Annotated in this window: 37 protein-coding genes; 17 read left to right on the forward strand and 20 right to left on the reverse strand. The window is 57.7% G+C overall.

Going from position 1 to position 53,345, the window contains the following annotated elements; all coding sequences use genetic code 11:
- Window positions 1-253 precede the first annotated feature (253 nt).
- Genes ygeW through arcC form a run of 5 tightly spaced genes read left to right on the forward strand, consistent with a single transcriptional unit; the run spans window position 254 to window position 6,247 of the window.
- Window positions 254-1,444 (forward strand): knotted carbamoyltransferase YgeW, encoded by a 1,191-nt coding sequence (gene ygeW, locus MKZ79_RS19890; protein WP_336144349.1) that lies wholly within the window; start codon window positions 254-256, stop codon window positions 1,442-1,444.
- 35 nt (window positions 1,445-1,479) lie between these two features.
- Window positions 1,480-2,685, forward strand: coding sequence for a diaminopropionate ammonia-lyase (dpaL, locus tag MKZ79_RS19895; RefSeq protein WP_336144350.1), 1,206 nt, complete (start codon window positions 1,480-1,482; stop codon window positions 2,683-2,685).
- A complete protein-coding gene (locus MKZ79_RS19900; protein ID WP_336144390.1) occupies window positions 2,685-3,899 on the forward strand; it encodes a YgeY family selenium metabolism-linked hydrolase in 1,215 nt (404 codons plus the stop codon). The genes dpaL and MKZ79_RS19900 overlap by 1 nt, the downstream gene beginning before the upstream one ends.
- Before the next feature lie 30 nt (window positions 3,900-3,929).
- Entirely contained in the window at window positions 3,930-5,318 is a 1,389-nt protein-coding gene (hydA, locus tag MKZ79_RS19905) for a dihydropyrimidinase (protein ID WP_336144351.1), read from the forward strand.
- Window positions 5,315-6,247 carry a carbamate kinase gene (arcC, locus tag MKZ79_RS19910; protein ID WP_336144352.1) on the forward strand — a complete coding sequence of 311 codons (933 nt, stop codon included), beginning with the start codon at window positions 5,315-5,317 and terminating at the stop codon, window positions 6,245-6,247. Before hydA ends, arcC begins: the two co-directional genes overlap by 4 nt.
- Here arcC and MKZ79_RS19915 read toward each other — a convergent pair.
- Window positions 6,234-7,076: an XdhC family protein gene (locus tag MKZ79_RS19915; RefSeq protein WP_336144353.1), complete on the reverse strand. Its 843-nt coding sequence runs from the start codon at window positions 7,074-7,076 to the stop codon at window positions 6,234-6,236. The two genes, arcC and MKZ79_RS19915, sit on opposite strands and share 14 nt — an antisense overlap.
- 353 nt (window positions 7,077-7,429) lie before the next feature.
- Between MKZ79_RS19915 and ygfK the strand changes: the two genes are divergently transcribed.
- The 3 genes from ygfK to MKZ79_RS19930 are packed head-to-tail and all read left to right on the forward strand — an operon-like array spanning window position 7,430 to window position 13,327.
- Window positions 7,430-10,534, forward strand: coding sequence for a putative selenate reductase subunit YgfK (gene ygfK, locus MKZ79_RS19920; protein WP_336144354.1), 3,105 nt, complete (start codon window positions 7,430-7,432; stop codon window positions 10,532-10,534).
- Window positions 10,535-10,536: 2 nt separating this feature from the next.
- Entirely contained in the window at window positions 10,537-11,862 is a 1,326-nt protein-coding gene (ssnA, locus tag MKZ79_RS19925; protein ID WP_336144355.1) for a putative aminohydrolase SsnA, read from the forward strand.
- 19 nt (window positions 11,863-11,881) lie between these two features.
- The gene (locus MKZ79_RS19930) at window positions 11,882-13,327 is read left to right on the forward strand and encodes a nucleobase:cation symporter-2 family protein (protein WP_336144356.1); all 1,446 of its coding nucleotides are present in this window, start codon (window positions 11,882-11,884) and stop codon (window positions 13,325-13,327) included.
- 46 nt (window positions 13,328-13,373) lie between these two features.
- Here the strand turns inward: MKZ79_RS19930 and iolB are convergent, their stop codons facing one another.
- A complete protein-coding gene (iolB, locus tag MKZ79_RS19935) occupies window positions 13,374-14,189 on the reverse strand; it encodes a 5-deoxy-glucuronate isomerase (protein ID WP_336144357.1) in 816 nt (271 codons plus the stop codon).
- Window positions 14,190-14,209: 20 nt separating this feature from the next.
- On the reverse strand, window positions 14,210-15,715 hold the full coding sequence (locus MKZ79_RS19940; RefSeq protein ID WP_336144358.1) for a CoA-acylating methylmalonate-semialdehyde dehydrogenase: 1,506 nt from the start codon (window positions 15,713-15,715) through the stop codon (window positions 14,210-14,212).
- Between the two features lie 524 nt (window positions 15,716-16,239).
- Here MKZ79_RS19940 and MKZ79_RS19945 point away from each other — a divergent pair.
- Window positions 16,240-17,055 carry a TIM barrel protein gene (locus tag MKZ79_RS19945; protein ID WP_336144359.1) on the forward strand — a complete coding sequence of 272 codons (816 nt, stop codon included), beginning with the start codon at window positions 16,240-16,242 and terminating at the stop codon, window positions 17,053-17,055.
- A 437-nt stretch (window positions 17,056-17,492) separates the two neighbouring features.
- On the opposite strand, the gene MKZ79_RS19950 is transcribed toward MKZ79_RS19945, so the two are convergent.
- A complete protein-coding gene (locus MKZ79_RS19950) occupies window positions 17,493-18,689 on the reverse strand; it encodes an MFS transporter (RefSeq protein ID WP_336144360.1) in 1,197 nt (398 codons plus the stop codon).
- Between the two features lie 236 nt (window positions 18,690-18,925).
- Between MKZ79_RS19950 and MKZ79_RS19955 the strand changes: the two genes are divergently transcribed.
- Window positions 18,926-19,987, forward strand: a complete 1,062-nt coding sequence (locus tag MKZ79_RS19955; RefSeq protein ID WP_336144361.1) for an AI-2E family transporter — start codon at window positions 18,926-18,928, stop codon at window positions 19,985-19,987.
- A 2-nt stretch (window positions 19,988-19,989) separates the two neighbouring features.
- On the opposite strand, the gene MKZ79_RS19960 is transcribed toward MKZ79_RS19955, so the two are convergent.
- Entirely contained in the window at window positions 19,990-20,934 is a 945-nt protein-coding gene (locus MKZ79_RS19960) for an ABC transporter substrate-binding protein (protein ID WP_336144362.1), read from the reverse strand.
- A 9-nt stretch (window positions 20,935-20,943) separates the two neighbouring features.
- On the reverse strand, window positions 20,944-21,699 hold the full coding sequence (locus MKZ79_RS19965) for a class II aldolase/adducin family protein (protein WP_336144363.1): 756 nt from the start codon (window positions 21,697-21,699) through the stop codon (window positions 20,944-20,946).
- Between the two features lie 217 nt (window positions 21,700-21,916).
- Here MKZ79_RS19965 and MKZ79_RS19970 point away from each other — a divergent pair, with 217 nt between their 5' ends.
- The gene (locus MKZ79_RS19970) at window positions 21,917-23,485 is read left to right on the forward strand and encodes an EAL domain-containing protein (RefSeq protein ID WP_336144364.1); all 1,569 of its coding nucleotides are present in this window, start codon (window positions 21,917-21,919) and stop codon (window positions 23,483-23,485) included.
- Between the two features lie 49 nt (window positions 23,486-23,534).
- Here the strand turns inward: MKZ79_RS19970 and MKZ79_RS19975 are convergent, their stop codons facing one another.
- Window positions 23,535-24,017, reverse strand: coding sequence for a hypothetical protein (locus MKZ79_RS19975; RefSeq protein ID WP_336144365.1), 483 nt, complete (start codon window positions 24,015-24,017; stop codon window positions 23,535-23,537).
- Window positions 24,018-24,433: 416 nt separating this feature from the next.
- Between MKZ79_RS19975 and proP the strand changes: the two genes are divergently transcribed.
- Window positions 24,434-25,939, forward strand: a complete 1,506-nt coding sequence (gene proP / locus MKZ79_RS19980; RefSeq protein WP_336144366.1) for a glycine betaine/L-proline transporter ProP — start codon at window positions 24,434-24,436, stop codon at window positions 25,937-25,939.
- Between the two features lie 75 nt (window positions 25,940-26,014).
- Here proP and MKZ79_RS19985 read toward each other — a convergent pair whose 3' ends face one another.
- The 4 genes from MKZ79_RS19985 to MKZ79_RS20000 form a co-directional block, all read right to left on the reverse strand.
- Window positions 26,015-27,106, reverse strand: coding sequence for an ABC transporter substrate-binding protein (locus tag MKZ79_RS19985; protein ID WP_336144367.1), 1,092 nt, complete (start codon window positions 27,104-27,106; stop codon window positions 26,015-26,017).
- A gap of 16 nt (window positions 27,107-27,122) precedes the next feature.
- Window positions 27,123-29,255 carry a TonB-dependent siderophore receptor gene (locus MKZ79_RS19990; RefSeq protein ID WP_336144368.1) on the reverse strand — a complete coding sequence of 711 codons (2,133 nt, stop codon included), beginning with the start codon at window positions 29,253-29,255 and terminating at the stop codon, window positions 27,123-27,125.
- Between the two features lie 127 nt (window positions 29,256-29,382).
- Window positions 29,383-32,919, reverse strand: coding sequence for an autotransporter outer membrane beta-barrel domain-containing protein (locus MKZ79_RS19995; protein ID WP_336144369.1), 3,537 nt, complete (start codon window positions 32,917-32,919; stop codon window positions 29,383-29,385).
- 782 nt (window positions 32,920-33,701) lie between these two features.
- Entirely contained in the window at window positions 33,702-34,883 is a 1,182-nt protein-coding gene (locus MKZ79_RS20000) for an NAD(P)/FAD-dependent oxidoreductase (RefSeq protein ID WP_336144370.1), read from the reverse strand.
- Window positions 34,884-35,128: 245 nt separating this feature from the next.
- Between MKZ79_RS20000 and pitA the strand changes: the two genes are divergently transcribed.
- On the forward strand, window positions 35,129-36,631 hold the full coding sequence (gene pitA, locus MKZ79_RS20005; RefSeq protein ID WP_336144371.1) for an inorganic phosphate transporter PitA: 1,503 nt from the start codon (window positions 35,129-35,131) through the stop codon (window positions 36,629-36,631).
- A 54-nt stretch (window positions 36,632-36,685) separates the two neighbouring features.
- Here the strand turns inward: pitA and uspB are convergent, their stop codons facing one another.
- Entirely contained in the window at window positions 36,686-37,021 is a 336-nt protein-coding gene (uspB, locus tag MKZ79_RS20010) for a universal stress protein UspB (protein ID WP_336144372.1), read from the reverse strand.
- A 351-nt stretch (window positions 37,022-37,372) separates the two neighbouring features.
- Between uspB and uspA the strand changes: the two genes are divergently transcribed.
- Window positions 37,373-37,810, forward strand: coding sequence for a universal stress protein UspA (uspA, locus tag MKZ79_RS20015; protein WP_336144373.1), 438 nt, complete (start codon window positions 37,373-37,375; stop codon window positions 37,808-37,810).
- A gap of 79 nt (window positions 37,811-37,889) precedes the next feature.
- Here the strand turns inward: uspA and rsmJ are convergent, their stop codons facing one another.
- Both rsmJ and prlC read right to left on the reverse strand, forming a co-directional pair.
- Entirely contained in the window at window positions 37,890-38,645 is a 756-nt protein-coding gene (gene rsmJ, locus MKZ79_RS20020; RefSeq protein WP_336144374.1) for a 16S rRNA (guanine(1516)-N(2))-methyltransferase RsmJ, read from the reverse strand.
- Window positions 38,642-40,690 carry an oligopeptidase A gene (gene prlC / locus MKZ79_RS20025; RefSeq protein WP_336144375.1) on the reverse strand — a complete coding sequence of 683 codons (2,049 nt, stop codon included), beginning with the start codon at window positions 40,688-40,690 and terminating at the stop codon, window positions 38,642-38,644. Before prlC ends, rsmJ begins: the two co-directional genes overlap by 4 nt.
- Before the next feature lie 183 nt (window positions 40,691-40,873).
- On the opposite strand from prlC, the gene MKZ79_RS20030 reads away from it, so the two are divergent.
- On the forward strand, window positions 40,874-41,686 hold the full coding sequence (locus MKZ79_RS20030; RefSeq protein ID WP_336144376.1) for a CPBP family intramembrane glutamic endopeptidase: 813 nt from the start codon (window positions 40,874-40,876) through the stop codon (window positions 41,684-41,686).
- 91 nt (window positions 41,687-41,777) lie between these two features.
- Window positions 41,778-42,620, forward strand: a complete 843-nt coding sequence (locus MKZ79_RS20035; protein WP_336144377.1) for a 23S rRNA (adenine(2030)-N(6))-methyltransferase RlmJ — start codon at window positions 41,778-41,780, stop codon at window positions 42,618-42,620.
- A gap of 44 nt (window positions 42,621-42,664) precedes the next feature.
- On the opposite strand, the gene rnz is transcribed toward MKZ79_RS20035, so the two are convergent.
- Window positions 42,665-43,579: a ribonuclease Z gene (gene rnz / locus MKZ79_RS20040; RefSeq protein WP_336144378.1), complete on the reverse strand. Its 915-nt coding sequence runs from the start codon at window positions 43,577-43,579 to the stop codon at window positions 42,665-42,667.
- Between the two features lie 178 nt (window positions 43,580-43,757).
- Here rnz and gorA point away from each other — a divergent pair, with 178 nt between their 5' ends.
- The gene (gorA, locus tag MKZ79_RS20045) at window positions 43,758-45,110 is read left to right on the forward strand and encodes a glutathione-disulfide reductase (protein ID WP_336144379.1); all 1,353 of its coding nucleotides are present in this window, start codon (window positions 43,758-43,760) and stop codon (window positions 45,108-45,110) included.
- Window positions 45,111-45,336: 226 nt separating this feature from the next.
- Here the strand turns inward: gorA and MKZ79_RS20050 are convergent, their stop codons facing one another.
- From MKZ79_RS20050 to murB, 5 genes are all read right to left on the reverse strand, one after another.
- Complete coding sequence (locus MKZ79_RS20050) at window positions 45,337-47,493, reverse strand: hypothetical protein (protein ID WP_336144380.1); 2,157 nt, start codon at window positions 47,491-47,493, stop codon at window positions 45,337-45,339.
- A gap of 224 nt (window positions 47,494-47,717) precedes the next feature.
- On the reverse strand, window positions 47,718-49,886 hold the full coding sequence (locus tag MKZ79_RS20055; protein WP_336144381.1) for a TonB-dependent siderophore receptor: 2,169 nt from the start codon (window positions 49,884-49,886) through the stop codon (window positions 47,718-47,720).
- Window positions 49,887-50,153: 267 nt separating this feature from the next.
- Window positions 50,154-50,723 (reverse strand): antibiotic biosynthesis monooxygenase, encoded by a 570-nt coding sequence (locus tag MKZ79_RS20060; protein WP_336144382.1) that lies wholly within the window; start codon window positions 50,721-50,723, stop codon window positions 50,154-50,156.
- Window positions 50,724-51,076: 353 nt separating this feature from the next.
- Window positions 51,077-52,042 (reverse strand): bifunctional biotin--[acetyl-CoA-carboxylase] ligase/biotin operon repressor BirA, encoded by a 966-nt coding sequence (gene birA / locus MKZ79_RS20065; protein WP_336144383.1) that lies wholly within the window; start codon window positions 52,040-52,042, stop codon window positions 51,077-51,079.
- Entirely contained in the window at window positions 52,039-53,076 is a 1,038-nt protein-coding gene (gene murB, locus MKZ79_RS20070) for a UDP-N-acetylmuramate dehydrogenase (protein ID WP_336144384.1), read from the reverse strand. The genes birA and murB overlap by 4 nt, the downstream gene beginning before the upstream one ends.
- Window positions 53,077-53,345: the final 269 nt, after the last annotated feature.

The following is a 53,345-nucleotide window of genomic DNA, read 5'->3' on the forward strand; positions in this document are numbered from 1 at the left end:
AATTCAACGATCGCGTAACACCATACTCCGTCACGCTATCGGCTGTCATGCCCGACGCCGCGCTCGGGACGAATTCCCTGGTCATTTCATTTTTATTCTGCTACCCGTTTCGCAAATCCGACGAAAGATCACACTTTTTTATCCTCACTCATCCTGCGCTTCGACGTTGGCACAGAAGTTGATTACAGCGGGCAGGCTTTCTGCCGCGCCCTGGGCGGCAGAGATAATTTACCGCTATTGAGGAACCGATTAAATGGAAGAGACAGGCGCACTGCTGCGGGCTATCGGCCAGAGAAAAACCGGCCTGAGCGACAAAGACTTTCTACTCACCTGGGAGCAGACCCGCGAGGAACTTGAGCAAATACTGGATATCGCTCAGCTAATGAAAAAAATGCGCGAGCAGAACATCGACACGCGAGTCTTCAACAATGGCCTGGGAATTTCTGTTTTCCGCGATAACTCTACCCGCACGCGTTTTTCCTACGCATCGGCGCTGAATCTGCTCGGGCTGACTCAGCAGGATTTGGATGAAGGGAAATCCCAGATCGCACACGGCGAAACGGTACGGGAAACCGCCAACATGATCTCCTTTTGCGCCGATGCGATCGGCATCCGCGACGATATGTATTTGGGCGCGGGCAACGCCTATATGCGCGAAGTCGGCGAAGCGCTGGACGAAGGCTTCAGCCAGGGCGTGCTGCCGCAGCGGCCGGCGCTGGTCAACCTGCAGTGCGATATCGATCACCCCACGCAGTCGATGGCCGACCTGGCCTGGCTGAAAGAGCATTTCGGCGGGCTGGACAAGCTGAAAGGCAAGAAGATCGCCATGACCTGGGCCTATTCGCCAAGCTACGGCAAGCCGCTGTCGGTGCCGCAGGGCATTATCGGCCTGATGACCCGTTTCGGTATGGAGGTCACGCTGGCGCATCCCGAAGGTTACGATCTGATCCCTGAAGTGCTGGAGACGGCCCGGCGCAACGCCACGGCCTCAGGCGGCAGCTTCCGCCAGGTCGGCAGCATGGAAGAGGCGTTCCGCGACGCCGATATCGTCTATCCCAAATCCTGGGCGCCCTGGCAGGTGATGCAGCAAAGAACCACGCTGCTGCGCAATCAGGACAGCGCCGGACTGAAAGAACTGGAGCAGCGCTGCCTGCAGCAAAATGCCCGGCATCAGCAGTGGCACTGTACGGAAGAGATGATGAAGCTGACCCGCAACGGCAGCGCGCTCTATATGCACTGTCTGCCCGCCGACATTACCGGCGTCTCCTGCGAAGCGGGCGAAGTCGCCGCCAGCGTTTTTGAACGCTATCGCATCGCGACTTACAAAGAAGCCAGCTGGAAGCCCTGGATTATCGCCAGCATGATTCTGGCCAGAAAATTCGCCGATCCCGCTGCCGTACTGAGCCGTCGCCTGCAGGAAGCGCAGCCGAGAATAAAATCCTGAGCGCCACCGCTTACTTTTTTAAGGAAAGGTCAGCTATGTCAAACTTCACGTTAAAAATGGCCATTGCGGATAACACGGCTTTTTCTCCTGGTCGCTCAGCGCTGTTCAACCGCGAATCCGCCAGAGCGGCGCGGGCTTTTCACCGCAAGCTGCCCGGCTATCGCCCTACGCCGCTGCTCTCCTTGCCCGCCTTCGCCGCCGCGCTTGGCGTCGAACAGGTTTTGGTTAAAGACGAGTCCCGGCGTTTTGGGCTGAACGCCTTCAAAATGCTTGGCGGCGCCTGGGCTATCGCCCGTCTGCTCTGTAAGGAAACAGACAGCGATATCAACGAGTTCTCATTCGCCACCTTCCGTCAGCAGCAGCGCGCACCCATGACGTTCGCGACCACCACCGACGGCAACCACGGTCGCGGCGTCGCCTGGGCGGCCCGCCAGCTGGGGCAGCGCGCCGTCATCTATATGCCCAAAGGCTCCTCGCCCGCGCGCGTCAGGCACATTACGGAGCTGGGCGCCGAATGCATCGTTACCGAAATGAACTACGACGACACGGTGCGCCTGACCATGCGCGATGCGGAAAAACAGGGTTGGAAGGTGGTGCAGGATACCGCCTGGGAAGGCTATAGCGAAGTGCCCACCTGGATTATGCAGGGCTACGCCACGCTGGCGGACGAGGCCGCAGAGCAGATGCAGGCGATGGGCACCTCGCCGACCCATGTCTTCCTGCAGGCTGGCGTAGGCGCGATGGCCGCTGGCGTGCTCGGCTACCTGAGCGACGTCTACGATGCCAAAAACCTTCATGCCGTGGTCGTGGAGCCGGACAAAGCCGACTGCCTGTACCGCTCCGCCGGAAAGGGAGAGATCGTCAACGTGGGCGGCGAGATGAACACCATCATGGCCGGCCTCGCCTGCGGCGAACCTAATCCGCTGGGCTGGCCGCTGCTGCGCGACTGCGTCAGACAGTTTATCTCCTGCGAGGATCGCGTGGCCGCTTTAGGAATGCGCGTGCTGGGCAATCCTCTGGGCGACGATCCACGCGTGATTTCCGGCGAATCCGGCGCGGTGACCGCAGGCGTGCTGGCTGCCGTTCTGCATCATCCCGAGAGCCAGGCGCTGAAAGAGAAGCTAAAACTCACCTCGGGTTCACGCGTGCTGCTGCTCAGCACCGAAGGCGACACCGATCCGCAGCACTATCGTGAAGTGGTGTGGGAAGGAAAAGATGGCATTACCACTGACAGGAGTTAATCATGAAATCTGTTCCGTTCGACGACATTGTTGCTCTGGCAAACAAATATCAGCCGGAGATGACGCGTTTTCTGCGCGATATGATCGCCATTCCCAGCGAGAGCTGCGATGAAAAACGCGTGGTGGAGCGCATCAGGCAGGAGATGGAAAAAGTCGGTTTCGACAAGATCGAGATCGATCCTATGGGCAATATCCTGGGCTATATCGGTCACGGCCCGCGCCTGCTGGCGATGGACGCCCATATTGACACGGTCGGTATCGGCAACCGTAAAAACTGGCATTTCGATCCTTATGAGGGCATGGAAGATAGCGAGCTGATCGGCGGTCGCGGCGCTTCCGATCAGGAAGGCGGCATGGCGGCGATGGTTTACGCCGCGAAGATCATCAAGGATCTGCGCCTGGAGGACGACTATACGCTGCTGATCACCGGCACGGTGCAGGAAGAGGACTGCGACGGCCTGTGCTGGCAATACCTTATTGAGCAGATGAACATCCGACCTGAATTCGTTATCAGCACCGAGCCGACCGACTGTAAAATTTATCGCGGCCATCGCGGCCGGATGGAGATTCGGGTCGAGGTTCAGGGCGTCAGCTGCCACGGTTCCGCGCCGGAACGCGGCGATAACGCCATCTTTAAAATGGCGCCGATCCTCACCGAGCTGCAGGCGCTGGCCGGCAGGCTGGGCAATGACGAGTTCCTGGGCAAAGGCACCCTGACCGTTTCGGAAATTTTCTTCACCTCCCCCAGCCGCTGCGCCGTGGCGGACAGCTGCGCCATCTCTATCGATCGCCGCCTGACCTGGGGCGAAACCTGGGAGAACGCGCTGGAGGAGATCCGCGCCCTGCCTGCCGTGAAGGCAGCCAAAGCGGAAGTCTCGCTCTATACCTACGAACGCCCATCCTGGACAGGACTGGTCTATCCCACCGACTGCTACTTTCCTACCTGGAAAGTGGAGCCGGACCATATCACGGTAAAAACCCTCAGCGCGGCCTATCGCGGCCTGTTTAAACGCGAACCCGTCGTGGATAAGTGGACTTTTTCCACCAACGGCGTCTCGATTATGGGCCGTCACGGTATTCCCGTTATCGGTTTTGGCCCGGGTAAAGAGCCGGAAGCCCACGCACCCAATGAAAAAACCTGGAAAGCGCATCTGGTCACCTGCGCCGCGCTTTATGCCGCCACGCCTTTGACCTGGCTACAGCAGCAGGCCTGATAGCGGCGCTGGCGTCGAAAGGAGAAAGGGATGAAAACGCTACTGAAAGGCGGCACGCTGGTGGATGACGCCGGGGAATACCGCCAGGATTTGCTGATTGCGCAGGGAAAAATCGTCCGGCGCGCGCCGCAGATCGAGGCGGATGAAAGCATGGGCATTATCGACGCCCGCGAGCTGCTGGTCATGCCGGGCGGCGTGGATGTGCATACCCATTTCAATATCGACGTCGGCATCGCTCAAAGCTGCGACGATTTCTTTGCCGGTACGCGCGCGGCGGCCTGCGGCGGCACCACGACCATTGTCGACCATATGGGTTTTGGGCCGCCAGGCTGCTCGCTCCATCACCAGCTGGAAAAATACCATCGCGACGCGGCCGAAGCGGTTATCGATTACAGCTTCCATGGCGTTATCCAGCACGTGAATCCCCAAATCCTGGAGGAGATTGCGCCGATGGTGCAGCAGGAAGGGATCAGCAGCTTCAAGTTTTATCTGACCTACGACTATATGCTGCAGGATGAGGATGTGCTGAACGTTCTGCAGCGGCTCAACGAAGCGGGCGCGCTGGCGACAGTGCACCCGGAAAACGACGCGGCCATACGCTGGCGGCGACGCCAGTTTCAGCAGCAGGGTAAAACGGCGCCGATCTGGCATGCCCACAGCCGCCCGCTGGCCTGCGAAGCGGAAGCGATTTCACGAACGATCAACCTGGCGCGGCTGGCGGACAACGCGCCTTTATATATCGTCCATCTCTCTAACGGCCTGGGGCTGGACTATGTACGGATGGCGCGGCAAAGCGGGCAGCCGGTCTGGGCGGAAACCTGTCCGCAATATCTGCTGCTGGACAGCAGCAGGTATCTCTTGCCCGACGGGCTGAAATATATTCTCAGCCCGCCTCTGCGCCCGCACAGCGAGCTGGATAAGCTCTGGGTCGGCATCGCCGAAGGCGCTATCGCTACGCTGGCGACCGACCACTGCAATTTTCCCTATCGTCAGCGCCAGCAGATGGCCGCCGGGAACTTCACCCGCTGCCCCAACGGTATGCCGGGCGTGGAAAACCGGCTTGCCCTGCTGTTTTCCGAAGGCGTGATGAAGGGGCGCATCAGTCGTTCACGCTTTGTTTCACTCACCAGCACTATGCCCGCGAAACTGTTTGGCCTGTGGCCGGAAAAAGGCAGCCTGCTGCCTGGCGCCGACGCCGATCTGGTGCTGTTCGATCCTCGTCGCCAGCAGATCGTTCATCATGCCGATCTGCATGACAACGGCGATTATACGCCCTATGAAGGCTTTTGCTGCCAGGGCTGGCCGGCGATCACGCTCTCACGCGGAGAAGTTGTCTGCCGGGAAGGCCGCTTCACCGGTCAGGCAGGCCACGGCCGCTTTATTTCTCGCAAACCATTCGTCACAGGAAGTCACTTATGAAAAAGAGAATTGTACTGGCGCTGGGCGGCAACGCGCTTGGCGCCGGGCTGACCGAGCAAATGCAGGCGGTGCAGCACACGGCGGAAACCATAGCTACGCTAATCGCCGAAGGGCATGAACTGGTGATCACCCACGGCAACGGCCCGCAGGTGGGCATGATCCATCAGGCGTTTGAAGCGGCGGCCCACACGGCGGCGCATTCACCGGTACTGCCGATGTCGGTGTGCGTGGCACTCAGCCAGGGCTACATCGGTTACGACCTGCAAAACGCGCTGCGCGAGGCGCTGCTTAACCACGGCATCGATAAAAACGTGGTATCGCTGATTACCCAGGTACGCGTGGACACGCGCGATCCCGCTTTTGTTCATCCCGACAAGCCGATCGGCTCTTTTTTATCGGAGGAGGAGGCCCGCAAACTGAAGTCGATGGGCATCCTGTTGATGGAGGATGCCGGTCGAGGCTGGCGACGGGTCGTCGCCTCGCCCAAACCTCTGGAAATTATCGAAGCGCGTGCGGTAAAAGCGCTGCTTGAAGCGGGTCAGATTGTGGTCACCGCCGGCGGCGGCGGCATTCCCGTTATCGCGCAGGGGAATCATCTGCAGGGCGCCAATGCCGTTATCGATAAAGATCTCGCCAGCGCCGTACTGGCGCAGGATATTGGCGCCGACATGCTGATTATCCTGACGGCAGTGGAAAAAGTCGCCGTCGATTTCCGTAAACCGACAGAGCGCTGGCTGGATACGCTAACCCCGCAGCAAGCGCTGCGCTATATCGCCGACAATCAGTTCGCGCCCGGTTCGATGCTGCCGAAGGTTGAAGCCGCCGTCGCCTTTGCCGAATCGAAACCCGGACGGCAGGCTTTAATTACGCTGCTCGCAAAAGCCAGAGAAGGCATTGCGGGGCAGACCGGAACGCTTATTCAGCAGTAGCGACGCGGGCCGTTGTCACCGCAGCGGCCTCTGTGCTTTCAATGCCCCGCTCGCCGCCGGATCGCTTCTGGCGGCGATGCTGGATCAGAGCGGCCAGAATGCTCACTGCAATCTCCTCCGGCGTCTCTGCAGCGATCTCCAGCCCCACCGGCGTATGCAAACTTTGCAATCGAGCCTCACCGATCTGCAGCGTTTTGCTCAGCCGCTCACGAAAATATCGCGCTTTGCGTCGGCTGGCCAGCAGGCCCAGATAGCCCAGCGGCAGTTTGATAATCTGCTCCAGCACCTCCCAATCCTGATGGTTGGTCGCCACGATGACGTAGCTGTCGTCCGTCAGCTTCAGCCGGGAAAGTATCTCGCTGTAGTTTTCGCCGCCAACCCGCTCGCAGGCTTGCGGCAGCGCCGGATGACACAGATTTTCCTGCCAGGGATCGGCTATGGTCACCTGAAATCCCAGCGGCACCGCTGCTTGCGCCACCGCCCGATTCACATGGCCCGCGCCCAGCAGAAACAGCGTCGGGCGTCGGGGATAAACGGCAATGTAGATGGTCATGGCGCCGCCGCAGTCCGAGCCGACGGCATCCTCGCCGTGACGCGCCAGCCTGCCGTGAAAAAGGCGCGAGCGCGCTTCCGCCAGCGCGGCTTTGGCCTCCTTCAGCGCCAGCCGCTCTATCATACCGCCGCCGATGGTGCCTGCCGTCTCGCCCTCTTCCGATACCAGCATGGTGGCGGCGTGACGCGGCGCGGAGCCGCGGCACTCGATAATATGCAGCAGCGCGAAAGCGCGATTCTCCTTCTCCAGCCGGCTGGCTATGGCAAACAGGCTCATGTTCCTCTCCTTGCAGTGAGACCCTGTAGGGTCAATGCAACCGCCGTGCCGATTTTTTATGCTTATTTTTCAGTTTATTAGACTAAAAACCCGGCCACAACTTCTCATAATGAGAGCTTTTGTTCTTATATTGCGAAGATTCCCCTGCGCAACGGCAGGTAATGCTTTTCTGGATGCCACTTAGGCTCATTCCCTGGCTGAGCAGGCGCGCTTACGTTGCTTTTTTGCGAAAGCTATCACGAAACCTGGACAAAAAAGCATCCGGTAACGACCCTGGCTCGCTTGTTGCTATGCGCTGACAAAATCGCCCGTGTTGAACAGCGGCACTACTCAGCAGCATTAAGGAGCTATTTATGGGTGACATCATGCGTCCCATTCCTTTCGATGAACTCCTGACGCGGATCTGTGCGGAATATCAGGAGAATCGTTCGATTTTCGGCATTCCCGAAACGGAATTTTATCAGCGGGAGCCGCGTCGCCGGATCGCCCTGTTCGGTGAAAGCTGCGACACGCCTGTTGGGCCGGCCGCCGGCCCGCATACGCAGCTGGCGCAGAATATCGTGGTTGCCTGGCTGACCGGCGGCAGCTTTATTGAACTGAAAACCGTACAGATCCTGGACAGGCTGGAGCTGGAAAAACCCTGTATCGACGCCAGCGACGAAGCGTTCAATACCGAATGGTCTACCGAATTTACCCTGAAAAAAGCCTGGAATGAGTATCTGAAAGCCTGGTTTGCGCTGCATCTGCTGCAGGCGATTTTCACGCCGCGAAGTAATGGAGAGCGCTCTTTTATCTTTAATATGAGCGTCGGCTACGATCTGCAGGGGATAAAACAGCCGCCCATGCAGGCCTTTATCAATGAGATGCTGGACGCCGCTCAAAATGAGAAATTCGCGCTCTACCAGCAAACGCTGCGGCGCTTTATTGCGCGCGGCGGCTGGCGGCTGCTGCAAAAAGCGCAGCCTGCCGACTTAGCGGCGCTGCCCGCCAGTATCTCCAGCCATCTGGTTAACAGCGTCACGCTCTCCACCATGCATGGCTGCCCGCCTGACGAAATCGAATCCATTTGCCGCTATATGCTGGCGGAAAAACAGCTGCATACCTTTGTTAAACTTAATCCTACGCTGCTCGGCTATCAGCGCGTGCGCCAGATTCTGGATAACAACGGCTTCGACTATATCGCTTTAAGCGAAGAGTCCTTCAGCCACGACCTGCCGCTGGATCAGGCGCTGGGGATGCTGGAAAGGCTGCTGGCGCTGGGCCGGGAAAAACAGCGCGCTTTCGGCGTGAAGCTGACCAATACGCTGGGCGCCCGCAACCACAAGCATCGCCTGCCCGGCGAAGAGATGTATATGTCGGGCCGCGCGCTCTATCCGCTGTCGATCAACGTCGCGGCACTGCTCTCCACGCATTTTTCCGGCAGGCTGCCCATCTCCTATTCCGGCGGCGCCAGCCAGTACAATATCGCGGCTATCTTCGCTACCGGCATCCAGCCGATCACCATGGCGACCGATTTGCTTAAACCCGGCGGCTATCTGCGCATGAAAGCCTGCGCGCAAATTCTGGAAAACAGCCAGGGCTGGGAGCGTCAGAGCATAGATGTGCCAGCGCTGCAAAAGCTGGCTGACGAAGCGCTAAGCGCCAGCTGGGCGCAAAAAGCCTGGAAATCCCGCGAGCAGATCGACGCTGGCGGCCCGCTGCCGCTAACCGACTGCTACGTCGCGCCTTGTGTCACCGCGTGCGCTATCCGTCAGGATATTCCGGAGTATCTGCGCCTGGCGGGAGAAGGCCGCTATGTCGAAGCGCTGGATCTGATCTATCAGCGCAACGCCTTACCGGCTATCACCGGGCATATCTGCGATCACCAGTGCCAAAATAACTGTACCCGTCTGGATTACGACAACGCGCTGAATATCCGACGTATCAAGAAAATCGTGCTGGAAAAAGGCTGGGATGAGTATCGTCGACGCTGGCATAAACCGGCAGGATCGGGCGACAAGCATCCCGCTGCCGTGCTGGGTGCCGGGCCGGCAGGGCTCGCTGCCGCCTTTTTCCTCGCTCGGGCGGGCCATCCGGTAACCGTATTTGAGCGCGAAGCCAGCCCTGGCGGCGTAGTGCGACATATCGTGCCGCAATTCCGCATTCCGGCACGGCTGATAGAGCAGGATATTGAGTTTATTGCCGATCACGGCGTGAAATTCGAGTTCGATTGCGATCCTAATCTGACCATTGAGCAGCTTCGCCAGCAGGGCTTTAACTGGATCTGCATCGGTATCGGCGCGGGAAAAAGCAGCGAGCTGTCGCTGACGGGCGGCAATCCCCATGTCTTTAACGCCTTTACATTTTTGCAGGCTTTTAACCAGCAGCGCGTCGATCCCGCGATTCAGGGCGATGTGGCAGTGGTCGGCGCCGGCAACACTGCAATGGACTGCGCCAGAGCGGCGCTGAGAGTGCCAACTGTGCGCTCGGTAACGCTGCTGTATCGTCGGGAAGAGCGGGATATGCCCGCCTGGCCGGAAGAGATAGCCGAAGCCAGACGCGACGGCGTGCAGTTTATGACGCTGGTAAACCCGGAAAGCTTCGCGCCAGACGGCAGCCTGCTGCTGCGGGTAATGGAACCGGGCGAACCGGATCGGCAGGGTCGCCGCCGTCCGGTAGCCACAGCAAGGACGCTGAGCAAACGCTTCAACGCGCTGATCACCGCTACCGGCGAGAAGCCGGACGAGCGGGCGCTCAGCCGTCTCGGCCTGCCGCTGAGCGCTGATGGCCTGGTCGAAGTCGATCCGCATACGCTGGAAACCCGCCAGCCGAACGTTTTCTTAATTGGCGATGCGCAGAGCGGGCCGGCCTCGGTGGTGGCCGCGATTGGCGCCGCACGCAAAGCGACACGCGCCATTCTCAGGCGGGAAAATATCCACTGCGACGACGAGCACAAGCGCTGGCTGAACCGCGATCCCCTTGCCCTCTATCGTCGACACGGCATCGTCGCCGTGCGGCAAATCGGCGACGACGACCAGGAAGCTTTTGCGCGTCAGGAGGCGGCACGCTGCCTGGAGTGCAACTACGTCTGCGCCCGCTGCGTGGATGTCTGTCCCAACCGCGCCAACGTCGCGCTCGCCGTACCGGGATTCGACAGCCGCCAGCAGATCCTGCATCTGGATGCGCTCTGCAACGAATGCGGCAACTGCGCGCAGTTCTGCCCGTGGCAGGGCAAACCCTACAAAGACAAAATCACCCTTTTCAGCCGCCGGGACGATTTCGACAACAGTACCAACCCCGGCTTTCTGCTTGATAAAGAGAGCCTCCGGCTACGTCTCGATCGGCGCGTCTGGCAGCTGAAAATCGACGATCGGGGCGAGGTTGCGGAAGCGGTGCCTGACGAGCTGCAGACGATGGCCCGCGTTATCAGCTATACGCGCCAGCATCATGCTTATCTGCTGGGCAGAGTGGAGGAATAGCTATGCTGCTGCTAAAAAACGCTACCCTTGTTAACTTTTACCCTGCCAGGATTGTTGAAAACAGCGATATCGCGATCGATGGTGACAAAATTATCGCCGTTGGCCGCGATTTGTCGGCAGATTATCCTGATGCGCAGTGTAAACCGCTGTACGGCAAGCTGGTTATGCCGGGTCTGGTTTGCGCGCACAATCATTTTTACTCCGGCCTTTCGCGCGGCATTCTGGCACCCATTCCGCCCTGCCCGGATTTTATCTCGACGTTAAAAAACCTGTGGTGGCGGCTGGATCGGGCGCTGGACGAAGAGTCGCTCTACTACAGCGGTCTGATCTGCTCGCTGGAAGCGATCCGGCATGGCTGTACCGCAGTTATCGATCATCACGCCTCACCCCATTTTATCAGAGGATCGCTGGCGATCCTGCGTCGTGGCTTTATCGAAGCCGGACTACGCGGCATGACCTGTTTTGAAACCACGGATCGTAATGGCGGCCTGCAGGAGCTGGAGGCGGGCGTGAGAGAGAATATCGATTTTGCCCGTCTGATCGACTCCCGACGGGACGACAGCCCGGAAGAAAGGCTGGTAGAGTGCCACCTCGGCGCCCATGCGCCGTTTACCGTGCCGGATGCTGGCCTGAAAATGCTGGCCGAGGCGAAGCGGGAAACCGGACGTGGCCTGCATATTCACGTGGCGGAAGATCGTTACGACGTTTCGCACAGCCACGATAAGTACGGCATGGATCCCATCGCCCGCCTCGAGAAATTCGATTTGCTGGATGAGAAAACGCTTATCGCTCATGCACTCTGGCTCTCTGCCGATGAGATCGCCCTGCTCAACCGGCACCGCGCCTGCCTGGCGCATAACGCCCGTTCCAATATGAACAACCATGTCGGCTATAACCACCAGCTGCCCGGCTATCAGCTGGCGGCGCTCGGTACCGATGGCATCGGCGCCGATATGTTTGAAGAGCTGAAATTCGCCTGTTTCAAACATCGTGACGCGGGCGGCCCGCTCTGGCCCGACAGCTTTCTGCGCATGCTGCACAACGGCAATATTCTGCTGGAGCGCAACTTCGCACAGCCGTTCGGCCAGCTGGCGGCAGGCTATACCGCCGATCTGACCATTTGCGATTACGTTTCCCCCACGCCGCTGCGGGCGGAAAACCTGGCCGGGCATTTCGCGTTCGGCCTCAACAGCGCGTCGGTGCACAGCGTCATTATCGCCGGCAGGCTGGTCTACGAAGATCGGCAGTTCCCCTTTGAGGTTGAACCGATCTACGCGCGCGCGCGCAAAGCCGCAGCCAGACTGTGGCAAAACATGACGGAGCTTTGATAAAAAAGGAAAGATTATTATGAGCGCTCTTGATCCGCACTCTGCTTCATCCGTGAACGATGTGCACCACGAAGACGAAGTCGATCGCCTTACCACGCCCGGCAAGCTCTTTATTCTGGGGCTACAGCACGTACTGGTGATGTACGCCGGCGCGGTTGCCGTGCCGTTAATGATTGGCGATCGTCTGGGCCTGAGCAAAGAGACCGTGGCTCTGCTTATCAGCTCCGATCTGTTCTGCTGCGGCATAGTTACGCTGATGCAGTGCATCGGTATTGGACGCTTTATGGGGATCCGCCTGCCGGTAATTATGTCCGTGACCTTCGCTGCCGTTACGCCAATGATCGCTATCGGCATGAATCCGGATATCGGCCTGCTGGGTATTTTTGGCGCCACGATAGGCGCCGGTTTAATTACCACGCTGTTAGCACCGGTAGTGGGCAGGCTGATGCCGCTCTTTCCTCCGCTGGTCACCGGCATAGTGATTACCTCTATCGGCCTGAGCATTATTCAGGTTGGCGTGGACTGGGCTGCGGGAGGCAAAGGCAATCCGGACTATGGCAGCCCGGTTTACCTGTCGATCTCGTTTGCGGTGCTGCTGTTTATTCTGCTGGTAACCCGCTTTGCCAAAGGCTTTCTGTCCAATATCGCGGTGCTGTTGGGCATCATTTTCGGCTTTATCCTTTCCCTGATGATAAACGAGGTCAACCTTGCCGGACTGCACGACGCCGCCTGGTTTGCCGTGGTTACGCCGCTGGCGTTGGGCGAGCCGGTTTTCGATCCCGTCTCGATTCTGACTATGTCCGCCGTGCTGATCATCGTGTTTATTGAGTCAATGGGGATGTTTCTGGCGCTGGGCGATATCGTTGGCCGCAAGCTGACCTCTGACGACATAGTGCGCGGTCTGCGCGTTGATGGCATAGGCACGCTGTTCGGCGGCCTCTTTAACAGCTTTCCCCATACTTCCTTTTCGCAAAATGTGGGGCTGGTCAGCGTGACGCGAGTGCACAGCAGATGGGTTTGTGTGGCTTCAGGCGTTATTCTGCTGGTGTTTGGCATGGTGCCCAAAATGGCAGTGCTGGTCGCTTCCATCCCCCAGTTTGTGCTGGGCGGCGCCGGACTGGTGATGTTCGGGATGGTGCTGGCTACGGGCATCCGTATTCTGGCGAGAAACAACTATTCCACTAACCGCTATAACCTTTATATCGTGGCGATTAGTCTGGGGGTAGGCATGACGCCAACGCTCTCGCACGATTTCTTTGCCAAACTCCCCGCCTTTATGCAGCCGCTGCTGCACAGCGGCATTATGCTGGCAACTATCAGCGCCGTGACGCTAAATCTATTCTTTAATGGCTACCAGCATCACCACAAGCTGCCCGATGCGCCCGATGTCAGCCGACTGTCAGTGCGTACGGTACGGATGTGGCTACTGTTACGGAAATTGAAAAAAGATCGGGAGCAGGAGTAGGCGTGAAGTTGAGAGGGAAAATCCCTCTCAACCTGCTGCTGTAAGGCTATTTGCGCGGATACTCTTCGCTGTTTACCCAGGCGTGATCGTTTTCCCAGCTGAACTTCCACAGGCGAACCGGCCCGGCCATAACGTTGAGGTAGTAGTTGTCATAACCGGCAATGGTCGCCACCGGATGGTAGCCGCGCGGCACCGTCACCACATCGTGGTTATAGGCCGCCATGCACTCATCCAGCGAGCGATCGTCGGTATAAACGCGCTGCATAGCGAAGCCCTGTTCCGGATTGAAACGGTGATAATAGGTTTCTTCCAGATAGGTTTCGGTTTCCGAGTTTTCCGTATCGTGCTTATGGCTGGGATAAGAGCTGGTGTCGCCCTCATCGGTATAAACTTCTACCACCAGCAGACTGTCCGCTGGCTTATCGTCAGGCAGGATATTATGCACCAGCCGCCTGTTGCGCCCTTTGCCGCGTTTTTCGACGCCCACGTCGCCAGGCGCAATCAGCCGCGCCGGCAGATTGCCGTTTCCGGGCGCCCGGCAGACCGCCAGCTCCAGATCGGTGTCGGCCCGCACCTCGACCTTGTCGTCGTGCGGAACATAAACCGAATAAGGCGGCGTGCGCTCGAAGGGCGACATCCGCTTGCCGATATCGGGGAACTCCGCATAGCGAGTCTTCACCGAGGCCAGCCCGGCGACCAGCACCAGACACAGCTCCTGGCTGCCGCTTTCCAGCTGTAGCGTCTGGCCCTGTTTCAGCTGGTAAGCTTCAAAACCCACATAGCGCCAGTTCGCGCTTTCCGGCGTAACCTGCTGGATACGTCCCTGCGCATCCGGGCTTTGTGCTTTGGACAGCAATGACATAGCGCTTCTCCTTAAATGAATTAGCCCAGCGTTGGCATACTGAATTCAGAAACCGTTTTCTGACCGCTCGGCCAGCGCACGGTTGCGGTTTTCATGCGGGTATAGAAACGAACGCCGTCCGGCCCGTGCACGTTCAGGGCGCCAAAGACGGAGCGTTTCCAGCCGCCAAAGCTGTGGAACGCCATCGGCACCGGTACCGGAACGTTTACGCCGACCATGCCCGCCTGCACTTCGCGCACAAAGTCGCGTCCGATGTGGCCGTTGCTGGTAAAGATGGCGCTGCCGTTGCCGAACTCGTGACTGTTGACCAGCTTCAGCGCCGTGGCGTAATCCGGCGCGCGCATGATGCTGAGCACCGGGCCAAAGATCTCTTCCCGCCAAATCACCATATCCGACGTCACATCATCGAACAGCGTACCGCCGACGTAGTAGCCTTCCGCGTGGCCCGGCACCTGAAGATTACGCCCGTCCACCACCAGTTTCGCGCCCTCTTCCACGCCCTTGTCGATATAGCCCAGCACTTTCTTCTGGTGCGCGGCGGAAACCACCGGCCCCATCTCGTTCTCTTCACTGCCCTGCTGCATACCTGGACCGACGCGCAGAGCTTTGACCAGCGGCGTCAGGGCGGCGATCAGTTTGTCGGCGGTATCATCGCCCACCGCGACCACAACCGGCAGCGCCATGCAGCGTTCGCCCGCAGAACCGAAGGCGCCGCCCATAATGGCGTTGACCGTCGCATCCAGATCCGCGTCCGGCATGACGATGGCGTGGTTTTTCGCCGCGCCGAAAGCCTGCACGCGCTTGCCGTGCGCGCTGGCGGTTTTATAGATGTGTTCGGCCACGCCGGAAGAACCGACAAAGCTCACCGCCTGCACCCGCTCGTCGGTATAAAGCTGTTCGGCGTCTTCGTTAGCGCAGTGAATCACGTTAAAGACGCCGTCCGGCAGACCGGCTTCCGTCAGCAGTTCGGCCATGCGTACGGAGACGGAAGGGTCCAGCGCCGGCGGCTTAAGCACGAAAGTGTTGCCGCAGGCCAGCGCAACAGGGAACATCCACAGCGGCACCATCGCCGGGAAGTTGAACGGCGTAATGCCCGCCACCACGCCCAGCGGCTGCATCAGCGAGTAGCTGTCCACGCCCGTGGCCACGTCCGGCGAATTTTCGCCTTTAATCAAATGCGGAATGCCGCAGGCGAACTCGACGACTTCCATACCCCGGGTCAGCTCGCCCAGCGCATCTGACCAGACTTTGCCATGCTCGCTGACGATCAGCGCGGCCAGCTCGTCGCGATGCTGTTCCATCAGGGCTTTGAAATTAAACAGGATGCGCGCGCGGCGCAGAGGCGAGGTGCGTGACCAGCCTTCAAAAGCGTTGTGCGCAACTTCAATGGCGTGAGCAACCTCTTCCGCCGTGCTTTGCGTCACCTCACGCACCGGCTTTCCGGTCGCCGGATCGTAAACCGGAATCGTTTCATTGCTGGCGCTCAGAGAGGTTTTTCCGCCAATAAAGTTTCCTGTAATAGTCATGTTCTGGCCTCTTGAATGTAGGGATCTCCTGCCGGAAGTTGCTTGCCGCAGCTGCCTGGCCGGTCAACGCCCGAATGCGTGCAATGACACTATTATATTGGAATAAATTTTTCAAATATTCCACTTTAGAAAATCTGTTTTTAGCGGCGCAGATCGCATTTTTTCAGCGCGTGACTTGTCAAAGCCGTAACCTGTCGGCCTGAGCGTCAAAAAAAGAAAAACCCCCAGCCTGCGGGCTTTATCAGGGATAAAACACCCGCTTCCCTGCAGAAAACCGCCTCACGCGAGCCAGCTGAAAGTGGCCCAATCTTCAGCGGCGGCCAGGCCAAAAAATGAAATTTTGCGAGAAAGATCCAAAAATTTAAGTTTCATTATTCCCTTTATATGAAATAAATGTTTTTATCATCCGTAGCGAACGACGGGCCGCGAAACGGGCTGAACAGCGGCAGCCGCACGGCTTAGCGGCCAGCGCCCTTTGCCAACGTTGTCGATATCTATCCCTTTTATTTTGCAGGAGCAGCAAGATGGCTATTGATTCAACCCGTTTCTGTATCAACCGCAAGATCGCTCCCAATCTCGGCATTGAGCCATTTTTTCAGCTGGTTCATGGCCTCGGTTTAAATAAAGTCGAACTGCGCAACGATATGCGCAGCGGCAAAGTCACCGATGACCTGAGCCATGAAGAAGTACGCGAGCTGGCGCAGCGCTATGGCCTGGAAATCGTCACCATTAACGCCGTTTACCCGTTTAATCAGGCGGACGACGCGCTGCTGGCGAAGACGGAAGCCCTGCTGAAGGACGCCAACGGCGTCGGCGCGAAGGCGCTGGTGCTTTGCCCGCTCAACGACGGTACGCCGGTTTCGGCGGAAGAAACCATCGCCGCGCTGAAAAAACTGGCGCCGCTGTTCGCGAAGTATGGCGTTGAAGGCCTGGTAGAGCCGCTGGGCTTCCCGGTCAGTTCGCTGCGCTCCGCCGTGCATGCCCAGGCGCTGATCCGCGACGCCAGCGTACCTTTCCGTCTGATGCTGGATACCTTTCATCACCATCTGTACGAAAAAGCGGAAGACGAATTTGAAAATGGCATCGATATCGACAATATCGGTCTGGTTCATCTGTCCGGCGTCGAAGATACGCGCCCAACGGCGGAGCTGACTGACGAAGAGCGCATTATGCTGAGCGAAGGCGACCTGCTTAAGAGCGTGGCTCAGGTGCAGCGGCTGGAGCGCATGGGCTATCGCGGCGTGTACGCGCTGGAGCCTTTCTCTTCCATTATGGAGAGCTGGAGCACGGCGGATATCGAACGCGAGATCCGCCAGAGCCTCAGCCTGCTGCAGGCATAAATGTTTTTCAACGGGCGAACCGGGTTCGTACGTCGGCCACGCCAGACGGCTGGCAAACCTTAACAGTTGGTGCAGGCTGGCTTTTTTCACCACAACACCGCTGTTTCACGGCGGCAGAGGCTGAGCGGATAAATTTTGGCGCATGGACGCGCCAGACGAGCTTACAGGGACGTATTCAAGGCGTGTCTGTGTTCCGCTTTGCCTCTACCGCTGTTCGCAAGCGACAACAGTAACGCCGGGTTTGTCATCAATCTCACTCTTTCCTCTCTTTTATCTGTGTCGTACCTGGCGGCCTGAATGGCCGCCCTTTTTTTTAACCCTGCGCACAGAGCTTTCACGAATCAAAGCTGCCTGAGTTTGACGCTGGCGAAGATCACCTGTTCGCTATATGCAAAGCCCGCCTGAAAATCGCCATCGCCTTAATTATGCCGACTTATTTAGCTGCTTTCCGGCTGCGCACGGCGGGCTTTCAGCGTCAGCAGCATCGCCAGACAGACCAGCAGCGCGCTAAGCAGATAGATAACCGGCACGCCGGCATAGCTCATTACCAGCCCGGCCAGCGGCCCGGTAACGCCCAGCGAAAGATCCATAAACGCGGTATAGGTCGCCAGCGCGCTGCCCTGATTTTGCGCCGGTACGGCCTTAACCGCCACCACGCCGATTGCCGGGAAAACCAGCGAGAAACCGGCGCCGGTCAGCAGCGCACCCAGCTTAGCCATCCACGGATCGGTCGCGCCCCAGACCAGGAACAGGCCGATAGCTTCTACGGCAAAGCAGACCGCCGCCACCATCAGTCCGCCGTGCCGGTTGATGGCATTAGGGAACAGCAGGCGCGTGCCGACAAAGGCGCCGCTGAACAGCGTCAGCGCCCAGGCCGCGCCGTCCCAACCTTTATCCTGATAAAAGAGCGTAATAAAAGTGGCGATAACGCCAAAGCCGGCCGATCCCATCGCCAGAATCATCCCGAAGCGCCAGACCTTGCCCAGTACGGCGCGAAACGGCAGCGGCCTACCTTTAGCGCTTTTTACCGCGGGCCGCGGCAGCGCCATCAGCACGGCCAGCAGCGCAATCGTCGTCACCACGCCCGCGAGCAGCAGCAGCCCGCCCCAGCGATAGATGGCCACGCCCAGCGGCGCGCCAATCGCCATCGCGCCGTAGGTGAAAATGCCGTTCCAGGAGATAACGCGGCCAATATGCAGCGATCCTACTACGCCAACGCCCCACAAGGTTGAGCCTGTGCCAGCGAAGCTCTGTCCGACGCCCAGTATCACCCTGCCGAGGCAAAGCAGAAGCAGGCTGACCATGGGGATCGCCGCGCTTAACGCGGCAAGCGCGTAGCACAACCCGCTGAGCAGACAGCCGCCAAGCCCCATTACCACCACTTTTTTCGGCCCCAGCAGATCGGCGAAGCGGCCCGCGTATGGACGGCTGAGCAAGGTGGCGAAATACTGCAGGCTGACCACCAGCCCGGCCCAGAACGCGCTATAGCCCATCACGTCATGGACGTAGCCAGGCAAGACCGCCAGCGGCAGACCGATGGTCAGATAGGCGGCGAAGTTAAAGATGACGACGGCGATAATGCGCAGGTTCAGGCGTAAAGCGCCCGTGGTCTCCGGCGCGGGTTGTTCAGGCATGGCAACAGATGTCCTGTCCGGGGTGGAATGAAGGGTAACTATAACCCGATTCCGGCCTGTGCCGAGGGGCAAGGCGGAAATTAGCGTTGCGTTGTGGTTTAGCTCGTGGTCGAGCCAGACCAGCTATTGCTGGCCCAGGGCGTGAAAAATAGCCGCGTCTGAGAGCTTTCCTGAAATCAACCGCCTGGCGATAAACAGCCGCTACACTTAAACACAAAACGCCTGAAGGAGAAGGAATGAACGTACCGCAGCAGGAGAAGATGGGGCAGAATATGCTGCTGAAAATGGCGACGCTGGTTGTGATTCTGGCCGGCATCAAGGCGGCCTCCGCTATTCTGGTCCCTTTTTTACTGGCCCTGTTTCTGGCCATTATTTTAAACCCTTTGGTGACTATACTGATGCGGCGCGGCGCCCGGCGCGGCATGGCTATCAGCCTGGTGATCGCGGCGGTACTGATCGCCCTGGGGCTATTGGTGGCGATGATTGCTGGCTCACTGGATGAGTTCTCCACCGTCTATCCGCAGCTGCAGCAGCAGATGACGCAAAAGCTGGCGCAGCTGCAGCACGTCGTCGCGCCTTTTCATATCAACCTCTCCACCAACAGCCTGGCCGCGCGGCTCGATCCCAATGCGATTATGGGCATGGCAACGCTGATCCTCAGTCAGTTTTCCGGCGCGCTGACCAACCTGGTGCTGCTGATTATGACGGTGGTGTTTATGCTGTTTGAGGTGCACCACCTGCCCTACAAGCTGCGTTTCGCGCTGATTAATCCCAAGATCCGCATTGCCGGGCTGCATAAGGCGCTGAAAGGCGTCACGCACTACCTGGCGCTGAAGACGCTGATTAGCCTGATTACCGGCTTCGCCGTCTGGCTGGTGCTGATGCTGCTGGGAGTGAAGTTCGCGCTGATGTGGGGCGTGGTGGCGTTTGTCCTGAACTATATTCCCAATATCGGCCCGGTTATCGCCGGTATTCCTCCCACGCTGCAGGCGCTGCTGCTGAACGGCGTTTATGAGGCGGCGCTGGTGGCCGCGCTGTTCAGCGCGATCCATATGGTGTTTGGCAATATGCTGGAACCACGCGTGATGGGCAAAGGCCTGGGGCTCTCCAGCCTGGTGGTGTTCCTGTCGCTGATTTTCTGGGGCTGGCTGCTGGGGCCGGTGGGAATGCTGCTTTCGGTGCCGCTCACCAGCGTGTGCAAAATCCTGATGGAAACCACGCCTGGCGGCAGCAAGCTGGCGATCCTGCTGGGTAACGGCAGGCCGCCACGAACGCCCAAGCCTAAAGTACAGAAGTAGCGTCAGCGCGCATCAAAGACGCTGCTATCGGTTATCGCCTGCACGTCAACCTTGTTGGGCAGGATAGCCAGCGACGAGAAGAGATCCGCTACCCGTTGGACTTTGGCGATATCTTCCGGTGCTACCGGCCGTATGCCGTGAGAGATACGGCTGGTTATCACTTTCGCTTCCGTGGGAGAGAGTCGGGTAAGGGTTGAGTAAACCTGGTTATAGTCTGCGGGATGCGCGATTCCCCAGGCGCGCGCCTTCGCCAGACGGCGGGCAAAGTCGGCGATGGCCAGCCGTTTTTGCGGATCCTGCAGCGAGCTACCGGTAGCGGTCACGAAGGAGAGCGAGGTGGTTAACCCTTTGCTGTCGCGCAGCAGCCGCGCGCCATGCTGTTCCGCTATCCCCAGATAGGGATCGAAGGTGGCCCAGGCGGCGATTTGCCCGGCGTTAAACGCCGCGCTGGCGTCGGTAGGCAGCACAAAGCGTATGGAAACCGCCGTTTGCGGCACGCCGGCCTCTTTCAGCGCTTCATACAGCAGATGCTGGGAGATGCTGCCGCGCGCGGAGGAGACCACTACCGTTTTGCCAGCCAGATCTTTTACGCTGCGCAGCGGCGAATCCGCAGGCACGATCAGGCCATTGGCGGCGCCGTCACCGACATTGGTGGCAATGATTTTGAGATCGACGCCGCCGGAAGCCGCCATCAACACCGGCAGATCGCCCGCGTAAGAAGTGTCTACCGCGCCGGCGCGCTGCGCCTCAAACAGCGGCGCGGCGCCCTGAAAGTTGGCCCAGCGATAGTCGTACGGCGCGTCCTTCATTACGCCCGATGCCTCTACCAGCGAGCGCAGATTACGCGCCTGATCGCCCAGCACTAAAGTCACCTTTTCCGCTCTGGCCGCGCCGATGGCCATCACCATTCCCAGCAGCAGCGCCAGCGCGCTTTTTCCTTTGTTCATCGATGTTCCTTAAAGCGCGCCGCGCTGCAGCTGTCGTATATAAGCATCCCAGTGCAGCAGATACTTTTTATTTTTTATGCCGTTATCGAAAACCCGCGCGGCTTTTTCCGCTACCTCGTCGGACACGATAAGCAGTTCGGCGCCGCCAGCCTGCGCCGCCAGCTGCGCCACGCAGGCCCGCTCCAGGTAGTAGAGGTTATAGAAAGCCTCTTCCAGCTGCTGGCCGCAGGCAAGCAAGCCGTGATTGCGCAGGATCAGCGCATCAAGATCGCCCAGATCCGCGACGATGCGCTGCTGTTCGTCCAGGTCCAGCGCGATGCCTTCATAGTCGTGATAAGCCAGCCGCTGCCAGAAGCGCATACTGTGCTGCGAAATCATCAGCAGACCGTTTTTTTGCGCCGCGACGCCAATGCCCGCCGCCGTATGGGTATGCAGCACGGCATGAGTCTGCGGGCGAGCGCGGTGAATGGCGCTGTGAATAACGTAGCCAGCCGGGTTAATTCCCAATCCGGAAGGATCGTCCAGAATTTCGCCGTCCAGATCGACTTTTACCAGGGTTTCTGGGGCGATTTCGTCAAAAGTCTGGCCGTAGGCGTTGATCAGGAAATGCGGCTTCTCGCCCGGTACCCGTAGCGAGAAATGCGTATAGATATGGTCGGTCCAGCGTAACCGCGCGGCCAGCTGATAGCACTGCGCCAATTTGACGCGAGCCTGCCACTCCGCGTCGGTAATGCGCGCGCGTAGCGATGCGGCATCATGAACCATAAAAAATCTCCTCAGTTACAGCATGATGGATGGCCGGAGCCGGGCCAGAGCATCCTGACACAGAAGAAACGCGCGACGGAAACGATCAATCTGAGAATAAATTGCATAAAATTAACTAAGCGACAATGCGCGGCGCGGCGGCGAAACTTTTTTCCGGCGCCATGCTACCTTTACCTTTTTCAGGTGGCGCAGGAATGCCGCTAACCGAGGTTACTGGATGGATTTGCCGAAAAAATACGGTGAAAGGAAAGGCGTGCTGCTGGCCGTTGCGGGTTCGGTGCCGCTGATCCTCTGCCTGATATTTACCTTTATCGACGCCAGGCAGATCGTGAAGCGCCAGCAGGCGGCGACCGCGGATATGCTGCTGGCGCACGCGGAAGCGATCGGCGATCGGGCCTGGAGGATGATCGACCAGCTTGAGCCGCTACCCGAACAGCCCTGTGCGGCTATCAACGATCGGCTGCGCCAGTATGCGGCGCTCTATCCCTATTTTCGTTCGGTAGGCGTTATCAAAAATGATACGGTGACCTGTTCTTCCGCGTTCGGCGGACTGACGAAAGAGCTTGCTACCATTATTCAGCGTCCGCTGCCGGAGCACCCTCAGGCGCAGTGGATGCTTTCGCTCGGTAAAACCTGGGCCGTGCGGGATCGACCGGCCGTGATTTTCGTGCGTAACATGACCTTGCCGTTCAGCGCTTTTGTGCTGGTCGACGGGCAATATCTGTCAGATGTGATGAGCGCCGTTGGCAGAAGCCAGCACGACAGCATTACGCTTCAGTTTGGCAGTGGCTTCGCGCTTGCCAGCCATACCGGGGAATCGCCTGAACGCAGCCTGCTGCAGGCGGTGACGCTGAGTAAAAACGCCCATCGCTATCCGATCATCGTGCGCGTCACCTCGCCCGGCAGCGACATCGCCCTGAACTGGCGGCGCAGTCTGTTTACCTATCTGCCGATGGCGCTGATCCTTTCGCTGCTGCTGATGACCGTGACTAATAGCTGGCTGAAGCGCAAGCTGTCACTGCGCGATCAGCTGCGGCGGGCCATTCTGCACCGTGAGTTTTCGGTCAACTATCAGCCCGTTTACCATATCGCTACCGGCAAAGTCAGCGGCGCGGAGATCCTGATGCGCTGGCAGCGGCCCGGCGGCGGCTGGGTAAGGCCGGATCTGTTTATCGCCGCGGCGGAAGCGGAAGAGATGATTATTCCGCTGACCCGCCATCTGATCGATCTGGTGCTGGAGGATGCGAAACAGTGGGTTCTGCCGCCCGATTTCCGGCTGGCGATCAACGTCGCCGCAGCGCACGTGCACCACGCCAGCTTTGTCGACGATATCCGCTATTTCGCTGCGGGAATGGCGGTACACCAGCCGGATATTACGCTGGAGCTGACCGAGCGCAGCCTGCTTTCCGACGGCGAGGATGTGGTGCAAAAACTGCAGCAGTTGCGCAGCGAAGGGATTCATATCGCGATTGATGATTTCGGTACCGGCCACTGCTCGCTCTCTTACCTGCAGACCTTTCCGCTGGATTACCTGAAGATCGATCGCGGCTTTATCAACGCTATCGAAACCGTAGAGGGCGAGGCGCCGGTGCTGGACGCCATCATCATGCTGAGCCATAAGCTGGGGTTAAAAATCGTGGCCGAAGGCGTGGAAACCGCTACCCAGCTGCGCTATCTGAAAGCGCGCGGCGTGGTTTTTATTCAGGGCTATTATTACGCTCGTCCAATGGCCAGCAGTACGCTGATGGCCTGGATGCAAGAGGAAGGCCAGCAGCCGCTGATATAAACGGGTCTGAATTAATAGCGTGGAAAATAAGGCGTAACGATTTTCAATTTCATTTGCGATTTTTAAGTGCCGCCCGCAATGCCACTTTTACTTCTTCATCCGTTAACACTATTTTCTGTCCGTTATATTTTATTCCTGCGTCTTCACAGCGGGCTCTGGCGCGCGCCTTTATTCTGTTCAGGGTTTGCCTGATCTGTTTCAGACACTGCTGCTGTTCGAACTCAATTTCAGAGGCGCTTTTACGTGGATGTTTACAGAGAGGAGAAGAGCTTAAAAAACTATGTAAATCAAACACCTTAATAAGAAATAATCGAACTTTAGCCGCGCTGTGCAAAAAGGGAAATTCGCTTATTCCGACGCGACGATTAGCCACTTTGTCGATTATTTTTCCACAATAAAGCCAGGTATTTATCGGTGAATAAACCCTGGTGTTATCAGGGAGAAAGCGGCGCGACGCGCGGAAAAATTTTAAATTCGCCTCTGTGCTTTCCAGCCAGTAATTTACAAAATGAACGCTTTTTTTATTATACATTGCCTCCCCCGCATGACTGCGGCGGGCAGTATTACCGATCGGGTTAGCGGGCGCAATACTCAATCCGGCGGCGGTTCCGACTTAATTTTAATATAAAAAATAGGTTGTTACGGTTTATTTAGCGCAGTTACCCGCCGTTGGCGCCTCTTTTAAGCCTCTTCTCGCATCGCACGCCGGCCCCTTCCCTCACGCAGTGCAGGTTACGCAATCTGATTTCAGTTAGAAATTATGTTACACGGCACAGAGACGATATACTAAAAGCAGACAGATATTTGCTGAGTAAACAACAAATTTGCTACTTATCACTGTCTGCAGGGCAAAAGTCCGTACGCTATTCCGCTTTGCCCGCGTGCCACGGCGGCACAGGACAGAGCGGAGAATTTTACTGGGAAACAGTCAATTACAGGGTGCTTTATATGAAGCTACGTAGGAAGCGTGTTAAGCCGATTGGCTTGAAAGACGTAACGATCATTGATGATGCCAGATTACGCAAAGCCATTACCGCAGCGTCGCTTGGTAACGCCATGGAGTGGTTTGACTTTGGGGTATACGGCTTTGTGGCCTATGCGCTGGGCCAGGTATTTTTCCCTGGCGCCGACCCCGGCTTGCAGATGATCGCCGCGCTGGCGACCTTCTCCGTTCCTTTCCTGATCCGTCCGCTTGGCGGCCTGTTTTTTGGCGCGCTGGGCGATAAGTATGGCCGTCAGAAAATCCTCTCTGTCACTATCGTGATCATGTCGGTCAGTACCTTCTGTATCGGCCTGATCCCCTCTCATGCCAGTATCGGTATCTGGGCGCCCATTCTGCTGCTGCTGTGCAAAATGGCGCAGGGCTTCTCGGTAGGCGGGGAATATACCGGCGCTTCTATCTTCGTCGCCGAATACTCACCTGACCGCAAACGCGGCTTTATGGGCAGCTGGCTCGATTTTGGTTCCATTGTCGGCTTCGTTACCGGCGCGGGCCTGGTGGTGCTGATCTCTACCGTAGTCGGCGAAGCGAACTTCCTCGACTGGGGCTGGCGTATTCCGTTCTTCGTTGCGCTGCCGCTGGGATTAATCGGTATCTATCTGCGTAACGCGCTGGAAGAAACCCCGGCGTTTCAGCAGCATGTCGACAAGCTGGAACAGGGCGACCGCGAAGGCCTGGCCGACGGGCCGAAAGTCTCCTTCAAGGAGATCGCGACCAAACACTGGAAAAGCCTGCTGGCCTGTATCGGCCTGGTGCTTTCCACTAACGTTACCTATTACATGCTGCTCACCTATATGCCGAGCTACCTGTCGCATAACCTTCACTACTCCGAAGATCACGGCGTAATGATTATTATCGCGATTATGATCGGTATGCTGTTCGTGCAGCCGGTAATGGGCCTGATGAGCGACAAGTTTGGCCGCCGTCCGTTTGTGATTATTGGCAGTATCGCGCTGCTGCTGCTGGCTATTCCTTGCTTTATGCTGATCAACAGTAACGTGATGGGGCTGATTTTTGCCGGTCTGCTGCTGCTGGCGGTGATCCTCAACTGCTTCACCGGCGTGATGGCTTCGTCGCTGCCGGCGATGTTCCCTACCCATATCCGCTACAGCGCGCTGGCCAGCGCCTTTAATATTTCGATTCTGGTGGCGGGTCTGACGCCAACGCTGGCGGCGTGGCTGGTGGAATATACCGCTAACCTCTATATGCCGGCGTACTATCTGATGGTGGTCGCGGTCGTGGGCCTGATTACCGGCATTATGATGAAGGAAACGGCCAATATGCCGCTGCGCGGCGCTACCCCGGCCGCTTCCGATATCAACGAGGCGCGCGAGCTGCTGCAGGAGCATCACGATAATATCGAGAGCAAGATCGAAGATATTAACGAGCAGATTGCCGAGCTGGAAGCCAAGCGCTCACATCTGATTAATCAGCATCCTCGCATCAACGAGTAGCGCTCTCACCCGCTGACGCGGGCCTGAAGCCGCTGATAACCCTCAAGCCCGCGAATGCGGGCTTTTTTTCGTCCGTTAGTTTTCCTGAGCTGTTGTCCAGTAGGTGCCGCTTTCCGGCAGCGGCAGGAAGTCGCGGTTCATCTCCTGCAGGGTTTGCGCCGGATCCAGATCGGTAAAAAGCTGTGGATGCAGCGTTTTGGCAAAGATTTCCAGCGCCAGCAGATGCCACGGGCTGAGGTAGAAATTGTGCCAGATCGCTAAGGTTCGGCCCTGACGAATCGCGGCCAGCTGCGCAAGCAGCGGCTGGCTCGCCAGCGCCTGCGCGAAACTTTCCCGGGCAGCTTGCGCTGTGACCTGCGGGCCAAGCTGTAGCTGCTGCGCGCTGCCTAAGCCCGTCGCGATAAAATAATCGGGCCTGGCCGCCAGCACCGCTTCCGGGCTTAGCTGCCCAAATACGCTGCCAAATTTGCCGGCCGCGATGTTGTCGCCGCCGGCAAAGGCCAGCAGTTCGGCCAGGTTGCCGTGTCCAACCGTGGTACAGCAGGCATCCCGGCGCCCAATATGCAGCTGCAGCATCACGCGCGGCCTGGCCGGAGCCGCTTCGCGCAGCCGGTCGCGAATGAGATCCCTGTGCCGCTGATAAAAGGCGATAAAGCGTTGCGCCTTCTGCCGATCGCCCAGCGCCTCTCCCAGTATGCGCAGGCTGGGCACGGTATTATTCAGCTGGTCCACGCGCGTATCAATATAGAGAACCGGAACGCCCGCCGCCGTTAGCTGCGCCAGTAAACTCTCCTGCGCTGCGGGCCGCTTAGCGTAAAGCGGCATGATCAGCAGATCCGGACGCAGCGCGATGATTTTTTCCGCACTAAGCTGGCCAGGCGCGGCGCCGCCAATCAGGGGGATCTTTTTGATAGCGGGAAAAGCGGCGCTGTAGCGCGCCCAGGTTTGCGGGTCGTAACGCGGCAGATCGGCGGGCCAGCCCACCACGCGGCGCAGCGGATTGCCTTTTTCCACCAGCGCAAGCGTATAGAGCAGCCTTCCTTCGCCCAGCATGATGCGCTGCGGGTTATCCGGCACGGTGACGTTGCGCTGCAAAATATCCGTGACGATTTTCGCCTGGGTCGCGCCGCCGGCTAACAGCAGCAGCAGGATTAGCCATTTTTTCATGAGTCACCCGTCATTGTCAGAAATCTACCGAAGCGGAAAGGATGATTTCGCGCGGCGCGCCCTCGCTGACGCGCAGACTGCCGCCGCTGGATTCGTAATACGCTTTGTCGAACAGGTTGTTGACGTTGATCTTTAGCTGAGTATGTTTGCCCAGCAGTTTGCTGTCCCAGGCGACAAAAGCGTCCGCTACCCTGTAGTCCGGCATCGTAAAGCTGTTTTCCGGATCGCCGGCGCGAGAACCGACATAGCGCGCGCCGCCGCCAACGCGGATATCGCCCGGCAGCCAGGAGAAGCGCATGGCGTGCGTCAGGTAAAGGCTGCCGCTGTTGGTTGGCGCATTAACCAGCCGGTTACCCACGTTGGCCTTGTTGATATCATCCTCGACGATTTCCGTTTTATCGTGGCTGTAAGTCGCAATCAGCTGCCAGTCAGGCGCCAGCTCGCCGTTGATTTCAATTTCCGCGCCGGTTGAACGTGCTTTGGGAATAGTGCGCGTGCTGCCATTGATCAACACCGACATATCCTTTTCGTCAATGCGGTAGAGCGCCAGCGTGGCGGAGACTGCCGGAACCATCTGCCATTTTGCGCCGACTTCATAGGTGACGCCCTTTTCCGTGGAGGCGACGTTGCCGTCATCGTCGGTCTGCGTCGAAGGCGTGAAGGATTTGCTGTAGCTGCCGTAGAGCGAAAGGTCAGGCAGCGCCTTATACACCACGCCCGCCTGCGGTAGAAAAGCGTCGCCGCGATCGTTAAGCGTGGTTTGCGGATCGCGCCAGCCGCTGCTCGCGGTTTGGGTATAGCGCTGATAGCGGGCGCCCGCTACCGCTATCCATTTATCCGACAGATGAATGCTGTCTTTAAAATAGAGCGAACGGCTGTAGAGGTTGGTGCGCAGATTACTCTGCGCGTCGGAAACCGTGCTGGCGTTGACCGACGGCTCTTCGCCATAAACCGGATGATAAAGATTGAAGGTTTTCGACACTTTGCCGCGATAAGAGTAAGCCTTATAGGTTTCGTTCTGCTCGTAGTCAGCGCCCAGCATAATATCGTGCTGCATTCCCCCGATCTCCGGGCTGCCGCCGATATCCCACGCGAGATAAGTTGTTTGATGATTGAAGCCGCGATTGGCATCGGCACGACGGGAGACAACGCCCGTTGTTGTATCAATCGCCGTCGCACGCACTTCATTGCTGTCGTAGCGTCGCTGCATCCAGGCATAGTTAAAGTGGGTATCCCAGGTTTCGTTCAGGCTATAGCCGTAACCGATGTTGAGCCGTTTGTTTTTGCCCCATGCGTGATTGGCGCTGTCGTCCAGCCGCTGGTTATAGGGAATATTTACCGGTTTTTTATTGATAAAGGCGGTGCCGCGATCGACCGGAATATCGAACTTGTATTCGCTATAGCTGATATTGAAAGAGGCTTTTTCGCCATACCAGCTCAGGGATGGCGCCAGCAGCGTATGTTCGTTGGCGCCAAAGTTTCGCCAGTAGTTCTGGCGCTGGCGTTCGGCGATCAGGCGGAAAGCAAAGCCGTCGCCCAACGGGCCGGTAATATCAACGCTGCCCGCGCCGCCGCCGACGCTGGTGGTTTCGCCGCTAAGATGGCTATGCCATTCGTACTGCGGCTTTTTACTGACCAGGTTGATAATGCCGCCGGGATTCTGGATGCCGTACAGCAGCGAAGCGGAGCCTTTCAGCACTTCAACGTGGTCGATGGTGCTGTCCATCGCCAGTCCCTGGTTGCTGCGCACGCCGTCAATAAAGATTGAACCGTCGGAATTACTGCCAAAGCCGCGCTTGACGAAACCATCCTCAATCGCGCCCAGCGTATTGCCCTGAGTAACGCCGCTGACAAATTTCATCGCGTCGGTCACGGTTTTGACCTGATAATCTTTTATTACCTGCGGCGTCACCACGCTGACGGACTGCGGCGTTTCACTGCGCGGCGCAGGCGTTTTCGTGGCCGCAGTCGCGTCATCCTGGCCATAGCTGCCCGCCTCGTCAGCGCTGTCGGCGGTCACGGTGAGCTTCTGTTCTTTGGCGGTTTCGGCGGCCGGTGCAGCCACGCTGACCAGCGAGAGTAACAGGAACAGCGGCGTCTTCCCTTTTAAACGCGCGACGGCGAAAGGAGCGGTGAAAGGTGTTTTCATTGATAGTTGCAGGTGTAAGAATAGTTGGCGCGGATGATAATAATTTTCATTGCGATTAGCAATTTCAAAAATTACGCTGCCGCAATGAAAAAAGGGCCCGCAGGCCCTTTTCAGCAGGATCCAGCCATCAGAATTTGTAGCGTATGCCCATGTTGCCGGTATAGCCTTCCGTTCCTTCGCCGAAGCTGTGGGAATATTTCACCTGCGCGTACACGCTGAAATGCGGGTTCAGCTGACCGCTTAAACCGGCGCCAGCCTGCCAGTAGCCGCGACGCACGTCCGGTCTCATTGTTTCGTTGTTCATATCAATGCCCGGCGTATGGCCCAGGAACTGTACTACGTCCGCCTGCAGATAAGGCTTCATAACGGGCCCGTCGAACCAGACGCGCACACCTTCACGCAGCTGGGCCGTCATCAGGTTCTGATCCTTCAGCTTCACGCCTTCGGAGTAGGTCTGGCTGATGTTCATATACTGTCCCATCGCCTGCAGCTGCGGCTCCAGCCTCAACTGACCCAGCGGAATCGGATAGCCGGTTTCCACCGAGGCGACGACGCCATAGCTGTCCATTTTGGCATTGGTCAGGCTGGAGAAGTCGTTGCTGTAGCGGGTAACCTGCATCACGTTATCCAGGTAAGCGCCGCTGTCGTTCCAGACCGTCAGATAGCCGCCGAGGCCGTAAGCGTTGGTGTTTGTCTTGCCGACGTCGACAGAGAGATCTGAACGCAGGCTGCGGGCGGTATCCTTGTTTTTGCTGCGCTGATTGCCCAGCGTCATCATTGGGCCAGCGGTCAGATGCCAGTCATTGCCAAACTGGCGCGTCAGCACGTCACCGCCCAGCTGGACGAAGGTGGTGTTCACCTCAAAGGCGAAACGTCCGGCTTCGTAGCTGTCGTGGCGGCCGGAGACTCTGGCCCAGACGGTGTTGCCCTGATAAGCGCCAAGACGTTCGTGCCAGGTGCCGATGGTTTCAAAGCCATAGGCCGTGTTCAGATAAGGCGCAATCAGGTAGCCGGCGGTTTCCGGCCTGTAGGCTTTCACGCCTGCCGATGGCGCTACGCTGCCGCTGTCGTCCGAGGGCGTCGGAACGACTTCCGGCACATCCGGCACCTCGCTGCTGCTGCCCGAGTTGTCGTCCGGCGTGACCGGGACATCTGGCGTAACAGGTTCGTCCGGCGTGACCGGGACATCTGGCGTAACTGGTTCATCCGGCGTGGCCGGTACGTCAGGCACATCGGGTTCGTCCGGCGTGACCGGCGTCAGTGAAGACTGCAGATACCAGTTTTGATCGCCGATTTTATACAGGAAATATTCATAGTTCCCCGCGACGACGGTGTTTTTCTGGCTAAAGGTGGCCGTGCTGGCGTCGCCCGCCACGCTGATCAGCAGAATACCGCTGCTGGTTTGCGCGCCTGTTCCGCCTCTGTTGCTGACGGTGACGTCATAGCTGCCGGCAGCGCTGCCGCTGACCACCAGCCTGTCGGTAGCCGAACTGTCGTCATCCAGCTGGGTATTAAAAGCAAACAGGCCTGAACCGGAGAGGTCGCCGTCCACGGTTACCGTACTGAAGCTGTTGGCGTTGTTAAAGATAACCGAGCCGCTATCCATCGTCAGCGATTTGAGGTTGGAATCGCCGCTGACCAGCCAGCTGCTGGCGCTATTAAGGATCAGCTGGTTAACGTTCTGCGTGGCGCCATTCAGCGTCGAGCCGTCGTTCAGCGTCAGATTGATCGCGTTGTCATAGCTGTCGGTAACAACATTTCCCAGCAGCTGAGAAGCGCTGGCCGTGACGTTGACGTCAGAGAAGTAGGTATCGCCCTCTTCCGTAACGTTGGTGACGGCGCGAACAGCGGTTCCGTTGCCGCCATAGACCAGGCTGCTGTTATTAAGGGTCAGATCGAGCGCGGCGCCTTTAACCCGTACGCCGGTTCCCGCATCACTGCGCAGCGTCGAATTATCCAGCGTAACAGCGCTTCTCAGCGTCTCCGACCAGGTAGCCGTATAGAGCGCGGCGGCGTCGGTTTGGTTTGAAGACGCGCCCGTATGGGTGATGGTGCTGTCGCTGATAGCTAAATTGCCGAGCGCGGCGATCATGCCAAAAGCGTTATCGCCAGAAGCGGTGACGGCGACGTTGCTGGCGGTGACGGTTGACGAACTTCCTGAGTAGAGGCCCGCGCTGGCTTCGCCTGAGGCGGCGATCTCGCCGCCGGTGATATTAACAATGCCGCTATCGGTAGCGGCGATAGCATGGGCTGCATTGCCGCTGGTGGTAATGGTTGACTCGGTCAGCGTGGCGGTACTGGCCGATGACCTTATGCCGTAAGCTTCAGCGCCAGTCGTGGTTATGGCGGAATTATCGAGCGTTAAATTACTATTCTCAGCAAGGTAGGCGCCGGGAGACTTCTCTCCCGTTGTCTCAACGGTACTATTGGTCAGCCCCAGCGTGCCGTTTTTTGTGGCAGCCACGCCATAGGCCTGGCTGCCGGAGGTGGCGATAGTAGAGTTATCGAGCGTGATGATGCCATCAACGGTCGCCACTGCGCCGTAGGCTTTTTCCCCGGACGTGGTAACGATGAGATTATCGCCCTTGACGCTATTCTGGGTATAAATGCCGTAACTGCTCGTCCCCGAAGTCAGCAGGGTGCTGTTTTCCAGAATGACGGCGCCTTTATAACCATTAACCGCATGAGCCCAATTGCCGCTGGTGGTAAAACTGGTATCGGACGCATCTAAAGTCGTATTTGTACCGGCCAGCCAGACAGCTTCCGCACCATAACCAGAAGTTTGATAGCTACCGCCACGAACAATCGTATCGGATGCAAGATTGATATCAAGAGCCTGAGCAAACCGATAGGTAGTGGTGATCGAGACGTTATTTAACGTGACATCCCCGCCCATAGCCCGTATTCCGATATAGGTTGCATTGATAGTACTGTCGTTCAATGTCAGCGAACTTCTTTTTGCCGCGGCTTCGCCCACTCTGATAGCGGCGAAGACTTGAGAGGAGGAATTAATGGTGACATCTGTCCCGGTAAGATGGCCATAGGAGAGATAAATGGCCTGCAAAGCATTAAGACTACCAACTGTGATATCCGTGTTGGTTATCGTTGCAGTACCGAACTCCGTTCCATTTTTACTAATTTCAATTCCTGTAGCCAGATATTTTTCGTTGACGTTAATAGTCAGCGCGTCTGCGGTCAGCGTACCGCCCTGCATATAGATAGCTTTTGAGGTGCCGACTCTTTGCAGCATTTTCGTATCGGTGATATTAATGATGCTGTTTTTAGCCCGTATGCCACCGTAATTTTTTCCTGACGCAATAAGAGTACTACCCGTTACATTCAACGTTGCATTGGTAAGCTGCACCGTATAGATGCTGTCTGAAGAGAGCGTGACATCATTTAACGTCAGTATTCCACCATCCTCAGCATTGCCGACAGATGTCCCGGCTGGCGCAGAAAAAGAGAGACCGCTATCGGTAATCAACTGGCTACCCGTGCCCGAAACCTGCAACGGGATATCATCTTTCTCAGTGGAATCATAGCTGGACGTTACCTGCAGCGTAGAGCCGTCGGTAACAATCCATGGCGAGGCCGCTGCAGCGTAAAGCGGCGAAAGCGCCAGGGTTAAGGCGCTCAACATAAAAGGCCGTTGTTTCATAGCCATAAGGCATCCTTTCGTTAAATATCCATAAATAAACAAAAAAGATAAAGGGATTACCGGGCTTTCAGGCGGGGACAGGCATTGCCTGTCAGTAATAGCGCAAATAATTTTTCAGGTAATGCTTTCATAAGAAAAAATAGAGAATCCATCCACACCAGCCGGTTTCCTGGCCAGCAATACTAATTGATCGCTTTGCGCACGAGAAGTATTTTTTTAAAAATTCCACCGGACAGAGACGCGCCTCTTACATATTTAACCGAATGAATAACAAGAATAAGTTAATATTGCACGTAAAGCTTACCGTTATAAATTTGAATCATTCAGTAATTAAGAAAACTCCTGGGAAATCTGCATGATTCATTTATTTCAACTTCTGAAAATCGGTGGCAGAGATAAACACTTAAGATAAAAACTGACAGCATCATGCCGCTTTCATCAGGAAAAACCCGCTTATTAATACGTAATCATTTTCTGTATTTATTTTTTATTTGCGATCGTCATACGCATCACCTGAAAGCCTTATGCCTTTACAGGATGTCATACCCGAGGATGGGATAGGGCTAAGCGGAAAAGCCGAAACAGATGAACTGGCTGACAGCCTGACGAGCGCCCTGCGGGTGGAAACCGGCTGGCGAAACGGGCAAGGAAGCGGCGGCAAAACGGGCAAGGAAGCGGCGGCAAAACCTCGGGCCATGCCGCCTGAGGCTATACCGCTTTCGGCGTCGCCTGTAGCGGAGCCGATTGCGCAGGCACGAGTTGAGCGTAAATCGGCAACGGCAGCTGGTTCAAAGCGCCTGCGCGCAGGCCCAGGCGGAGCTCCAGGCCCATTGAAAGTTATAGCCGCCAAGCCAGCCGGTAACATCCACGACTTCGCCGATAAAATAGAGCCCCGGCACGTCGCGCGTCTCCATCGTTTTGGAAGAGAGCGCGCCGGTATCCACGCCGCCCAACGTCACTTCCGCCGTGCGGTAACCTTCAGTGCCGTTAGGCTGCACGCGCCAGCCGTGCAGGGTTTCCGCCAGCTCGCTCTGCTGGCGGCTGTTCAGCTGCTTAAGCGTACACTCCGGCAGCGTTCCCAGCAGCTGCAGAGACTCCACGAGGCGGCGAGGCAGCACCTTAGCCAGGGTATTTTTCAGGCTCTGGTTTGGATGAGTCTCGCGCTCTTCGCTGATAAAAGCGTGCAGATCGCGATCCGGGGAAAGGTTAATGGTTACGAATTCGCCTGGCTGCCAGTAGCTGGAAAGCTGCAGCACCGCCGGGCCGGAAAGTCCGCGATGAGTGAACAGCAGCGCCTCTTTAAACACGACGCCGCTTTCGGACGTCATCACGGCGGGTACGGCGACGCCGGAAAGCGTCTGCAGCTGTTCAAGCAGCGGCTTATGCAGGGTAAAAGGCACCAGACCGGCACGCGTAGGGAAAACGTTCAGGCCAAACTGCTCTGCGATTTTATAGCCGAAAGGCGAGGCGCCCAGGCCAGGCATAGAAAGACCGCCGGAAGCGATCACCAGTTTTTCCGCCTGTACCGTGCCGCCGTTCAGCTCCAGCGTATAGCCTTCATCGCGCGTTACCTTCAGCACCTCGCTACGCAGCCGCAGCGTCACCTGACCGGCTTCACACTCTTTCAGCAGTAAATCCACTATTTGCTGGGCGGAATCGTCGCAAAACAGCTGGCCCAGCGTTTTTTCGTGCCACTGAATACCGTGCCGGTTAACCAGGTCGATAAAGTCCCATTGGGTATAGCGCGCCAGCGCGGATTTGCAGAAATGCGGGTTATGCGACAGGTAAGCCGCAGGCTCGGTATAAAGGTTAGTGAAGTTGCAGCGGCCGCCGCCCGACATCAGGATTTTGCGCCCCGCCTTTTTACCATTATCCAGCACCAGCACGCGCTTGCCACGCTGGCCTGCCTGGGCGGCGCAAAACAGGCCGGCCGCGCCTGCACCGATAATGATAACGTCAAACTTTTCCACACTGCTCTCCGGCCCGCTGCTCTAAAAAAACGCTGATTGTAATGACAAGGGACGCTTCCTGCCAGCGTCACAAAAGCGTCATGTTGGCCCCGCTTTATAACTGGATGATTTTTATACGCTTCAGGGCCATTATTTGCCCCAGCTGACGCATTAATGTCAAAAAAAGTCTATATTTCACTTTCCCCGGGCGCCGTTTCTCGCTGATAATGCGCCGCGTTCATGTCCTCCAAAATGGCGTAACGCTTATGCTACATCTGTTTGCTGGTCTTGATTACCATACCGGCCTGTTACTCGTCCTTGCCCTGCTTTTTGTTTTGTTCTACGAAGCTATCAACGGCTTCCACGACACGGCAAATGCGGTGGCTACCGTTATCTATACCCGAGCAATGCGATCGCAACTGGCGGTGGTGATGGCCGGCGTATTTAACTTCTTCGGCGTACTGCTGGGCGGGCTAAGCGTTGCTTACGCCATTGTCCATCTGCTACCCACCGATCTGCTGCTCAACGTCGGTTCGGCTCACGGTCTGGCCATGGTCTTTTCCATGCTGCTGGCCGCTATCATCTGGAATCTGGGCACCTGGTATTTCGGTCTGCCTGCTTCCAGCTCCCATACCCTCATCGGGGCCATTATCGGCATCGGCCTGACCAACGCGCTGCTGACCGGCACGTCGGTGGTGGAAGCGCTGAATATCCCGAAAATGATCGGCATTTTTCTGTCGCTGGTTATTTCACCAATTGTCGGCCTGGTGCTGGCTGGCGGCCTGGTGTTTATCCTGCGTCGCTTCTGGAGCGGCAATAAAAAACGTCGCCGCATCCATATGACGCCGGCAGAACGCGAAAAGATCGACGGCAAGAAGAAGCCGCCGTTCTGGACGCGTATCGCTCTGATCGTGTCGGCTATCGGCGTCAGCTACTCGCACGGCGCTAACGATGGTCAGAAAGGCATCGGTCTGATTATGCTGGTGCTGATTGGCGTGGCGCCTGCGGGCTTTATCGTCAATATGAATGCTTCCGGTTACGACATCACGCGCACGCGCGATTCGGTCAATCATCTGGAGCAGTACTATCAGCAGCATCCCGCTTCTCTGGCGGAGATGGTGCAGTTGACGCCGCCCGCGCTGCCAACGCCGGAAGAGAACCCGGGCAGCCCGAAAGAGTTTCACTGCGACGCTTCACGTGTGATGCCCGCTATCGAACGGACTCAGGGCCTGCTGAACAATCTGCAAAGCTACGATGCGCTCAGCGTTGAGCAGCGCAGCCAGCTGCGTCGCCTGCTGATGTGCATCTCCGATACCGCGGACAAAACGGCCAAGCTGAAGAGCGTACCTGCCGAAGATCAGCGTTTCCTCGGCAAGCTGAAGGGCGATATGCTCAACACCGTTGAGTACGCGCCGGTCTGGATCATTATCGCCGTTGCTCTGGCGCTGTCGCTGGGCACGATGGTGGGCTGGCGCCGTGTCGCCACCACCATCGGCGAGAAGATCGGTAAAAAAGGCATGACCTATGCTCAGGGAATGTCCGCGCAGATGACCGCTGCAGTATCTATCGGCGTAGCCAGCTACACCGGGATGCCGGTGTCGACCACGCACGTGCTCTCCTCTTCCGTGGCCGGCACCATGCTGGTAGACGGCGGCGGCGTGCAGGGCAAGACGATCAAGAATATCCTGCTGGCCTGGGTCTTTACCCTGCCGGTGTCGATCGTCCTGTCGGGCGTGCTCTACTGGCTGGCGCTGAAGCTGGTGCACTAAGCCGGCAGCGAAAACGCTATCAGGGCGGGGAATTTTCCCCGCCTTTTTTTTCGCCTAATGCCAGATAAGCAGGCCGATCAGGCTGATAAAAACCAGTCCACACAGCGAGCTGGTCAGCAGGAACTGACCACGCACCCGCTCACAGCGCCGAATAAATTCTTCGTCATGATGGTCGCGATAGCGCTGCAGCCAGATGTAGCGCACCAGCCGCACCTGTTTCCCCGGCTGCCCGTGCGAGGTAAAAAAGCCCGCGCCGTCGACATACTGATAGAGCAAAGGATCGCAGCCACGAAGGACTACCAGTAAAGCACGCAGGGAAGAGAAATAGCGCGCCATATTCACCAGACAAACCACGCAAAGCGCCCAAAAAAGTGCAATCGTGCTAATCATGCTCCCCTCCACGACGAGACTCTGCCAGCCTGCGCAGAGTTAAGCCAACCCCAGGCTGCGATAGCGACAAGGCGCCGCTCAGCGTTTTTATTCTCTTCAGTTTAGGAGATGAGGTGAATTTTTTACCAGCGCCGCAACCGCCAGGATAAAAAACAGCGCGAAACGCATGTTGATCTCGCTCGCAAAGGTGAGGCGCTGGTCGGGATTTGTTAACAATTTTCGCTATACTAAGGTGATAATAAAGGCGCTATGTCAGGCGCTGAAAACCCTGCCACATCGCATTAATTCAATGTGTTATGATGCCAGACTGCCTGCGAATACGCAGCCGCACCGAATGGAAGGAGTAGCGTTATGTCTTACAAACACATTCTGATTGCCGTGGATCTTTCACCAGAAAGCAAACTGCTGGTCGCTAAAGCGGTTTCGATGGCTCGCCCTTACGACGCTAAAGTGTCGCTGATCCACGTTGACGTTAATTACTCCGATCTTTATACCGGCCTGATCGACGTTAACCTCGGCGATATGCAAAAAAGGATTTCCGAAGAAACCCACACCGCGCTTTCCGATATTTCCGCCAGCGCGGGCTATCCGATCGCCGAAACCCTCAGCGGCAGCGGCGACCTGGGTCAGGTGCTGGTGGACGCCATCAAGCGCTATGATGTGGATCTGGTGGTCTGCGGCCATCATCAGGATTTCTGGAGCAAGCTGATGTCCTCCGCTCGTCAGCTGATCAATACCGTGCATATCGATATGCTGATCGTGCCGCTGCGCGACGAAGAAGAGAACTAACTGCCCGGGCTTTCCGCGGGCCATAAAAAAGCCGCTTCGCCAGTCTGGCGCAAGCGGCTTTTTACCGTCCGATGATACGTTACTGCGCGTTCAGCGGCGGATAGATATCAAACCGATGACTTTTGGTCACTACCGCAGATTGCGTAACCACGCCAGCCAGCGGCGGCGCGTAATCGGGACGTTTTACCACCACGCGCTTTTTCGCCAGACGCCTCGCAGGCTCCAGCAGCCCGTCTGCATCATCGTCCGCGCCCACCAGCGACTGAAACACCCGCATCTCTTTTTTGACCAGCGCGCTTTTCTGCCGGTGCGGATACATGGGATCGAGATAGACCACATCGGGCTTATCGCTGATGGCCGTGAGCGCCTCCAGGCTGGAAGCGTGCAGTAGCGTCAGCCGCGCCTGCAGCCAGCCGCCGATTTCCGCGTCGCGATAGCCGCGCTGCAGGCCATCGTCCAGCAGCGCCGCGACCACCGGATGTCGCTCCAGCATCTGCACGCGGCAGCCCAGCGAGGCCAGCACAAAGGCGTCGCGTCCCAGGCCCGCCGTGGCGTCGACAACGGCAGGCAGATAGTCGCCTTTGATGCCGACCGCCTTCGCTACGGCTTCGCCGCGGCCGCCGCCAAAGCGCCGACGATGCGCCATCGCGCCCTCGACGAAATCCACAAAAATACCGCCCAGCTTCGGCTCGTCTCGCTTGCGCAGCTCCAGACGCTCCGCCGTCATCACCAGCGCCATCGGCGCTTCTTCGTCGTGCTCCAGCCGCCAGCGCGCGGCCAAAAGAGATAAGGCGCCGTCTCCGGCGCCCGCTTCATCGACTAAACAGATCTTCACGCAGCCTGTTCCTGGATGCCATAGTGCGCCAGCATCGCGTCCAGCTGCGGCTCGCGACCGCGGAAGCGTTTGAACAGCGCCATCGGCTCTTCGGAACCGCCGCGCGTCAGGATATTGTCCAGGAATGACTGGCCCGTCTCGCGATTGAAGATCCCCTCTTCTTCGAAGCGCGAATAAGCATCCGCCGCCAGCACGTCCGCCCACAGATAGCTGTAGTAGCCCGCCGCGTAACCGCCCGCAAAGATATGGCTGAAGGCGTGCGGGAAGCGTCCCCATGACGGGCTCGGCACCACGGCCACCAGCTTTTTAATCTCTTTCAGCATCTCCAGGATCTGCGCGCCTTTGGCCGGATCGAACTCGGCGTGCAGGCGGAAATCGAACAGGCCGAACTCCAGCTGACGCAGGATAAACAGCGCAGCCTGATAGTTTTTCGCCGCCAGCATTTTATCCAGCAGCGCCTGAGGCAGCGGCTCGCCGGTTTCATAGTGGCCGGAGATAAAGGCCAGCGCTTCCGGCTCCCAGCACCAGTTTTCCATAAACTGGCTTGGCAGCTCAACCGCGTCCCACGGCACGCCGTTGATACCGGAAACCCCCGGCGTTTCGATGCGGGTCAGCATATGGTGCAGGCCATGACCGAACTCGTGGAACAGCGTAGTCACTTCGTCATGGGTGAACAGCGCGGGCTTGCCGTTCAGCGGACGGTTGAAGTTGCAGGTGAGATAGGCGACCGGCTTCTGCAGCGAGCCGTCGGCGCGGCGCATCTGGCCGACGCAATCGTCCATCCACGCGCCGCCGCGTTTGTTTTCACGCGCGTAGAGATCCAGATAGAAGCTGCCGCGCAGCTCGCCGCTTTCGTCAAACAGATCGAAGAAGCGCACGTCCGGATGGTAGACATCCACATCTTTGCGCTCTTTGGCGGTAATGCCGTAAATGCGTTTCACCACTTCGAACAGGCCGTTGACCGCGCGCTCTTCCGGGAAGTAAGGGCGCAGCTGCTCGTCGCTGATGGCGTAGAGATGCTGCTTCTGCTTTTCGCCGTAGTAAGTCAGATCCCACGGATTCAGCTCGTCAATGCCGTGCTCTTTTTTGGCGAAGGCGCGCAGCTGCTCCAGCTCTTTTTCCGCCTGCGGACGGGCGCGCTTAGCCAGATCGGTCAGGAAGTCGGTAACCTGCGCCGGGTTTTCGGCCATTTTGGTCGCCAGGGATTTTTCGGCATAGGAAGAGAAGCCCAGCAGCTGAGCCAGCTCGTGACGCAGCGCCAGCGTTTCCGCCATCACTTCGCTGTTATCCCATTTGCCGGCGTTCGGCCCCTGATCGGAAGCGCGAGTGGAGTAAGCGCGGTACATCTCTTCACGCAGCGCCTGGTTGTCGCAGTAGGTCATTACCGGCAGATAGCTTGGAATATCCAGCGTCAGCAGCCAGCCCTCTTGCTCTTTGGCTTCCGCCTGCGCTTTGGCGGCGGCCAGCGCGCTCTCCGGCATGCCCGCCAGCTCGCTTTCGTCGGTAATCAGCTTGCTCCAGCCCATCGTGGCGTCAAGCACGTTGTTGCTGTAGGTCGAACCCAGCTCGGAAAGGCGCGCGGCGATTTCGCCATAGCGTTTCTGCTTCTCTTTAGAGAGGCCGATACCGGAAAGCTCGAAGTCGCGCAGCGCGTTATCCACCGCTTTCTTCTGCGGCTCGCTAAGCTGGGCGTAGCTGTTCTCTTTCAGGTTGCGGTACGCCTGGTAAAGTCCTTCGTGCTGGCCGACCCAGGTGCTGTATTCGGAGAGCAGCGGCAGCGTCTGCTCATAGGCCTGACGCAGCTCCGGGCTGTTTTTTACCGAGTTAAGATGGCTGACCGGCGAGAAGAGACGGCTCAGGCGATCGTCAGCTTCCGAAAGCGGCTGCACCAGGTTTTCCCAGCTGTAAGGCGCGCCCTGGGCGACAGCCTTTTCAACGGCCGCGCGGCAATCCGCCAGCGCGGCGGTAACAGCCGGCACCACGTGCTCTGGCTCAATAGCGGAAAAAGGGGGAAGCGTAAAAGAAGTCAGCAACGGATTGGTCATAGCGCAGTCCTTGTTATCGATGTATGAGGCGCGTTGCCGCGCGCGATTAAGCTAACATGAGGCTAAGTGTAGCGAAAATCAATGGGGCAACGGCGAGCGCCGAAAAGGGAATTGCCTGCAAAGCGCGGCGGGAGCATACTTTTGCCGCGATTTATTTTATTGCTTAACAGGGAGCGTCTTTTTATGTGGTACTGCCTTGCCGCATCGTTGTTCTTTCTGCCTTTTTACCGCCGCGTCGCGCTGAGTCTGCTGGCCGTCTCGCTGCTGCTGGCCATCAGTAATCATACTTTGCAGCTGCCGGCGATTGCGGCGCTGGCGGCGACAGGCGCTGTGGCGATCTTCTGTTGGCGACGGCAGGGCGCGCTGACCGTAGCGGCGGAAGCTTTTCTGGTCTGCATTGCGGCGGCGCTGGCGCTGCATCTGCTGCCGGGTTTCCAGAATCTGGCGATAGCTTCCGGGGTCAAAGCCGGGCCGGAGAGCGCGCCCTTCTCTTTCTGTTACAACTTCGATAAGGCGCTAATCCCTTTCGTCCTGCTGGGCGCGCTGCCGACGCTGCTGAAGCGCCAGGCCGCGCCGCCCGCCAATCGCCTCTGGTGGCTGGTGCTGCTGCTTTCCATCCCGCTGCTGCTGCTGGCGGCGACGCTGGCTGGCGGCCTGCGCGTGGAGTCGCATCATCCCGCGTGGCTCGGCTCTTTTATGCTGGCTAATCTGTTTTTTGTCTCGCTGGCGGAGGAGACGCTGTTTCGCGGCTGGCTGCAGCAGCGCCTGAGCCAGCGACTCGGCAATCTTTGGGGACTGGCGATTGCCGCCGTGCTGTTCGGCCTGGCGCATTTCGCTGGCGGCGCGCTGCTGGTCTGTTTCGCCATGCTGGCCGGCGTGATTTACGGTCTGGCCTGGCTGTGGAGCGGACGCGTTTGGATCTCCACGCTGTTTCACTTCGCCTTTAACCTGATGCATCTGCTGTTTTTTACTTATCCCTTCTGGCAAGCCGTATAGCGCATTTTTTCCGCCGGAGCGTTATACTAGGCCGAACTCGTGCCGTTCAGGCGGCACACTTGCTTTTCTCCCACCGGACAGATCCCACGACATGCTGAGTTATCGCCACAGTTTTCACGCCGGCAACCACGCCGATGTTCTCAAACACACCGTTCAGAGCCTGATTATCGAAGCGCTCAACGAGAAAGATAAACCTTACCTCTATCTCGATACCCATGCGGGCGCCGGGCGCTATCAGCTGAGCGGCGAGCATGCCGAACGTACCGGCGAGTATCTGGAAGGGATCGCTCGTATCTGGCAGCAGGACGACGCGCCGGCGGAGCTGGAAAGCTATCTCTCCTGCGTCAGAGCGCTGAATCCCAACGGCAAGCTGCGCTACTATCCCGGCTCGCCGCTGATTGCCCGTCATCTGCTGCGTCCCTACGACAAGCTGAACCTGACCGAGCTGCATCCGAGCGATTTTCCGCTGCTGCGTAACGAGTTCTCGAAGGACGATCGCGCGCGCACGGAAAAAGCCGACGGTTATCAGCAGCTGAAAGCCAAACTGCCGCCGCTGTCGCGTCGCGGACTGGTACTGATCGATCCGCCTTATGAGATCAAGAGCGACTATCAGGCGGTGGTAAAAGGCATTCAGGAAGGCTACAAGCGCTTTGGTACCGGCGTCTTCGCACTCTGGTATCCGGTGGTACTGCGCCAGCAGATCAAGCGCATGGTAGCCGACCTGGAAGCCACCGGCATCCGCCGCATTCTGCAGATTGAACTGGCGGTACGTCCGGACAGCGATCAGCGCGGTATGACCGCTTCCGGCATGATCGTCATTAATCCGCCGTGGAAACTGGAGCAGCAGATGAACAACGTGCTGCCGTGGCTGCACAAGCAGCTGGTGCCCGCAGGTACCGGCCATACCAAAGTCAGCTGGATCGTGCCGGAGTAATCGCGCCGGTCGGATGCTCTGTCCGACCGACTCACCAGCGGCGGCTACAGCGGAAACAGCGCGAAATCGTGGGCCATTTCCGTAGCGGGAAAGATTTCCCGGCACTCCGCCAGCAGCCGCTCCGTATCCTCACGCAGGTAGCGCGAGCTGAGGTGCGTGATAATCAGTTTTTTCGCTCCCGCCGCTTTCGCCATTGTCGCCGCCTGCACCGTAGACGAGTGTCCGCGGCTGTTGGCTTTCTCCTCCATGGCGGCTTCCAGCGTCGCTTCATGCACGACAACGTCGGCATTGGCGGCCAGCGCCTGCGCCGCCGCCGTCGGCGCGGTATCGCCAAATATCGCCAGCGTCAGCCCTTTGAGCGCCGGGCCGAGATAGTCGCGACCGTTCACTACCCGGCCATCCTCCATCGTGACCGTTTTCCCCTGCTTCAACTGCTGAAAAAGTCGGCCTGGCCTGACGCCGTCCGCCAGCAGCCGCTCCGCGTCCAGCGCGCCCGGCTTGTCATGTTCCTCGATACGAAACCCGTAGCATTCCACCGGATGGGTCAGTGGATAAGCCGTAACGCGAAAGTGTTCGTCGCTGAAAACTTCGCCCGCGCCAATTTCCACAATCTCCAGCGGGAAGGTCAGCCAGGAACCGCTCAGGCTGAGCGACATCTCGACAAAGGTTTTAATGCCCGGCGGCCCATAGAGCGTGATGCCGTCGCTGATGCCGTTCATCGAGCGGCTGGTCAGCAAGCCCGGCAGGCCGAAGATATGGTCGCCGTGAAGATGAGTAATAAAGATTTTTTCCAGTTTGCCCGGTTTCGTCGCGCTGCGCATAATCTGGTGCTGAGTGCCTTCGCCGCAGTCAAACAGCCAGCTGCCGCTGCGCACGCCCTGCAGGTTTAAAGCGATGCTGGTGACGTTGCGCTGGCGGCTGGGCGTGCCAGCGCCGGTACCTAAAAAAAGCAGTTCCATTTCGTCTCTCTTTTGCCGATATAGCCGCTAAAAATAGCGACGTTAATCACGTTTAGCGCCGATTATGACCGATTTTAACGCGCCCGCCCTATCACAATCATAGACGCAAACTTTGCGGCATTTAGCCGACTGGCGTTACACTAGGCGCAGTTTATTTGACACTTATGGAACTCTTTCGATGACCAGACATTATGACTACCTTGCTATCGGCGGCGGCAGCGGCGGCATCGCTTCCATTAATCGCGCGGCTATGTATGGCCAGAAATGCGCGCTGATCGAGGCGAAAGACCTCGGCGGCACCTGTGTGAACGTTGGCTGCGTGCCGAAAAAAGTGATGTGGCATGCGGCGCAGATCGCCGAGGCTATCCACCAGTACGGCCCTGACTACGGCTTTAACACCACCGTCAACAGCTTTGACTGGGCGACGCTGGTTAAGAACCGTAGCGCCTATATCGATCGTATCCATACCTCGTACGACAACGTGCTGGGTAAAAACAATGTCGATGTTATCAAAGGGTTCGCTCGTTTTGTCGACGCGCATACGGTTGAAGTGAACGGCGAGAAGATCACTGCAGATCATATTCTGATCGCGACCGGTGGTCGTCCGAGCCATCCGTCCATTCCAGGCGCGGAATACGGTATCGACTCCGACGGTTTCTTCGATCTGGACGCGCTGCCAAAACGCACCGCCGTAGTTGGCGCTGGCTATATTGCCGTTGAGATCGCTGGCGTGGTGAACGCGCTGGGTTCCGAAACGCACCTGTTCGTGCGTAAGCACGCGCCGCTGCGCACCTTCGATCCGCTGATCGTGGATACGCTGGTGGAAGTGATGAATGCGGAAGGCCCAACGCTGCATACCGAATCGATTCCGAAAGCGGTGATTAAAAATGCCGACGGCAGCCTGACGCTGCAGTTGGAAAACGGCAAAGAGCAGACCGTGGATTGCCTGGTGTGGGCGATTGGCCGTGAGCCGGAAACCGATAATCTGAACCTGAGCGTCACCGGCGTTGAGCTGAACGAGAAAGGCTATATTCAGGTTGATAAGTATCAGAATACCAACGTGAAAGGTATTTACGCCGTCGGCGACAACACCGGCGCGGTTGAGCTGACGCCTGTTGCCGTCGCGGCGGGACGTCGTCTGTCCGAGCGCCTGTTTAACAACAAGCCGGACGAGCATCTGGACTACAGCAACGTGCCGACCGTGGTCTTCAGCCATCCGCCAATCGGCACCGTTGGCCTGAGCGAGCCGGAAGCGCGCGAAAAATATGGCGATGAGGAAGTGAAAGTGTACAAATCCGCTTTCACCGCCATGTATACCGCCGTGACGCAGCATCGCCAGCCGTGCCGCATGAAGCTGGTTTGCGTGGGCAAAGATGAGAAGATCGTCGGCATTCATGGCATCGGCTACGGTATGGACGAAATGCTGCAGGGCTTCGCGGTGGCGCTGAAAATGGGCGCAACCAAGAAAGACTTCGACAACACCGTGGCTATTCACCCGACCGGCGCGGAAGAGTTTGTCACCATGCGCTAAGCGCGTGTCGCCTGAGAAAAGGGTCAGCTAGCGCTGGCCCTTTGAAGTTGGTGACAAGGTGCAGGCTCAGAGAGCCAGCGCCTTCCGTAAAGACGCAAAAAACGCCCTCCCTGGCAGCTCAGCACGGGCCGTCCATGGCCCGTGATGCTTTACTTCAGTCACTGGCTCTCATCGCCTCAGGTTTACCTGCCGTCTGAAAGGGTCAGCTATCGCTGGCCCTTTTTTATTACGCTTTCAACGGCATCGCCTTTAGCGAGCAGCCGTTGATAAAGCCTGGCAACGTATCCGCCGGCAGATAGCTCAGCTCACCGTGCTCCGCCTTCAGCAGCGCCTGAAACGACATGGCCGGAAAGCCGTTAAACACCATCGTCAACGCCATCGCCGGGCCGTCCTTCAGTTGCCGTTCCGCGACAATCGGCTGGCTCATGCGCCAGCGTCGCGCCAGTTCAGATTTGATCAGGTTCAGATGCCAGGCAGGGTTTTGCGCCTCCAGCGTCGGGTTATAGCGCCCATAGCGAATACGGTAGGCGCGCTGCCTTAGCGAACTCGCCTCGCGAGACTGCAGCTGTTTATCCAGGCTCACCTCGCAGCGCAACTGATAGCTGTGGGCAAAATAGGTTTTTCCATCAGGCTGGCTAAGCAGTGAAGTGATAAAGAAGTCGATCGCCAGCGTGTCGGTTTTGACGCGGCTTGCCGTCTCGTCAGCCGTATCCTGCCAGCGATCCGGCGCAACGCGGGTCAGTATCATCAGCGGCGCATCCTGGCTGCTGATACGGGCGATAATCGGCGGCAGGCTGATATAGCCGTTGGGCAAAGGGACGGGAACGCTTAAGACCTGCGGCGTCGGCGCTGGCGATGAGCCGTCCTGCGGCAGGCGCCAGAGCTTAATCAGCGGCGGACGCTTTGCCGGTTTGCCGTTCTCTATCCGCGGTAAATCCTCAGCCGACCATGCCAGACCAAGCAGCGCCGCGCCCTGCGCTTTTCCCAGCCGTACCGCTGACAGCGGCTCATCCGTTTCCGCCGCGTTTAACAGAAAGCGCTGGATTTCTCCCGTATGGCCGTTACCCAGTTGTTGCCGCGCTACCGCCACGCGCACGGCATAGTTTTCTCCGCTGTCATCACGCATAAACCGCCTGCCGTCTGGCGAAACCGCCACGCCGCGAGCAAACGCCAGCGCGTGCGTTACGCGACCGGCGTTATCCCGCTCCAGCAGCATATCGTGCGACAAAAAGCGGTACTGGTTATGGATGGAAGTCTGCGGGCCGCTAAGGGCGTAATCGCTCATGGGCCTGCGGTTTTCACTCTGTAAAAAGGCGTTCTGGGTGATTTTTACCGTGGTTTTATTGCTGCTCAGCACGCCGCGATGGGTCAGCGAAACCAGCGTTGGCGTGTCGTCAATCAGCGCGAACTTATTGATAGAGGCATCCGCGTCCAGCATACAAGCGTCAGGCGCGCCTGTCGGGCAGCCAGGGAAAGTCAGCTGATGGCTTGCCTTTTGCGTAGAAGCGATAGCAAAAGGGATTAAATGAACGCTGGTGTCGCTCAGCGTGCTGCGGGCCAGCGAAATCAGCGGCGGCAGCGGCTCGCCTTCCATCGTGCCAGTTAAAATGGGCGGCGTAGCTATCAGCGAGTTGGGGAAAGGTAGCGGAGTGACGCTGCCGCTCTCCGGCCTTGTTGCCAACACGCGCATTTTTACGCTGTTGCGCCGGAAGTAAAAGGTGCGGACGCCGAAATCCCTGCCCGGATCGCTGACGGTCGCCTGCGGCACGGCGCGGCCCACGATATAGTCATCGGCTTTTGCCGGCTGCGGATCGTACTCAAAATAAGTGGAGCTTCGTCTGCTGTGGAAAGAGCCTGCGCCGCCAAGCGTTACGCCCAGCAGCACCTCTTTGGCTTCGTGCTCGCACGCCGCATAGGCCGACAGCGGATCCTGAGAATTTCCCTGACGGTTGATCTGGCGACATAAACGGTAGGCGGACTGCTGCAGCTGGCTGTCGCAGTCCGCCTGGGTATAACCGTAAGTCGCGTAGCCGTGGCGGTAGCAAAGGTCGTGCATGACGCAGGCCTGGCGAAAGCGCAAAGCGATAGCGGAGCCGTCTTGCGCGGGCTTGAACGCGACCTTCGCCAGCAGCGCTGGAATAGAGCAGTTCAGTCCGGTGCCCTGGCCGCCTATTATCGCTTCGGTAGCCAGCGAAGCGCGGTAAGTAGTAAAGGTGGCGGGCGCTTCCGTCTCTTCCGGTTGCGCCAGATCGGGAAAGACCTTTTCGGCGGCCATGCCGCTGAATAAGCGGCAGGCGAGGAAAAAGACGACCAGCAAAAGTCCGCAGCCCGCCAGCACAGCGAGAAAACGACGAGAACCGATAAGCCTTACGATTTTTGCCATAGCTGGCGCCCCTTTTTGGCAGGTTTATCCGAAAATTTCCTGAGGATATTGAGGGCAGTATAGGCACGCTTATAGTTACGCGGAGAGGGCAACACAGGAGAAAAGAGAAATTCAAAATAAAAAACGAATGGGGCGGCCGCGTACGCGATTAACCACCAGCGGCGCCGGGAAATAACAGCCAGCCGAAGCTGGCTTAAATAAGGATTTCGTCGCTGTGACTGCCGTTAAAACGACAGCGTGACGCCCGCATAATAAGCGCGACCCGGTTCGTTGTAGGTCGAAGCGCCTTCATTTTCGCGATAGAGACGCTTGTCAAACAGGTTGCTGATGCCCGCTTTTAGCTGCACATCTTTCACTACCTGATAATTAGCGCCGATGCCGACAATGGAGTAAGCGCCAACTTCCTTATCAGAAAGCCCCGCTTTTTCCGTATTGATTTCCGCGTACTGGCGGGGTTTTTGCCTGCCGTAGAAAGTCCAGTTTAGATTGGTGGAAAGCTTATCGGTCAGCTGATAATCCAGCATAGTGTTAATGGTATATTCCGGAATAATCGACAGCGGATTGCCGGTATCTTTATTTTCCGAGGTGATCATATAGGTGGCATTGGTGCGCCAGTCCAGTTTGTCTTTAATCACCGGAATAGTCAGATTGCCTTCCAGCCCTTCCACCAGCGCTTTGCCGCCGTTTTCCCAGCGCAGCACGTTGTAATTGTCCGAAGTGCGGCCAATGACCTCCGTGCCCGAAACGATTTTATTTTTATAATCGTTGCGGAAATAAGTGACGCCAGCGGCATAGCCTTCGTTATTAAATTCCAGACCAATTTCTTTATTGATACTGATTTCCGGATCGAGGTCCGGATTGCCGATTAAATAACACTGGCTGGTAATGCCTATCGGACAACCGTTACCGCGCGTTTTCAGTAAATAACCGGAGGTTGACTGATAAAGGTTCGGCGCTTTAAATACGCGCGCGATACCCGCTTTCAGTTTGAAGTAGTCGCCCAGCGCCTGTGAGACGTTGAGGCTTGGGCTGAAGTTACCGCCAAATTTGCTGTGATAATCAAAACGCAGGCCAGGGATCAGGTTGGTGCCGACCACGGGCTCAATATTGTCTTCAAAATAGAGCGCGCTCAGCTCGGCGCTGTTTTTGGCGCTGCGATTATCGGTTATGCCGCTGCCTGTGCCGCCGTTAGTGCTGGTAGCGTGCATGGAAGCCGGATCGTTCAGCGCTTCGCGGTTCCATTCCCCGCCCAGCGTCAGCGTCTGTTCCAGCCATTTTTCCAGCGGAATAGTGAGTTCGCCGCTGGTACGGTAGTTCTGCAAACGGCTGGTATCGTAGGTGTCGCTGTCGATCATCCCTTCCACGCGGCCCGTTGTCCCTTCATGCAGGCGCGTGTTGTTGGTTTTCTCGTAGTAAAAACCGACTTTTGACTGGCCCCAATCCCAGACGCCGTTATGCGTTACCCCATAAGTCTGGCGATACATGCGGTTGGTTTCCTGACCGTAAAGCGACGGCACCAGCATGCTGATATTGCCGTTGCTGTGCTGCGTATCGCCTGCGTAGATATTACCCTGGCGGCTGTAGCCGAGATCGAAATCGACGATTTGCGTCGGGGTGACTTTCCATGAGAGCTGCGCGTTGACGTCTTTATTGCGGACGCCTTCACGACCGGCGGCGTAGCTGCCGTTTTGCGCCGTGTTGATATCATAAGCGTCGGCGTCGGTTTTATTGATATTGCCATATAGCCGCATAGTCAGCGCTTCGCCGGCCAACGGGCCGCTCAGGCTGAAGTTGGCGCGTTTAGTATCGCCTTCCTTGCTGTTTTCCGGCTGGTTGGTAAACAGCGACAGCGAACCGTGCCAGTCATTGGTCGGCCTTTTGGTAATGATATTGATCACGCCGCCCGCCGCGCCGGAGCCGTAGCGCGCCGCTGCCGGGCCACGCAGCACTTCTATCCTCTCTACCATTTCCGCCGGCACCCAGTTGCTGTCGCCGCGTGTGTCACGCTCGCCGCGCCAGCTGTAGCGCACCGAATTACGGGAGAGCGTCGGTACGCCGTCGATCAGGATCAGCGTGTTTTCCGGCCCCATGCCGCGAATATCGATCTGGCGATTGTTGCCGCGGCTGCCGGTGGCGCTGTTGCCGGTCAGATTGACGCCGGGCATTTTGCGGATGATATCGGAGAGGTCGTTGACCGGCGGATCTTTAGCGATATCCTCAGCGGTGATCACCGATACGCCCGGCTGCTGCTTCAGCTGTTCTTCGGCTGAACGCGTCACGACCATTTGCGCCTCGTCGTCCTTCAGTTCTTCTGCGGCCAAAGCGGGGCCGCTTAAAATACCTGCCAGCACTATCGCCAGCTTTTTGTACTGCAACGCAGTGGAGTCAACCATTGTAACCCATCCCTGAATGTGTCTGTTTGTTTCATTGAATGCGTATGATAACGATAATTGTTACCGTTTGCATAGTCCCTGCGTTCTTATCTCACTTGCAGCAGCAGCAAAAGGAAAACAAGCCGTGCGGAATGGCACGGCCTGAGGCGGGCGGTTTGAAATGGTTAACTGGCGCGATTGCCGTTTAAGGAGAACATCGGAGCGCCCGACTGTGGTACTCCTGTGCAAGCAGCCGCATCGATCGTCTGCTGGCCGCGTGACGGCTGATTATGATTGGGGCTTTGCTTGCGGGCTAAGCCAGTTTTTCAGCAGCCGCGTTATTGTCGGCATCCACAGATAGACCACCAGCGCGACAACGGTGGCGTCATTAAGCAGATGGCCCGGCAGCGTGCCTTTTAAACCCGGCAGCACCGTACTCCAGAACCAGGGAACCAGATTGGTGGAAGGGAAGATGACCGCCAGCGTGACCAGATACTGCTTCCAGCGCGCGGGCGCGGGACGCGCAGGCGTCGCCGGCGTAAACCAGAATGCCGCGCCGGGTCGCATTTCAATATGTTCCTGTCCGCTAAGCATTGCGGGTAATTCGGCGGTTCGCGCTTTACGTTCGTCCGACTGCAGCCAGCGCCAGAGGTTGTCCATATTGTCGAAGCGGATCAGCACGGTCCAGGTCAGCTCGCCGTGAGCCGGACGCAGGACGTTAACGCCAAGATGGCCGGGATAGCGCGCCGCCTGCGGCATAATGACGTCCAGCCAGCGTTCATAGTCAGCCTGCTTTCCCGCCAGGACGTTATGGGTGATCACCAGTGTGACGTGATGGAGTTGATTAGGCCAGTCCACGTTTCTCTCCTTTCGGTTTGCCGACCGCAGCCGGGGGATCGTAATGGCGGTTTGGGCGCCAGGATCAACAATAAGAGAGGAGCAGAAAGAGAGATAGCGGAAAATATTGGGTAATTCAGTGAGTTTTTTTAACTGCGCAATACTATGAATAACGCTCTGCGTCAGCCGGGTAAGCGCCAATAATAATTCAGCGATATCTTGTTAAAAACTTCGCTTCAGGAGCGGCTTGCGCTGTTCAAAGCCACCGGAGATCTGGCGGTTTACCCCCTTAAAGGCGCGCATTATGACGCGCGCCGCACGGCTTATTGGCAGTTGAACAAAGTTACGCTGGCTTGTGTACAGGCCTGAGAGGATTATTTATCCTGCGGTCGCAGTGAGATTTCGCCACCGACCCAGGATTTTCGCACGCCGTCCTGCTCCAGAATCAAACCGCCCTGCTGGTCGATGCCTCTGGCGATGCCGGCAATTTCTCTGTCGCCAATCAGCAGCTTCACCGGGCGATCCATAAAGTTATCCAGCCTGCTCCAGCGTTCGATAAACGGCGCCAGCCCTTCGCGCTCGAACAGCTGCAGCGACTCGCGCGTTTTATTGACCAGGCTGGCGGCAAGCGCATTCCGGTCAACGGTGACGCCGGCTTCCTGCAGATTGATCCACGCCTGATTGACCACGCTGGCATCCGGCGATCGCATCGCCAGATTGATGCCCGTGCCGATGACGATATTTGCCGCATCTCCGGCTTTACCCGTCAGTTCGACAAGGATGCCCGCGAGTTTGCGATCGTGCAGATAGAGATCGTTCGGCCATTTTACCCTGACGTCGCTGGCGCCCAGCGCCTGCAGGACTTCTGCCGTCACAATACCTATCACCAGACTCAGTCCCATCGCGGCCAGCGGCCCCTGTTCCAGACGCCAGTACATGGAGAGATAGAGGTTAGAGCCGAAAGGTGAAAACCACTGGCGGCCACGTCGACCGCGCCCGGCCAGCTGATATTCCGCTACGCAGGCGTCACCGGATTGCAGCGTGGCCATTCTGTCCAGCAGGTACTGGTTGGTGGAATCGATCACCGGGATCACCGCCAGCCTGCCCTGATCCAGCCGGGAAGCGATTATCTCTTCATTCAGCAGCTGCATTGGCCCCGACAGGCTGTAGCCTCTGCCGGTGACGGTAAAGACTTCAATTCCCCACTCTTTCAGCGTTTGCATATGCTTGTTGATAGCGGCGCGGCTCATGCCCAGCTGCTCGCCAAGCTGTTCGCCTGAGTGAAATTCGCCATCGGCCAGAATGGCGACAAGTTTTAACGGCACGGTCTGATCTTTCATGCAATCACTCCAACGGCATCCTGTTCGCCTTTCGCGCCAATAAAGCGCACCTCTGGCTCAAGCCAGACGTTGAATTTCTCTCCGACGCGCTGGCGAACCTCGTGCGCCAACGCCACAATATCGTCACTGGTCGCTCGATCTTTGTTGATCAAGACCAGCGCCTGCCGCTGATGCACCGCCGCGCCGCCTACGGCATACCCTTTAAGATCGCAGCGATCGATTAGCCAGCCCGCAGCCAGCTTAACGCCGCCGTCCGCCTGCGGATAGCGTGGCGCATCCGGCCATACCTCGGCGATAACTTTCGCCTGCTCTGCGGTAATAACCGGGTTTTTGAAAAAGCTACCGGCATTGCCGGTTTCTGCAGGATCGGGCAGCTTGCTGCGACGCATCTCGCAAACGGCATCGAAAACCTGTCGTGGCGTGACCGTTTCCGGCGCAAGCTGGTTTAAGTCGCCATAGCTCAGTATCGGCTGCCACTTTTTATTGAGGATCAGCCCTACCGCGACAATAGCGTAGCCATGCTGGTAGCGATGCTTGAAAATGCTGTCGCGGTAACCGAATTCGCAGGCCTGAGCAGTCAATCGCTCGATCTTACCGGTAGCCAAATGCATAACGTCTACGTATTCACAAACGTCTTTCAGCTCTACGCCATAAGCACCGATATTCTGGATAGGTGCCGACCCCGTACAGCCTGGGATCATCGCCATATTCTCCAGACCGGGCAGCGCGTTTTCCAGCGTGTACGTTACCAGCCGGTGCCAGTTTTCCCCGGCGCCAACATGCAGATGCCAGGCTTCCGCGCCTTCTTTTACCACTATGCCTTCGATGCGATTAACGATGGCTGTGCCCTGAAAGTCCTGTAAAAACAGGATATTGCTACCTTCGCCGATCAACAGTGCCGGCTGCTGCAGGCGCTGGCTTTCCTGCCAGGCAGTGCATAGCATTTCAGGCGTGGTCGCCACAACAAGGTTTTTGGCAAAGGCATCAAGATTAAAGGTGTTGAAAGGTTTTAAAGAGTGCTGCTGGCTGGACATGAGACGGCCTTAAGGAATTTAACTGCCGGTAGTTTACCCGATTCGGGCTGGAAGCGTGGAGGGAATTGTGGACGCAACAGAGCCGGACAACCCGGAAAGTCGTATGGAATTCGCCAAAACGGCGGCAATTTGAAGCAGAATTTCTGCCGCCCAAACGCAAAAAACCCCGACCGTGAGGTCGGGGTTATCGCAATTTGATGCCTGGCAGTTCCCTACTCTCGCATGGGGAGGCCCCACACTACCATCGGCGCTACGGCGTTTCACTTCTG

Source organism: Erwinia sp. CGal63 (genome assembly GCF_037026505.1).
Taxonomy (GTDB): domain Bacteria; phylum Pseudomonadota; class Gammaproteobacteria; order Enterobacterales; family Enterobacteriaceae; genus Erwinia.

Coding starts and splice junctions, on each gene's coding strand:
- MKZ79_RS20030 (WP_336144376.1), top strand. CDS start 40,874: ATGTGGTACTGCCTTGCCGCATCGTTGTTCTTTCTGCCTTTTTACCGC.
- MKZ79_RS19955 (WP_336144361.1), top strand. CDS start 18,926: ATGAACGTACCGCAGCAGGAGAAGATGGGGCAGAATATGCTGCTGAAA.
- MKZ79_RS19960 (WP_336144362.1), bottom strand. CDS start 20,934: ATGAACAAAGGAAAAAGCGCGCTGGCGCTGCTGCTGGGAATGGTGATG.
- MKZ79_RS19975 (WP_336144365.1), bottom strand. CDS start 24,017: ATGTATAATAAAAAAAGCGTTCATTTTGTAAATTACTGGCTGGAAAGC.
- MKZ79_RS19995 (WP_336144369.1), bottom strand. CDS start 32,919: ATGGCTATGAAACAACGGCCTTTTATGTTGAGCGCCTTAACCCTGGCG.
- prlC (WP_336144375.1), bottom strand. CDS start 40,690: ATGACCAATCCGTTGCTGACTTCTTTTACGCTTCCCCCTTTTTCCGCT.
- pitA (WP_336144371.1), top strand. CDS start 35,129: ATGCTACATCTGTTTGCTGGTCTTGATTACCATACCGGCCTGTTACTC.
- dpaL (WP_336144350.1), top strand. CDS start 1,480: ATGTCAAACTTCACGTTAAAAATGGCCATTGCGGATAACACGGCTTTT.
- proP (WP_336144366.1), top strand. CDS start 24,434: ATGAAGCTACGTAGGAAGCGTGTTAAGCCGATTGGCTTGAAAGACGTA.
- MKZ79_RS19990 (WP_336144368.1), bottom strand. CDS start 29,255: ATGAAAACACCTTTCACCGCTCCTTTCGCCGTCGCGCGTTTAAAAGGG.
- uspB (WP_336144372.1), bottom strand. CDS start 37,021: ATGATTAGCACGATTGCACTTTTTTGGGCGCTTTGCGTGGTTTGTCTG.
- MKZ79_RS20035 (WP_336144377.1), top strand. CDS start 41,778: ATGCTGAGTTATCGCCACAGTTTTCACGCCGGCAACCACGCCGATGTT.
- MKZ79_RS19970 (WP_336144364.1), top strand. CDS start 21,917: ATGGATTTGCCGAAAAAATACGGTGAAAGGAAAGGCGTGCTGCTGGCC.
- MKZ79_RS20055 (WP_336144381.1), bottom strand. CDS start 49,886: ATGGTTGACTCCACTGCGTTGCAGTACAAAAAGCTGGCGATAGTGCTG.
- uspA (WP_336144373.1), top strand. CDS start 37,373: ATGTCTTACAAACACATTCTGATTGCCGTGGATCTTTCACCAGAAAGC.
- ssnA (WP_336144355.1), top strand. CDS start 10,537: ATGCTGCTGCTAAAAAACGCTACCCTTGTTAACTTTTACCCTGCCAGG.
- MKZ79_RS19915 (WP_336144353.1), bottom strand. CDS start 7,076: ATGAGCCTGTTTGCCATAGCCAGCCGGCTGGAGAAGGAGAATCGCGCT.
- iolB (WP_336144357.1), bottom strand. CDS start 14,189: ATGTCATTGCTGTCCAAAGCACAAAGCCCGGATGCGCAGGGACGTATC.
- murB (WP_336144384.1), bottom strand. CDS start 53,076: ATGTCCAGCCAGCAGCACTCTTTAAAACCTTTCAACACCTTTAATCTT.
- MKZ79_RS19945 (WP_336144359.1), top strand. CDS start 16,240: ATGGCTATTGATTCAACCCGTTTCTGTATCAACCGCAAGATCGCTCCC.
- MKZ79_RS19965 (WP_336144363.1), bottom strand. CDS start 21,699: ATGGTTCATGATGCCGCATCGCTACGCGCGCGCATTACCGACGCGGAG.
- ygfK (WP_336144354.1), top strand. CDS start 7,430: ATGGGTGACATCATGCGTCCCATTCCTTTCGATGAACTCCTGACGCGG.
- MKZ79_RS19940 (WP_336144358.1), bottom strand. CDS start 15,715: ATGACTATTACAGGAAACTTTATTGGCGGAAAAACCTCTCTGAGCGCC.
- hydA (WP_336144351.1), top strand. CDS start 3,930: ATGAAAACGCTACTGAAAGGCGGCACGCTGGTGGATGACGCCGGGGAA.
- MKZ79_RS19930 (WP_336144356.1), top strand. CDS start 11,882: ATGAGCGCTCTTGATCCGCACTCTGCTTCATCCGTGAACGATGTGCAC.
- ygeW (WP_336144349.1), top strand. CDS start 254: ATGGAAGAGACAGGCGCACTGCTGCGGGCTATCGGCCAGAGAAAAACC.
- MKZ79_RS19985 (WP_336144367.1), bottom strand. CDS start 27,106: ATGAAAAAATGGCTAATCCTGCTGCTGCTGTTAGCCGGCGGCGCGACC.
- MKZ79_RS20050 (WP_336144380.1), bottom strand. CDS start 47,493: ATGGCAAAAATCGTAAGGCTTATCGGTTCTCGTCGTTTTCTCGCTGTG.
- MKZ79_RS19950 (WP_336144360.1), bottom strand. CDS start 18,689: ATGCCTGAACAACCCGCGCCGGAGACCACGGGCGCTTTACGCCTGAAC.
- arcC (WP_336144352.1), top strand. CDS start 5,315: ATGAAAAAGAGAATTGTACTGGCGCTGGGCGGCAACGCGCTTGGCGCC.
- gorA (WP_336144379.1), top strand. CDS start 43,758: ATGACCAGACATTATGACTACCTTGCTATCGGCGGCGGCAGCGGCGGC.
- rnz (WP_336144378.1), bottom strand. CDS start 43,579: ATGGAACTGCTTTTTTTAGGTACCGGCGCTGGCACGCCCAGCCGCCAG.
- birA (WP_336144383.1), bottom strand. CDS start 52,042: ATGAAAGATCAGACCGTGCCGTTAAAACTTGTCGCCATTCTGGCCGAT.